We start from the raw sequence: 55,103 nt of genomic DNA on the forward strand, positions 1-55,103 counted from the left end.
TGGGCGTGGATCTTTGTAGGAGCGGCTTCAGCCGCGATGCTTTGTGCGAGGTCTAGCCTGGCCGGCCGCGCCTAGCCGGTCGCCCCTAGCCGGTCGCCCCAAAAGCTCGCGACTGAAGTCGCTCCTACAGGTCTTTGCCGGTCGCCGCTTTTGTGGGGGCGGGCCTAGCCGTCCGGGCATGCACGCATTACCTTAGCCCCTCACTCTGGCTGGGCCGATTCATGTTGAGACCTTTCTACCTGCTTTTTGCTGTACTGCTTCTGCTGCTGGCCGGCCTGCAGTACCGCTTGTGGCTGGGCGATGGCGGCGTGGCGCAGATTCGCGACATGAACCGGCAGATCGAGGCCCAGCGCAGCGAGAACGCCCGCCTGCTGGAACGCAATCGCATCCTCGAAGCCGAGGTCAGGGAGCTCAAGCAGGGCATGGAAACCGTGGAAGAGCGGGCGCGACATGAACTGGGCATGGTCAAAGAGGGCGAAACCCTCTTTCAGTTGACGGAATGATGTCTGACTCCCTGCCGGCCTTCTGGGCCGTGATTCCCGCCGCCGGCATCGGCAGCCGCATGCGCGCCGACCGTCCCAAGCAATACCTGGCGCTGGCCGGCCGCACGATCCTCGAACATACCCTGGCCTGCTTTCTCGACCATCCCGGCCTCAAGGGTGTGGTGGTCAGCCTGGCCGAGGATGATCCGTTCTGGCCGCAGCTGTCCTGCGCCCGGGATCTGCGCATTCACCGCGCGCCGGGCGGCAGCGAGCGCGCTGATTCGGTGTTCAATGCCCTGCTTCGGCTGGTCGAGCTGGGCGCCGGGGAGGACGACTGGGTGCTGGTGCATGACGCCGCGCGGCCCAACCTGGCGCGCAGCGACCTGGACAACCTGTTGGCGGTGTTGGCCGACGACCCGGTGGGCGGCCTGCTGGCGGTACCCGCGCGCGACACGCTCAAGCGCGCCGGCCCGGACGGGCGGGTGCGGGAAACCGTCGACCGCTCGGTGATCTGGCAGGCCTACACGCCGCAGATGTTCCGCCTGGCGCCGCTGCAGCACGCACTGGCCGATGCCCGGGTGGCTGGTGTCGCAGTCACCGACGAGGCTTCGGCCATGGAATGGGCCGGACTGGCGCCGCGCCTGGTGGAAGGGCGCGCCGACAACCTCAAGGTCACCCGCCCCGAAGACCTGCAGTGGCTGGCCCAGCGCTGGGGCCGATGAGGCGAGCGTAGGGCGCTCGGCGCTGTTCCGACCGCCGGCACGGCGTTGGCACCAGGGTGGCCAACGCGACATGGCCAGCCCCGTAGGGTGGGTAACTCGCGCAGCGATTACCCACCGAAAGGTGCAGGCCGGTGGTGGACAAGCAAAGCATTGTCCACCCTACGCCAGCGACATCGGCCGTGTGCGGTGGCTAATACCGGTAGATCGCCGCCGCCCCGCTGCGGGTCGGCATGCGTTCCTGCGGCACCACCACGACCTCACCCCCCTGTTGGATCGTCCAGCTGGCCAGTTCCTCCAGCAGGTCCGCGCAGTTGCTTTGCTCGCTGTCCACCTCCAGCGCCTGGCCGGCGCTCTGGTCGGCATGGCCGGGGATCTTGCGATCGGCTTCCACCAGCAGGGTGGATACCCGCCCTTCACGGGTGGCTTGGGCGATCAGGTTGAGCTGGTCGCTGGACTGCCCCCGGTTGGCCAATGCCTGGAACTGCCCCACCAAGCCCTCCAGGCGCTTCAGGTAGCGCGGCTGCATCACCTGCCAGCTCTTGTCCCGCAATTGCTGGTCATTGAGCAGGCCGGGGTCCAGCGGTATGCCTTCCGGCAGTAGGAACTCGTTGCGGCTGAGCGCGCGGAACATCGCCTGGTTATCCGGTAGCGCGGCCAGCAGCAGTGGCAGCTCGGTGGGGCGGCTGTGATGTTCCAGGATGGCCTTGTCCAACAGGCGGAAGAAGCGCTCGCGATCGCTGTTGATCTCGTCCTGCTTGCCGGAACCGCCGCTTTCGGCGTGCATCGAGCCGGCTCGCTCGCTGGCGCGACCGTAACCCTGGGGCAGTCCGCTCTGGCCTTTCTCGGTCAGCTCGCTGCCCAGCGCCGCTTCCAGCGTTTCCGGGACGCCTTCGGCCAGCGGTACGCGGCTGATGCCATCGCGGTTGCCTTCATACAGGCGCACCCGCTCCAGGGTCAGGCAGAGGATCTGGTAGCGGTCGGCCGATTGCACGATGCGCACCAGTGGGCGAATGCTGGGGCGATCATTGACCACCGCCAGTTCGGGAACGCGGCGTTGCAGGTGAAACACCTGGAAATGACCGGGTGCACTGAAGGCGGCCAGTCCGTCCAGACTGTGGTTCCAGAATTCCTGGGCCTGGGCCAGGGTGCGCAAGGGCTTGAGCAGATCCTCGATGAGCGGTTCGCTGACATCCTTGCGCTCGCGCAGCATGCTCTCCAACTGGCGGATCAGGGCCTTGAAGCGGATCGGGTCCTGTTCCCGTTCGGGGAAGGTGCGGTGGGTCGGCTGGTAGAGGGAAAGGCAGGGGGTGGCGCTTTCGGTCAGCAATTGGCGAAGGGATTCGCGGGTGAGCAACGCAGCCATGACGCATCTCCTTTGAGGTCAAGAAAGATTCACAGTTGATGCTTGCCGATCAGATGGTCCAGCGCGTTGCCCAGCTTGGTGGTGGCCCCCGTGATGGCCAGTTCGAGGGAGTCGGCCTTGTGGGTCACCGACAACGGATCATGATTCTTCAGTCGTGCCTCGATCTGGCAGCGCTTGTCCTGGGCGCCGCCCTTGCCGCCGTTCTCGTCGTGCAGATGCACCTGCAGGCGGGTCAGGTAGTTGTCGAAGCGGTTCAGCGTGCTTTCCAGCGAAGCGCGCACGCGGTCCTCCAGACCCTGGCTGACGTCGATGCTGTGGTTGCTGTGAACCTGAATGAGCATGGGGGTCTCCTTTCATGTTCAGCGGGCCGAAGAGCCAGGTTTCCCCGGGGCGTCTCGGAAGGCTGATATGCTCTAACGCCATAAACGCCTCTGGAGCATGCTCATGACCATCCGCTCACGCGCCGCGGTTGCCTTCGCCGCCAATCAGCCCCTGCAGATCGTTGAAGTGGATGTGGAGCCACCCCGCGCCGGCGAAGTGCTGGTGCGCATCGTCGCCACCGGGGTCTGCCACACCGATGCCTACACGCTTTCGGGGCAGGACTCCGAAGGCGTGTTCCCCTGCATTCTAGGTCACGAAGGGGGAGGCATCGTGGAAGCGGTGGGCGAGGGTGTCACCTCGGTGGCAGTCGGTGATCATGTGATTCCGCTCTATACCGCCGAATGCGGGGCTTGCAAGTTCTGCACGTCCGGCAAGACCAATCTGTGCAGCGCGGTGCGCGAGACGCAAGGCAAGGGCCTGATGCCCGATGGCACCACGCGTTTCAGCTACCAGGGCCAGCCGGTCTACCACTACATGGGCTGCTCGACCTTCTCGGAGTACACCGTGCTACCCGAGGTCTCGGTGGCGAAGATCCCCAAGGAAGCCCCCCTGGAAAAGGTCTGCCTACTGGGCTGTGGCGTGACCACCGGTATTGGCGCGGTGCTCAACACCGCCAAGGTCGAGGAGGGTTCCACGGTGGCCATCTTCGGGCTGGGCGGCATCGGCCTGGCGGCGATCATCGGCGCCAAGATGGCCAAGGCCAGCCGCATCATCGCCATCGACATCAACCCCGCCAAGTTCGCCATCGCCCGCGAGCTGGGCGCCACCGACTGCGTCAATCCCCAGGACTACGACAAGCCGATCCAGAACGTGGTGGTCGAGATGACCGACGGTGGTGTCGACTACAGCTTCGAATGTGTCGGCAATGTGCAGCTGATGCGCGCCGCGCTGGAGTGCTGCCACAAGGGCTGGGGGGAGTCCACCATCATCGGCGTGGCCCCGGCGGGCGCGGAAATCAGCACCCGTCCGTTCCAGCTGGTCACTGGCCGGGTCTGGCGCGGTTCGGCGTTCGGCGGCGTCAAGGGCCGTACCGAACTGCCCGGCTATGTGGAAAAGGCGCAGCGCGGCGAGATCCCGCTGGACACCTTCATTACCCACAACCTGCCGCTGGACAAGATCAATGAGGCTTTCGAGCTGATGCACGAAGGCAAGAGCATTCGTACCGTCATTCACTTCTGATTCGTGGGCGTGGAGCCGTCGCCGCCAGGCGCCGCCTCCACCTCGACTGCACGAGGCATCGGCATGACCCTTGAACTCCTTTCCAGCAACAAGTGCTTCGGTGGCTGGAACAAGCGATACCGCCATCGTTCCCGCACCCTCGACTGCGAGATGGTATTCGGCATCTACCTGCCGCCCCAGGCCGTGCGGGGTGCGAAGTTGCCGGTGGTGTACTGGCTGTCCGGCCTGACCTGCACGGACGAGAACTTCATGCACAAGGCCGGTGCGCAGCGGCTGGCGGCGGAGCTCGGCCTGGTGCTGGTGACGCCCGACACCAGCCCGCGCGGCCCCGGTGTGCCCGATGATCCGGAGGGCGCCTGGGACTTCGGCCTGGGTGCCGGCTTCTATGTGGATGCGACCCAACACCCCTGGGCTCAGCATTACCGCATGCACGACTACGTGGTGCGGGAGCTGCCCGCGCTGATCGAGGCCGAGTTCCCGGTATCGGAGCTGCGCGCCATCAGTGGCCACTCCATGGGCGGTCATGGTGCGATGGTCTGTGCGCTGCGCAACCCCGGACGCTACCGCTCGGTCTCGGCCTTTGCGCCCATTGGCAATCCGATCAGCAGCCCCTGGGGGGAGAAGGCCTTCACCCACCTGCTGGGAGACGATCACGCAACCTGGAAGCCCTGGGATGCCTGCGCGCTGATCGCCGCCACCCGCGGCAAGGACTGCGAGCGTCTGCCCATTCTGGTGGACCAGGGGGAGGATGACGAATTTGTTGATCTGCAGCTCAAGCCCGAGGTGCTCAGGGCCAGCGCCGAGACCAGCGGCTACCCCCTGACGCTGCGTCGCCAGCCCGGTTACGACCACAGTTATTACTTCGTGGCCAGTTTCATCGAGGATCACCTGCGCTATCACGCCCAACACCTGGCGCAGCCGAGCGCCTGATAGCCGAGTCGGGTAGAATCACGCCCTGTTTTTCTCCAGGGCGTTTCTTCATGCGTATCGGCCACGGCTACGACGTTCACCGCTTCGGCGAGGGCGATTTCATCACCCTTGGCGGAGTGCGGATTCCCCACAAGTTCGGGCTGGTTGCCCATTCCGATGGCGATGTCGTGCTGCACGCGCTGAGCGACGCGCTACTCGGTGCGGTCGCCCTGGGCGACATCGGCAAGCACTTCCCGGATACCGACCCGACCTTCAAGGGCGCCGACAGCCGCGTGTTGCTGCGCCATGTGGTCAAGCTGGTGCGCGAGAAGGGCTGGCAGGTCGGCAACGTGGATGCCACCATCATCGCCCAGGCGCCCAAGATGGCGCCGCATATCCAGGTCATGCGCGAACGCATCGCCGAGGATCTGCAGGTGGAGCTGGATCAGGTGAACGTCAAGGCGACCACCACCGAGAAGCTCGGTTTCACCGGCCGTGAGGAAGGTATCGCCGTGCATGCGGTGGCCCTGCTGCTGCCGCTATGACCGAGACCGATCTGCTCGGGCCTCGCGCCCATGGTGAGCCCTGCGGCAGCGCGCTGCTGAAGGAAACCGCCGAGGACTTCCAGGTCGACGAAGTGCTGGACATCCCGCTCAGCGGCAGCGGCGAGCACCTCTGGCTGTGGGTCGAGAAGCGCAATCTGAATACCGAGGATGCCGCGCGGCGCATCGCCAAGGCCGCGCGCCTGCCGATCAAGGCCGTCAGCTATGCCGGCCTCAAGGACCGCCAGGCGCTGACGCGCCAGTGGTTCAGCCTGCACCTGCCGGGCAAGACCGATCCCGATCTGAGCGCCGCCGAGGACGACAGCCTGCGCCTGCTCAAGCAGGTCCGTCACAGCCGCAAACTGCAGCGCGGTGCCCATGCCGCCAACGGCTTCACCCTGCGCCTGACCCACCTGCAGGCTGACCGCGAGGCACTGGAGCAGCGCCTGCTGCGCATCCAGGCCGAGGGTGTGCCGAATTACTTCGGCTTGCAGCGTTTCGGCTTCGACGGCGGCAATGTCGCGCAGGCGCGCGAGTTCGCCGCCCGGCAGGAGCTTCCGGTGCAGCGCAACCTGCGCTCGCGCCTGCTGTCTGCGGCGCGCAGTTATCTGTTCAACCGGGCACTGGCCGCGCGGGTTGCCAACGGGACCTGGAACCGCGCGCAGGTGGGTGATCTGCTGGCCTTCACCGACAGCCGCAGCTTCTTTCCCGCCGGCGAGGCGGAGTGCAGCGATCCGCGCCTGGCCATCCTGGACCTGCATCCCACCGGTCCGCTGTGGGGCGAGGGGGAGACGCCCGCCGCGGGCGCGACCGGAAAGCTGGAGCAGGAGTTGGCGGCGCGCGAAAGCGAGCTCTGCGCCTGGCTGCAACAGGCGGCCATGGCGCAGGAGCGGCGTATCCTGCGCCTCCCCATCGTCGGCCTGGCGTGGCATTATCCGGCCCCTGACATTCTGCAACTGAGCTTCGTCCTGCCGTCCGGCTGCTTCGCCACCGCTGTGGTGCGCGAGCTGCTCGAGCTGATCCCGGCGGGGCCGACGGATTCTTCATGCGTATTCTGATTGCCAACGACGACGGGGTGCATGCGCCGGGCCTGGTCGCGCTGCACGATGCCCTGGCCGACTATGCCGACTGTACGGTGGTCGCGCCGATGCGCGACATGAGCGGCGCCAGCAGTTCGCTGACGCTCGACCGTCCTCTGCACCCGCAGCGCATGCCCAACGGTTTTATCGGCGTGGACGGCACGCCCACCGACTGCGTGCACCTGGGCCTCAACGGCCTGCTCGAGGACAAGCCTGACCTGGTGGTGTCCGGCATCAACCTGGGCGCCAACCTCGGGGACGATGTGCTTTACTCCGGCACGGTGGCGGCCGCCATCGAGGGTCGTTTCACCGGCAAGCCCGCCTTCGCCTTTTCCCTGCTGTCGCGTAGCCCGGACAACCTGCCGAGCGCGGCGCATATCGCGCGCACCCTGGTCGCCAATCATCACCGGCTTGATCTGCCGCCGCGCACGGTGCTCAGTGTGAACATCCCGAACCTGCCGCTGGGGCATATCCGGGGCATCCGCCTGACCCGTCTGGGGCACCGTGCCTGCGCTGCGCCGCCAGTGAAGGTGGTCAATCCGCGTGGCAAGGAAGGCTACTGGATCTCGGTGGCCGGCGACGCGGAAGACGGCGGTCCGGGCACCGATTTCCACGCGGTGATGCAGGGTTATGTTTCGGTCACGCCGTTGCAGCTGGACCGCACCTTTCATGAGGCCTTCAAGGGGCTCGATACCTGGCTGGAGGATTTGTTGTGATCAACCGCGAGCCACGCCTCTCCCATCGCGGCATCGGGATGACTTCGCAGCGCACGCGGGAACGTCTGATCCAGCGCCTGTACGAAGAAGGCCTGTCCGATCCACGGGTGCTGGAAGTGATTCGTCGCACGCCGCGCCACCTGTTCGTCGACGAGGCCCTGGCGCATCGCGCCTACGAGGACACCGCGCTGCCGATCGGCCATAACCAGACCATTTCCCAGCCCTATATCGTCGGACGGATGACCGAGCTGCTGCTGGCCGCCGGCCCGCTGGACAAGGTGCTGGAGATCGGCACCGGCTCCGGCTACCAGACGGCGGTACTGGCCCAGCTGGTGGAACGGGTATTCTCCGTGGAGCGCATCCAGGCGCTGCAGGACCGCGCCAAGGACCGCTTGCAAGAACTGGAATTGCGCAACGTGGTCTTTCGCTGGGGCGATGGCTGGGAAGGCTGGTATGCGCTGGCGCCGTACAACGGCATCCTGGTCACCGCGGCAGCCTCGCAGGTGCCGCAGGCCCTGCTGGATCAGTTGGCACCGGGTGGCCGACTGGTGATTCCGGTGGGCGGCAATGGTCATGATCAACAGCTTCTGCTGATCACCCGGGAGGAGCAGGGCTTTGTCCGCCAGGTGCTCGACCCGGTCCGCTTCGTGCCTCTTCTCAGCGGGCCGCTGGCCTGATTTGCATGGACGACACATGAAAGACGCGTTTCTGTTGTACATCAAGGGAATGGCCATGGGCGCCGTGGACGTGGTACCCGGCTTTTCCGGCGGCACCATGGCGCTGATCACCGGCATCTACGACCGGCTGCTGGCCGCACTGGCCGCCACGCCCCAGGCACTGGGGCTGTTCGTGCGCGGTCGCATCGGCCAGGCCTGGCAGGCCTGCGATGCCAGCTTCCTGCTGGTTCTGCTGCTGGGCATTGCCACCAGTATCTTCAGCCTGGCCAAGGGCATCAGCTACCTGATGGAGCATCACCCCATACCGCTGTGGTCGTTCTTCTTCGGACTGGTGATGGTTTCGGTCTGGCTGGTGGGGCGCGAAGTGTCCCTCTGGCGCTGGGACCGGCTGCTGGGGCTGGTCGCCGGCACTGCCTTCGCCATCTGGATCACCCTGGCGGCGCCGCTGCAGCTGACCGCTGATCCCGTGACCCTGTTCTTCGCCGGTGCCCTGGCTATCTGCGCGATGATCCTGCCGGGCATCTCGGGCAGTTTCATCCTGGTGCTGCTGGGGCTTTACCCAGCGGTGCTCGGCGCGCTCAAGAGCTTCGACCTGCCGGTGCTGGCGGTCTTTGCGCTGGGTTGCCTGCTGGGCCTGATGAGCTTTTCCCGCCTGCTCAGCTGGCTGCTGGAACGCGTCCGCGACCTGACGCTGGCCTTCCTGGCCGGCATCATCCTCGGGTCCCTCGGCAAGGTCTGGCCCTGGAAGCAGACGCTGACCTGGCAGACCAACAGCCGGGGTGAGTCCTACCCTTTGCTGCAGGAAAACCTGTTGCCGGAGCGTTACGCCGCCCTCAGCGGCCAGGATCCCCAGGTGCTGCTCGCCCTGTCGTTGGCTGTGCTGGCCATCGTGCTGGTGCTGGGCATCGAATGGCTGGGCCGCCGTACCGCCCCTGTTCGTCCGGGCCTGGCGGACTGATGAAGCGCAGGAGGTCGGCTTGAAGCGAGCGAAGCCAGGCTACCTCGGACTGCTGATCGGCGGAGCCGTGCTGGTCGCCGGGCTGCTGGGCGGTTGCGCCTCGTCTCCCCCTGGCGGGGTGCAGGTCATCGACCGCAACCAGAGCGCCTACATGCGCGAACCCTTGCGTCGCGGTCGCTATCTGGTTCGCCCGGGTGACACGCTCTACTCGATCGCCTTCCGCTTCGGCTGGGACTGGAAGACGCTCGCCGTTCACAACGGCATCGGTGCGCCCTATCTGTTGCGCCCGGGTGATTACATTCGCTTTGACGGTCCTCTCAAGGGCGAAACTTCCCGACAGACGGCAAGCGCGGCGCCACGCCCCCGTGCTCCTGTGCAGCCGGTTACCAAGCCGTCGCCCCCGCCCAGCCCTCCGCCGGTATCCAAACCCAGTCCCGCTGCGGTTGCCCGGCCCAGCGTGCCGCCGACGCCGTCACGCCCCCCGGCGAGTCGGTCAGCAACCGCCTGGACATGGCCAACGGCGGGAACTATGGTTGGGCGCTTTGCTCCAAACGGTAGTTTGAATAAAGGCATTGATATCGCCGGGGAATTGGGACAGCCTGTTTTCGCCGCATCGGATGGCATGGTGGTGTACGCCGGGAGTGGTTTGCGGGGCTACGGCGAGCTGTTGATCATCAAGCATGACGATGTGTATGTGAGCGCCTACGGCCACAACCGTAGGCTGTTGGTGCGGGAGGGACAGCAGGTCAAAGCCGGGCAGACCATTGCGGAAATGGGCTCGACGGGTACTGACCGGGTGAAGCTCCACTTCGAGATTCGCCGTCAGGGCAAACCTGTCGATCCACTGCAGTATCTACCGCGGCGTTGATCCGCAGCCCATCCCGCGAGCGGATGGGCTCTGGTGTACTAGGGAAAGTGCATCTGAGCTGTTGTCGAACTCAGTAAGGGACAATAACAATGGCACTCAAAAAAGAAGCGCCTGAGTTTGATGTCGACGACGAAGTGCTCCTGCTGGAGCCGGCCCTTGTTCTCGATGAAGTCGAGGAGAACGAGAAGTCCTTCGTCAGCGCCAGGATCAAACCGGCGACATCTTCAGCCAGGCAGCACAAGCACATCGACTATAGTCGGGCACTCGATGCCACGCAGCTCTATCTCAATGAAATCGGTTTCTCACCTCTTCTGACTCCCGAAGAAGAGGTCTACTTCGCGCGGCTGGCCCAGCGGGGCGACCCAGCCGGGCGCAAGCGCATGATCGAAAGCAACCTGCGCCTGGTGGTCAAGATCGCCCGTCGCTACGTCAATCGAGGCCTGTCGCTGCTCGATCTGATCGAGGAGGGGAACCTCGGTCTCATCCGTGCGGTGGAGAAGTTCGATCCCGAACGCGGGTTCCGCTTCTCCACCTACGCCACCTGGTGGATTCGCCAGACCATCGAACGGGCCATCATGAACCAGACCCGAACGATTCGCCTGCCGATCCACGTCGTCAAGGAGCTCAACGTCTACCTGCGGGCCGCCCGCGAGCTGACGCAGAAACTCGACCACGAACCATCCGCCGAAGACATCGCCAACCTGCTGGAGCGCCCGGTCTCCGAGGTCAAGCGCATGCTGGGCCTCAACGAGCGGGTGACGTCCGTGGACGTGTCGCTGGGGCCGGATTCCGACAAGACCCTGCTCGATACCCTGACTGACGACCGTCCCTCCGACCCGTGCGAGCTGCTTCAGGACGATGACCTGTCCCAGAGCATCGATGCCTGGCTGTCGGACCTGACCGAGAAGCAGCGTGAAGTGGTGATCCGCCGCTTCGGCCTGCGCGGCCATGAAAGCAGCACGTTGGAGGAGGTTGGGCAGGAAATCGGCCTGACCCGTGAGCGGGTTCGGCAGATCCAGGTGGAGGCGCTAAAACGTCTGCGGGAAATCCTCGAAAAGAACGGCCTGTCGAGCGAGGCGCTGTTCCAGTGAAGGGGTGATGACAACGAAACGGGGCGCCGCAGGGCGCCCCGTTTCGTTTGTACGCGCTGGACTCAGCGTTCGGCGAGCCGCACGCCAAAGTCCTGGTAGCCGCCGGCATTGATCACGTGGCGGTAGCCCATCTCGAGCAGGCGCTCCTGCGCCAGGGACGAGCGCCGCCCGCTGCGGCAGTAGAGCACGATGGGTGTGTCCTTGTCGGGCGCTACGGCGGCAATGCCCTCGGCAATGCGGAAATGCGGAATGTGCTGCGCCCCTGGCAGCGCACCCGCGGCGAATTCCTGGCTGGTGCGCACATCGATCAGCACGGCGCTTGGCCCGGCCATGGCCGCCACTGCGGCAGAGTGATCGATGGGGCCGGCCACTGCAGGGCCGCCGGCGAGCAGGGTGGCAGCGAGAAACCATGAGCGCATGGGAACCTCCGGCTACTGATGTCCCTGCCAGCATACTCCCGCGGCGTGATAGCATCGCGCGGTTTTTTCGCGGGTGTCGTCATGCTGGCCGAACTGTTCGCCATTCTGGCTCCGGTGCTGATCACGGCGGGTATCGGCTACGGCTGGGCCCGCAGTGGCCAGGAGTTTCCCTCCTCCTTCATTGCTCAGCTCACCCTGCGCATTGGTACGCCCGCGCTGGTGCTCTCCGCGCTTACCCGCACGCGTATCGAACCCGATGCCTTCCTGGAGATGGTGTTTGCTTGCGTGCTGGTGACCCTGCTGATGGGCGCCACGGGTTGGCTGATCAGTCGCCTGCTGCGCAAGGACTGGCGCATCCTGGTGCCTGCCTTCCTGTTCTCCAACACTGGAAACCTCGGCTTGCCCATTTGTCTGTATGCCTTTGGCGAGCCGGGGCTGGCGCTGGCGGTGGCCTTCTTCATCGTGCTCAGCGTCAGTCAGTTCAGCCTGGGTGAGCTGTTCTCGGGCGAGCGTTCCCTGAAAAAGGCCTTGCTCAATCCCACCCTGCTCAGCGTCGCGCTGGCCTTGCCGGTGGTGTTTCTGGAGCTGCAGCTGCCGCGCTGGCTGCAGAACAGCCTGGACCTGCTGGGCGGCATGACCATTCCGTTGATGCTGCTGACCCTCGGTGTCTCGCTGGCCACCATTCGCGTGCGCCACCTGGCCCAGGGCCTGGTGCTGGGGGGCTTGCGGGTGGGCAGCGGTGCGCTGCTGGCCTGGCTGGTCGGCACCGCGTTGGGCGTGCCGGCCCTGACCCTCGGGGTGCTGGTCCTGCAGGCGGCCATGCCGGTCGGGGTGTTCAACTACCTGTTCGCGCTGCGCGCCAACCGTTCGCCGGAGGAGGTGGCCAGCCTGGTGCTCTGTTCCACGCTGCTGGCGCTGCTGCTGTTGCCCGTGCTGCTGGCCTGGTTGCTGCCGGCCCTGCGCCTCAACTGAACAGACGCGGCAGATTGGGCAGCACCAGCACCAGGGTGACGCCGGCCAGGATGAATCCGGCATCGCGCAGTTTCTTCGACGATTTGCGCATGATCGGGGCCTCGATTCTTGTTGTTGGCACCCTCGCTTCGACTCGCCGGACTTCTACGGGGTTCTGCCGGTTGGCGTACACCCGCCTTGCCGCAGGCAGGAAGGGCGTTCCAGACGCTGCGCTGCAAGCCGCCATTCATCTGAGCACTGCCGTCAACCCGGCTGAGCGCATTGGTCATTGCCCAACGGCTCGCCGCGGCTAAGGTAGGACGAGCGCCGCATCGTCGGCACCTACAACAAGAGAGACAACCTATGACCGATGCCTGGATTTTCGACGCGGTGCGTACGCCGCGCGGCAAGGGCAAGCCGGACGGCGCGCTGTACAGCGTCAAGCCGGTGGACCTGGCCGCCGGACTGCTGCGCAGCCTGCGAGCACGCAACGACCTGGACACCGCCGAGGTGGACGACATCCTGCTCGGCTGCGTGACGCCGGTTGGCGACCAGGGCGCCGACATCGCCAAGACCGCCGCGCTGGTCGCCGGCTGGGACGAGCGGGTCGCCGGCGTACAGCTCAACCGTTTCTGCGCCTCGGGTCTGGAGGCGGTCAATATGGCGGCCATGAAGGTGCGTTCCGGCTTCGAGGACCTGGTGGTGGCGGGTGGCGTGGAGTCCATGTCGCGGGTACCGATGGGCTCCGATGGCGGCGCCTGGGCGCTGGACCCGGCCACCAACCTCGCGTGTCAGTTCGTGCCCCAGGGCATTGGCGCCGACCTGATCGCCACCCTGGAAGGCTTCAGTCGCGAGGATGTCGATGCCTTTGCCCTGCGCTCCCAGCAGAAGGCGGCACAGGCGCGGCGCGACAACCTTTTCGAGCGCACGCTGGTGCCGGTCACCGACCAGAATGGCCTGGTGCTGCTCGATCACGACGAGTTCATCCGCCCCGATACCAGCCTGGAAGGGCTGGGCAAACTCAAGCCCAGCTTCGAAATGATGGGACAGATGGGCTTCGATGCCACCGCGCTGCGCAAGTACAGCCAGGTGGAGCGCATCAACCATGTGCACACGCCGGGCAACAGCTCGGGCATCGTAGACGGCGCCGCGCTCATGCTGGTCGGCAGCGAAGCCAAGGGGCGCCAGCTGGGGCTGGCGCCGCGCGGCCGCATCATCGCCACGGCGATGACCGGCAGCGACCCGACCATCATGCTCACCGGCCCGGCGCCGGCCACCCGCAAGGCACTGGCCAAGTCCGGGCTCTCCATCGACGATATCGACCTGTTTGAGGTCAACGAGGCGTTCGCCTCGGTGGTGCTCAAGTTCATGAAAGAACTGCGCGTACCGGAGGAGAAGGTCAACGTCAACGGCGGCGCCATCGCCATGGGCCACCCGCTGGGCGCCACGGGCTGCATCATTCTCGCCACGCTGCTCGATGAGCTGGAGCGCCGCCAGCTGCGCTACGGGCTGGCCACGCTCTGCGTGGGTGGCGGCATGGGCATCGCCACCATCATCGAACGGGTCTGAGCAGGGAGAACGCCATGAGCCAAGCCATTCGCTACGAAGCCGGCGCCGACGGCATCGTCCTGCTGACCCTGGACATGCCCGGGCAGAGCGCCAACACCATGAACGCCACCTACCGCGCCGCGATGGCCGAGACCCTTGAGCGCCTGGAAGCAGAGCGTGAGCAGATCGCCGGCGTCATTCTCACCTCGGCGAAGAAGACCTTCTTTGCCGGCGGCGACCTCAACGAGCTGGTCGCGGTTACCCGTGCCGATGCCGAACCCTTCTTCCGCATGGTGCAACTGCTCAAGCAGCAGCTGCGCCGCCTGGAAACCCTCGGCAAGCCGGTGGTCGCCGCGATCAACGGTTCCGCCCTGGGCGGCGGCTGGGAAATCTGCCTGGCCTGCCAGCACCGTATCGCCCTGGACGCGCCGGACGTGCAGCTCGGCCTGCCGGAGGTCACCCTGGGTCTGCTGCCGGGCGGCGGCGGCATCGTACGTACGGTGCGCCTGCTGGGCATCGAAAAGGCCCTGCCGTTCCTGCTGGAAGGCAAGAAGCTGCGCCCCCGCGAGGCGCTGAAAGCCGGCCTGCTGCATGAAGTGGTGGGCAGTCGCGAGGCGCTGCTGTCCCAGGCCCGCACCTGGATCCTCGCCAACCCCGAGGCCACGCAGCCCTGGGACGCCAAGGGCTACAAGCTGCCCGGCGGAACCCCGAGCCACCCGGGCGTGGCGCAGATGCTGGCGATTGCCCCGGCCATGCTGCAGGACAAGACCAAGGGCTGTTTCCCGGCGCCGGAGAAGATCCTCTGCGCCGCCGTTGAAGGCGCCCAGGTGGACTTTGCCACCGCCGAGCTGATCGAAACCCGCTACTTCACCGAGCTGGCCACCGGGCAGGTGGCCAAGAACATGATCGGCGCCTTCTGGTTCCAGCTCAACGAGATCAATGCCGGCCGGTCCCGGCCGTCCGCGCCAGAGCGCCGTCAGGTGGGCAAGGTCGGTGTGCTGGGCGCCGGCATGATGGGCGCCGGGATCGCGTACGTGAGCGCGGCCGCCGGGGTCGAGGTGGTGCTCAAGGATGTGTCCGTCGAGGCGGCGGAGAAGGGCAAGGCATACTCCGCCGGCCTGCTCGACAAGAAGCTGAGTCGTGGCCACCTGACGGCGGACGAGCGCGAGGCTTTCCTGGCGCGCATTCGCACCACTAATGACGAAGCGGACTTCGCCGGCTGCGACCTGGTCATCGAGGCGGTGTTCGAGAACCGCGAGCTGAAAGGCCGGGTGACCGCCGCGGCCGAAGCCGCCGCGCTGCCCGATGCGGTAATCGCCTCGAACACCTCGACCCTGCCGATCACCGGGCTGGCCCGGGCGGTGCAGCATCCGGAAAGGTTTGTCGGCCTGCACTTCTTCAGTCCGGTGGACAAGATGCCGCTGGTGGAGATCATCCGTGGCGAGCAGACCAGCGACGAGACGCTGGCCCGCGCCTTCGACTTCGTGCAGCAGATCCGCAAGACGCCCATCGTGGTCAACGACAGCCGTGGCTTCTTCACCTCGCGGGTGTTCGGCACCTATACCAACGAGGGGTTGGCCATGCTGGGCGAGGGCGTCAGCGCGGCGATGATCGAGAACCAGGCGCGCCAGGCCGGCATGCCGGTTGGGCCGCTGGCGGTCTCGGACGAGGTCTCGCTGAGCCTGATGGCGCATATTCGCGCGCAGACCCGCGCCGATCTCGCCGAGGAGGGCAAGTCGATCCCCGAGCACCCGGCCTTCGTCGTGATCGATGCGATGCTGGAGCGCCACCAGCGCCCCGGCAAGGCGGCCGGCGGCGGCTTCTATGACTATCCCGCCGGTGGCAGGAAACAGCTGTGGCCCGGCCTCAAGGAGGCCTTCGCCGAGTCCGCGCAGCAGCCGCAGGCGCAGGAGGTTCGCGACCGTCTGCTGTTCATCCAGGCCATCGAGACGGTTCGGTGCCTGGAGGAAGGCGTGCTGACCTCGGTCGCCGACGCCAATATCGGCTCGGTGTTCGGCATCGGCTTCGCCGCCTGGAGCGGCGGGGCGCTGCAGTTCATCAACCAGTACGGCGTGGCGCGGTTCGTCGCCCGTGCCCGCGAGCTGGCGGAGCGACATGGCGAGCGGTTCGCGCCGCCGTCCCTGCTGCTGGACAAGGCGGCCACAGGCGGGCAGTTCTAGTGCGCGGGGCCCGTCGCCAGGAGTGGCGGCGGGCCTGGGGCATCTGGTAGAAAGAGGGCGCACCGCACTGTCTTTCGAGTAACCCCTCATGCCCCTGCGTATCTGCATCCTCGAAACCGATCACCTGCGTCCGGAGCTGGCGGACACTTTTGTCGGCTACGGCCACATGTTCAAGCAGTTGTTCACGGACCAGCCCATCGAGGCCGAGTTCGAGACCTTCAACGTCGTGGACGGCCAGTACCCGCCCGAGGATCGGCACTACGACGCCTACCTGGTCACCGGCAGCAAGGCCGACTCCTTCGGCACCGACCCCTGGATCCAGACCCTCAAGGACTACCTGCTCAAGCGTTATGAAAAGGGCGACAAGCTGCTGGGCATCTGCTTCGGCCATCAGCTGCTGGCGCTGCTGCTGGGCGGCCAGACCGAACGTGCGCAGCAGGGCTGGGGGGTCGGGCTGCACCAGTACCGCCTGGAGAATCGCGAGCCCTGGATGCAGCCGGCGCTGGAAGACCTGTCCCTGCTGATCAGCCACCGCGACCAGGTCACCCGTCTGCCGGAGAACGCCACTGTCCTGGCCTCCAGCGAGTTCTGCCCGGTCGCGGCCTTCCGCATCGACGACCGCGTGCTCTGCTTCCAGGGCCACCCGGAATTCGTCGTCGATTATTCGAAGGCGCTGCTCGATGCTCGCCAGGACATGCTTGGCGAGGTCCTGTATCAACAGGCGCTGGGCAGTCTGCAGGAGTCCCACCACGGCAAGGCGGTGGGCGAGTGGATGCTGCGCTTCGTCGCCCAGGGCCGGGACCCGCAGCCGGCTTGAGCGGCGAGGTCAGTGGCCGGCGGCTGAGGGGAGTGCAGCCGCCGTCTCGGCGCTCAGTTCATCGATCACCGTGCTCATGCGTGCACGGCAGCGCTCCATCAGCGCCGGCATGTCGTCAAGCGTCAGTCCGGTGGTGGCGATGGCTGGCAGCGCGCGTACCTTCACCCGCACGCTTTCCGGCCGGTTCAGGTCCAGCAGCTCGGTATAACGGCTGACGCACACCGGCACGATGGGGGCGCCGGCGGCAATCGCCATCTGGAACGCGCCCTTCTTGAAGGGCAGCAGCTCGGTCCCGGCGTTGCGGGTGCCTTCGGGGAATACCCAGATGGATACTTGCCGGTCGCGCAGGGCTTCGGTGGTGGTCAGCATGGCCTGCTTGGCGCGGATGGCGTTGCCGCGGTCGAGCAGCACGTTGCCGGCCAGCCAGTAGAGCTGGCCGAACAGCGGAATCCACTTCAGGCTCTTCTTGCCAAGGCTCACCGTGCGCGGCGGCACTACGCCGCCCAGTACGAACAGGTCGTAGTTGGACTGATGGTTGGCGACGATCACGCAGGCCTGATCAGGCTTGTTCAGTTCCTCGATATCGGCATCCACCCGGATGCCCAGGAAACGCTGGCTGGGCAGCGCGAACAGACGGGCGCAGCGCCGCGTATTCTCCGGGTTGAAGGGATGCAGGAGGCACAGGAATAGGCCAGTCAGACTGGCCAGGGCGGAGTAGGCGCACAGCAGGAACAGGCGCAGAGCAGACAACATGGACAGGCTCGTGGCGATTCGGGCGGCTCAGTGTACGGATGTCCATTGAGCCGGGCAAATCAGGCGAAAGGCGAAGAGCAGGGGCCGTCGACCGGCCCCTGCTTGGGTTCAGAAGCCGTACTGCTTGTCCAGTTCGATGGCCTTGTCGAGGGTTTCCAGCAGGTCCTTGCGTACCTTCAGCTTGGTCTGGCGGTGGGCCTTCATGTTGATCTTCAGTAACTGGCCGGCTACCTCGCGGGCGGTAGCCATCAGCGCCTCCGGCTCGACCACGCGATCCAGGAAACCCGCGTCCAGGGCGCCCTGCGGATCGAACATCTCGCCATTGATCACCGAGCGCTGGAAGGCCGCCTTGCTCAGCCGGTCGCGGGACAGCTCGATGCCCACATGGTGCATGGTCATGCCGATCTGCACTTCGTTGAGCCCGATATTGAACGGCCCCTTGACGCCGATGCGGTAGTCCGAGGACAGCAGCAGGAAGGCGCCCTTGGCCACCGCGTGGCCCGGGCAGGCGGCGATGATCGGGTAGGGGTGGGCCAGCATGCGGCGCGCCAGAGTCGAGCCGGAGGCGACCAGATCCAGGGCGTTCTGCGGACTGGAGGTCATGACCTTGAGGTCGTAGCCGCCCGAAAGAATGCCCGGCTGGCCGGTGAAGATGACCACCGCGCGATCCTGCTCGGCGCGATCCAGCGCGGCATTGAAGGCGGCAACCATGGCCGGGGAAATCGCATTCACCTTGCCGTTGTTCAGGGTGAGGGTGGCGATGCCGTCGGCGAATTCGTAGGAGATCAGCTCACTCATGGCGGGTTCCTTGTTGGCAGTGGCGCTGACGTTAACCAGCCGCGGCGGTCAGGTAAAGCACGGTGACCGACCGGTGGGTCATGCGGGACGCCGTTCCACCCGTCTCGCCAGCCCCAGTGTTCGGATGGAACCCTAAGCGCATGAAAAAAATGAAGAAAATGAAAAATAAAATTTGCTTTTGGAAAAACACTCGACTAGATTAGCGGGCCTCGACGGGGTGAACGCCTCGATCGAGATCCGGTGAGGTGTCCGAGCGGTTGAAGGAGCACGCCTGGAAAGTGTGTATACGGGAAACCGTATCGTGGGTTCGAATCCCACCCTCACCGCCACTTTCAATACACAAAGCCCTGCAGATGCGGGGCTTTGTCGTTTCCGGGGTTTGGCTATTCCACACCAGCCCAGCTTCACCCTTCCTTGGCCTGACCGCTGGGGGTGAAGTGCCCTCCACGATCATTTCTTCGTGCTGCAAAGCCGGGATAATGGCGAACATTCTTTCTCGTATTCCGGTAGTGCCGCATGGAAATCAAGGTCAACTTTCTCGACAACCTTCGCCTCGAAGCCAAGTTCGATGACTTCACCGTGGTGGCGGATCAACCCATCCGCTACAAGGGCGATGGCTCGGCGCCCGGGCCGTTCGATTACTTCCTGGCTTCGTCGGCGTTGTGTGCGGCGTACTTCGTGAAGCTGTACTGCCAGACCCGCGATATTCCCACCGAGAACATTCGCCTGTCGCAGAACAACATTGTCGACCCGGAAAACCGCTACCAGCAGATCTTCAAGATCCAGGTCGAGTTGCCTGCGGATATCTCGGAAAAGGACCGCCAGGGCATCCTGCGCTCCATCGAGCGCTGCACGGTGAAGAAGGTGGTGCAGACCGGACCGGAGTTCGTGATCGAGGAAGTCGAGAACCTGGACGCCGATGCCCAGGCCTTGCTGCTGCCCGGCACGAACCCCGAAGCGAGTACCTATATTGCCGGCAAGGACCTGCCGCTGGAGCAGACCATCGCCAACCTGTCCGGCATCCTGGCCGGCCTGGGCATGAAGATCGAGATCGCCTCGTGGCGCAACATCGTGCCCAATGTGTGGTCGCTGCACCTGCGCGATGCGCACTCGCCGATGTGCTTCACCAACGGCAAGGGCGCGACCAAGGAAAGCGCGCTGGCGTCGGCGCTGGGCGAGTTCATCGAGCGGCTGAATTTCAACTTCTTCTACAACGACCAGTACTGGGGCGAGGAGCTCGCCAATGCGGCGTTCGTGCACCACCCGGACGAGCGCTGGTTCCAGCCCGGTCACGACGATGCGCTGCCGGCCGAGATTCTCGACGACCACTGCCTGGAGATCTACAACCCCGATGGCGAGCTGCGCGGTTCGCATCTGTACGACACCAACTCCGGCAATGTGCAGCGCGGCATCTGCTCGCTGCCGTTCGTGCGTCAGTCGGACGGCGAGGTGGTGTATTTCCCATCCAACCTGATCGAGAACCTGTTCCTCAGCAACGGCATGAGCGCCGGCAACACGCTGGCCGAGGCGCAGGTGCAGTGCCTGTCGGAAATCTTCGAGCGCGCGGTGAAGCGCGAGATCCTGGAGGGGGAACTCGCCCTGCCGGACGTGCCGCACGAGGTGCTGGCCAAGTACCCGGGAATTCTCGCCGGCATCCGGGGGCTGGAAGAGCAGGGCTTCCCGGTGCTGGTCAAGGATGCGTCCTTGGGCGGGAAATACCCGGTGATGTGCGTCACCCTGATGAACCCGCGTACCGGCGGTGTGTTTGCCTCGTTCGGGGCCCACCCGAGCTTCGAGGTGGCGCTGGAGCGCAGCCTGACCGAGCTGCTGCAGGGCCGCAGCTTCGAAGGCCTGAACGACCTGCCTCAGCCGACCTTCGAAAGCCATGCGGTGACCGAGCCGAACAACTTTGTCGAACACTTCATCGATTCCAGCGGCGTGGTGTCCTGGCGCTTCTTCAGTGCCCGGGCCGACCATGCGTTCGTCGAGTGGGATTTCTCCGGCCAGGGCGAAAACTCCAATGCCGAGGAGGCCGCCACCCTGTTCGGCATCCTCGAAGACATGGGCAATGAAGTGTACATGGCGGTCAATGAGCATCTGGGCGCTACGGCGTGCCGCATCCTGGTGCCGGGCTACTCGGAAATCTATCCGGTGGAAGACCTGATCTGGGACAACACCAACAAGGCCCTGCTGTTCCGCTCCGACATCCTCAACCTGCACAGCCTGAACACCATGGGTCTGCGGGCGCTGCTGCGCCGGCTGGAAGACAGCGAGCTGGATGACTACAGCGATATCGCCACGCTGATCGGCATCGAATTCGACGACAACACCGCCTGGGGGCAGCTGACGATTCTGGAGCTGAAGCTGCTCATCTGCCTCGCCCTGAAGAAGTTCGCCGACGCGAAGGAGCTGGTGGAAGCCTTCCTGCAGTACAACGACAACACCGTCGAGCGGGGCCTGTTCTACCAGGCCCTGAACGCGGTGCTGGAAGTGCAGCTGGACAAGGACCTGGCGCTGGAAGACTACGAGGTCAACTTCCGCCGCATGTTCGGCAACCCGCGCATGGACGCGGCGCTCGGCTGCCTCGACGGCAGCGTGCGCTTCTACGGCCTGACGCCGACCAGCCTGCAGCTGGAAGGGCTCGAGCGGCACCAGCGCCTGATCGACAGCTACCGGAAGCTGCATGCGGCGCGCGCCCGGGTCGTGGCGTAACGAGTGCGACGCGCCCGCACGGCGGGCGCGCCTTGTGTCCGGGTCACTCGGCCTGCGTCACCCGCCAGACCACATTGGCCAGATCGTCGGCGACGATCAGCGCCCCGCGCGGATCGACGGTCACGCCCACCGGCCGGCCGCGCGTCTTGCCATCCTCGGTTCGAAAGCCTGTGACGAATTCCACCGGCTGTCCCGCCGGCTGCCCGCTGCTGAACGGCACGAAGATCACCTTGTAGCCCACCGGGTGCTTGCGGTTCCAGCTGCCGTGTTCGCCAATGAACACCCCGTCGGCGAATCGCTCGCCCATCGCCGGGGTGGAGAAGTCCAGGCCCAGGGCGGCGACGTGGGAACCCAGCGCGTAGTCGGGGGTGATGGCCGAGGCGACCTTGTCAGGATCCTGCGGTCGCACGCGGTCATCGACGTTCTGCCCCCAGTAGCTGTACGGCCAACCGTAGAAGCCGCCTTCGCGCACCGAGGTCAGGTAGTCCGGCACCAGGTCCTCGCCCAGTTCGTCCCGCTCGTTGACCACCGCCCACAACTGCCCGGAACCCGGCTGGATCGCCAGCGCCGTCGGGTTGCGCAGGCCGGTGGCGTAGGGCTTGTAGGCGCCGGTTTCCGCGTCGATCTGCCAGACCATGGCGCGGTCCACCTCGGCCTCCATGCCGCGCTCGGTGATATTGCTGTTCGAGCCGATACCGACATACAGGTAGCGCCCATCCGGGCTGATGGTCAGCGCCTTGGTCCAGTGATGATTGATCTCGGCGGGCAGGCGGGTGATCTCGGCGGGCGGTCCACTGGCCTTGGTCTGCCCGTCCCGATAATCGAAACGCACCAGGGCGTCCTGGTTGGCCACGTACAGATTGCCCTCGAACAGCGCCAGCCCATACGGCGCGTTGAGGTTGTCGGCGAAGACCGTCTGCAGCTCGTAGCTGCCGTCGCCATCGGCGTCGCGCAGCAGGGTCAGGCGATCGCCGCTCTCGACCGGGGTGGTGCCCCTGGCCTTGATAACGCCGGCGATCACATCCTTCGGCTGGAGAGCCGGCGCGCTGCCGCCGCGTCCCTCGGCGACGAGAATGTCGCCATTGGGCAGCACCAGGGTCTGGCGCGGGATCTTAAGGTCGGTGGCGATGGCCGTGACGCGGTAACCCGACGGTACGGTCGGCGTCTGGTCGCCCCACGGCACCGGTTCGGCAATGTTCATGCTCGGCAGCAGCCCGCGCGTGGGCTCGGGCAGGGTGGGGGAGGTGCCGTATTCCTGGGCGGTATCCTCACCGCCGCCGCAACCCGCGAGTGCCAGGGCCAGCGCCGAGGCGGTCAATGCATTCGACGGTTTCATCGGACCTCCCTCGCGTGCGGGCCGGCAAGGCCGACCCAGGTCGCAATGCATGCCAGCAGGGTGACGATCACCGAAAGCACCAGCCCGGTCGGCATGGTCGCCCAGGCGTCCTTGGCGTGCTGGAGGGCATTGATGAAGCCCAGCCCCCAGGTCGCCACCAGAAGCAGCACGTAGGTCATGGCCCGTCCCCGGCGGCCGGCAGAGATCAGGTTGGCCAGGGCAAACAGAATCGCCAGGCCGCAGAAGACCAGCCCCCCGGCAATCAGCCAGGAGGCGAAGTTGCTCCACTGGATGTGGTAGCTGCGGTAGTAGGCGATATCGCTCAGCAGGGCGCCGAGAAACAGCGGCACGGTCCCGGCCAGCAGCGTCGCATGCAGCGGGTTCGGCGTGCTTCGATAGGTGCGGTAGATGGTGTCGGTCACGGTGTTCCCCTCATTGCTGGGTGAGCCGGCTCGCTCTGACTGTGCCTAGAAGGGGATCGTGCGCTTGGCCCAGAGTTCAGTCGTCTGGTGGCGCCGCCTCGGATTCGCAACTGATCGGGCCCCTGTGCCCAGTCACGAACTAACCCCCTGGCCATGGAGTCATGTGCACGTCTGCGGCGAAAAAGCCGGAACTGCCTCGTCAGCCGGCATGAGGAGCACGCCATGAACAACATGACGGTCAGCGACTACTTCGTCGAACGGCTCTATCAGTGGGGCGTGCGGCGCATCTATGGCTATCCCGGGGATGGCATCAATGGCGTGTTCGGCGCGCTGAACCGGGCCGATGGCAAGATTCGTTTCATCCAGGCGCGCCATGAGGAAATGGCGGCGTTCATGGCCTCGGCGGATGCCAAGTTCGGTGGCGGACCGGGGGTGTGCATCGCCACCTCAGGCCCCGGAGCTTCCCACCTGGTTACCGGCCTCTACGATGCGCGCCTCGACCACATGCCGGTGTTGGCCATCTGCGGCCAGCAGGCGCGTACCGCCATGGGCGCCCATTACCAGCAGGAGGTCGACCTGGCGTCCCTGTTCAAGGACGTCGCCGGCGCCTTCGTGCAGCAGGCCGCCGCGCCGGCCCAGGTGCGTCATCTGGTGGACCGCGCCATTCGCAGCGCGTTTGCCGAACGCAAGGTGGCGGTGATCATCCTGCCCAACGACCTGCAGGACGAGCCCTACAACGAGCCGCCGCGTGCCCACGGCGCGGTGCGTTCCGGCATCGGCTACAGCCGCCCGAAGGTGGTGCCCTACGAGCGCGAACTGCAGCAGGCTGCCGAGGTGCTGAATGCGGGCAACCGCGTGGCGATCCTGGTGGGCGCCGGCGCGCTGGATGCCACCGACGAGGTCATCGCGGTGGCCGAGCGGCTGGGCGCCGGCGCTGCCAAGGCGCTGCTCGGCAAGGCGGCCCTGCCGGACGACCTGCCGTGGGTCACCGGCTCGATCGGCCTGCTGGGCACCGAGCCGAGCTATAAGCTGATGACTGAATGCGACACCCTGCTGATGATCGGCTCCGGCTTTCCCTACGCCGAGTTCCTGCCGGAGGAAGGCCAGGCGCGCGGCGTGCAGATCGATATCAACGCCGACATGCTGAGCATTCGCTACCCCATGGAAGTGAACCTGCATGGGGATGCCGCCGAGACCCTGCGCGCCCTACTGCCACTACTGGAAGAAAAGACCGACCGCGGCTGGCGCCAACAGGTGGAGCACTGGCGTGGCGAGTGGGAGAGGACCCTGGAAGCACGGGCGCTGGCCAGCGCCAACCCGATCAACCCGCAGCGGGTCGCCTGGGAACTGTCGCCGCGCCTGCCGGACAACGCCATCATCACCTGTGATTCCGGCTCCTGCGCCAACTGGTTCGCCCGGGACATCAAGATCCGCCGGGGCATGCGCTGTTCGTTGTCCGGAGGCCTGGCCTCCATGGGCGCCGCAGTGCCCTATGCCATCGCCGCCAAGTTCGTGCACCCGGATCGCCCAGTGGTGGCGCTGGTGGGCGACGGCGCCATGCAAATGAGTAACCTGGCCGAGCTGATCACCGTGGCCAAGTACTGGCGGGAGTGGCAGAACCCGCACTGGGTCTGCTGCGTGTTCAACAACCAGGACCTCAACCAGGTGACCTGGGAGCAGCGCGTCATGCAGGGTGATCCGAAGTTCGCGGCCTCCCAGGACATTCCCGACGTGCCCTACCACCGCTTCGCCGAATCCATTGGGCTGAAGGGCATCCATGTCGATCGGGAAGACGCCGTGGCGGCTGCCTGGGACGAGGCGCTGGCGGCCGACCGGCCGGTGGTGATCGAATTCAAGACCGACCCGGATGTCCCGCCGCTGCCGCCACACATCAAACTGGAACAGGCCAAGGCTTATCTATCGGCGCTCTGGCAGGGCGATCCCGACCGCTCCGGAATCATCCGGCAGACCGCCAAACAGGTACTGGGATCGCTGATGCCGGGGCATCGCGACAGGCAGTGAACGCTCCCGCGGCTTCTGCCGCGATGGGGCTGCGCCAGGACATTGCGGCTGAAGCCGCGTCACAAAGGCGGGCCGGCAGCCGCGTCCGCCGATGGAACTAATTCCAGCCGACGAACCCGAAAAACCTGGGCCTGTCCGTTCGGGCAGGCCGTTTTTTGCGTGTTGATAGGAGGTTCAGGCGATGAATTGGGAGCTGTTATTGGAAGAGGCGCTGTGGATCCGGGTCGCCCTGATCGTGGCCGTGACGCTGCTCAGTTACTGGGTACTGCGCGTGGCGCTGTCCTTCGTGACCAAACGGCTGCACAAGCGTGCCGAGGCAACCGCCAGCCGGCCGCTCAGTATCGTGGCGCAGATGCTCGCCCACACCAGCCACCTGCTGCTGTTCGCCTTCTCGCTGCTGATCGGCTTGAAGGTGGTCGAGCTGCCGGCGCGCTGGGAAGTCGCCCTGTCGCACGGCTGGTTCATTGCCCTGGCCTTCCAGGTGGCCCTGTGGGCGGACATGGCGGTGCGCCTGTGGGTGGAGGGTCTGACCCGCAACGGCAAGGCACGCAATCCGGTCACCACCACGCTGATCGGCATCATGGTGCGCCTGGTGGTGTGGACCATCATGCTGCTGTCGATCCTGGCCAACCTGGGCGTCAACATCACCGCGCTGGTGGCCAGCCTGGGGGTGGGCGGCATCGCCATTGCCCTGGCCGTGCAGACGCTGCTCAGCGACGTGTTCGCCTCGCTGTCCATCGGCATCGACAAGCCCTTCGAGATCGGCGACTTCGTGGTGTTCGGCGAGGTGGCCGGCACCATCGAGCACATTGGCCTGAAGAGCACCCGCATTCGGGCGTTGAGTGGCGAACAGGTGGTGTGTTCCAACGCCGACCTGCTCGGGCAGATCGTGCACAACTACAAGCGCATGAATACCCGACGCATCGTCTTCAAGTTCGGCATCGCCTACGAGACATCGAGCGCCCAGGCCCGCCAGGTGGGGCAACTGGTCAAGCGCATCATCGACGGGCTGGACGAGGTGACGTTCGATCGAGCCCACCTGCTGGCCTTCGACGACAGCCAGATGACCTACGAGGTCGTCTACATCATGCAGAGCGCCGACTACAACCGGTACATGGACATCCAGCAGGAGATCAACCTGGCGCTGATCGACGGGCTCGACGAGCTGGGCGTGAGTTTTGCCCATCCGGTGCGGCGGGTGGAGTTTATGGGCGGGCGCTTCCCGGAGGTCAAGGTGGCCGGCATCGCGAAGGAGGCGACTCGGCAGGATGCTGCACGGATGGGTTAGCGGTGACGGCTGCGGTTGTGCTGACGGACGCATGATCTGGCAAACTGCCATGCCCTCTCGGAACGCCCGCGCTGTCGCCGATGCCCACGCCGTTGTTTGCCTGTCGTCTCCTGCTGCTGCCCACCCTGTTGCTGCTCGCCGCCTGCGCCGGGGTTCGCGTGTCTGCCCTGGACACCCAGGACTACATGGCGCAGCGGCGTGGCGATGTGCTGACCACCGGCCGGCTGAGTGCCTCGGTGGGGTCGCCCTGCAGGTCACCGGCATCGAGGCGGATGCCTGCGCGGATCGGCCGCCCTCGTGCCGTGAGGCATTGAAGGTGGCCGAGGGTCTGTCGGATGAGCTGCGCCTGTCGGTGCTGGCCGAGCTCTGGCTGCAGGAGGCGCTGCGGCTGGACGACGCACGCTACGAGCAGCGGGTGGTGGCCTACCTGGAAGCGGCGCGTTACGCCTACGCCTACCTGTTCCTGACCGGGCGCACGCTGGAAGAGCGGGCACTGGACGACCGGCAGACCCAGGTTCGCGACTACTACCACTTCGCGGTGCAGCAGGCCGCGCTGCTGATGTTTCGCCATTACCAGCGCAGCGCAAGCGTGGCGCAGCCGGATCGCGCGCGGCGGGTCGGCGACTGGACGGTGGTCGAGGCGTTCGGCGATCTGCCGTTCGATCCGCGCCAGTCGCAGCCCCTGGAGCTGATGCCGGCCTCGGCACTGAGCTTCGCCGGCGTGCGCAACCAGTACCGCCGGGACGGACTGGGTGCCGAGCTGGTGCTGGGCACGGCGCGAAGGGTGGTCGACCGGCACAGCGCCACCCGCAGCTGGAGCGAGACGCCCTTCATCGCGCTGACCGCCGTGGTGACCTTCCCCGGCGACAGCCTGGAGGCGGTGCTGAACACCCGCGAAGCGGTGATCAGTGCCTACGACCCATACCGGCATGCCAGTCTGCCGCTGGCCGGGCGGGTCATCCCGCTGGCCGCCAATTTCACTTCTGCCTATGGCGTGTGGCTGGCGCGTTCGGGCTTCGCCGCGCAGTCGCTGCTCACCCTGATCGGCAAGGGTGAGGTGCTCGAGCGCCCGCATGTGTACCTGCTACAGCCTTACGATCCCGGGCGCCGCACCCTCGTCATGCTGCACGGCCTGGCGAGCAGTCCGGAAGCCTGGATCAACGTGGCCAACGAGGTGATGGGCGACGAGGCACTGCGGCAGAACTACCAGATCTGGCAGGTCTACTACCCCACCCAGGTGCCGCTGGCGCTAAACCACCAGGAGATCCGCGATGCGCTGCTGGGCACCCTGCGCCACTTCGACCCGCAGGGCACCGCCATCGCCTCGCAGGACATGGTGCTGGTGGGGCACAGCATGGGCGGCGTACTGGCCAAGCTGATGGTGTCGCGGTTCGACGAAGGCCCGTGGCGGGAGTATCTCGCGCAGCAGAAGCTCGATGGCCTGGCCAGCGAGCGGCTGGAGCACTTGGCCCGCGAGCGCCTGCAGCCGCTGCCGCAGGTCAGCCGTGCGGTGTTCATCGCCGCGCCGCACCAGGGCACGCCGTTCGCCGAGCATTTCCTGGCGCGCTGGGCGACACGACTGATCCAGTTGCCGCTATCGGTGATGGTGCGCCTCAACGAAATGGCCCAGCTGCTGGTCGATCCGACCTCGGCCAAACCGGTGGTTCTGACGCAAGGCGTGACCAGCATTCACAACCTGGCCAGCCACAATCCGCTGATCCAGCTGGGCGCCCGGCTGCCGATTACGCCGTCGGTACGCTACCACTCGATCATCGGGCAGGACTCGCCCGATCAGCCGCTGGAAGCCTCCAGCGACGGCATCGTGCCCTACGCCAGTGCCCACCTGCCCGGGGCGGAATCCGAGCGGGTCATACCCGGTGGGCACAGCGTGCAGGAAACGCCTGAGGCGATCGTCGAGCTGCGCAGGATATTGCGCGTGCACCTGGCGGCGCTGCGTCAGCCACCGGTGGAGTAGCCGTCAGCGGTGCAGCACGTACTCGCCGCGCAGGCGCACGGCGTCGGCGCCGTCGGCGGCGGGAATGCGGATGTCCAGGTACAGGCGGGCCAGGCCGCGGCGGCGGAACTGGCTGGTGAACTTCTCCCAGTCCGCCGCGGACGGTGCCGCGCAGATGGCCACGGCGTCGTCGGCCACCGGCAGCGGGTAGTCGATCTGTCCGCCCTTGATGACGATGTGGCCTTCGCCCAGCTCGCTGTCGCGCAGGCGCAGCGTCAGCCAGCCCCAGCCGGCCAGCACGCACAGGCTGTAGAGGCTGCCGCCGAACATGGTGCCCTTGTGGTTGCTGTTGGCGGCCAGCGGCATGGCCAGCTGCAGGCTGTCGCCATCCCAGGCGCGCACGCTGAGCTGCATGGCGCGGGTCAGCGGGATGTCGTGGTGGATGAGGTCTTCGAGGAAGCGGCAATCGGTGGTCATGGTGTGTTCCTGGTCCAGCGGTGCGCCACATGATCCTCGCCGGGCGCATGGCCTGCAATTGCCCCCGCGTTCAATAGCCCAGCCAGATCAGGCACAGCGACAGGGTGAGCAGCGAGCCCAGGGTCGAATAGAGCACCACCCGCGACACGCGCGCGCCGCTGCGCTGGTAGTACTCGGCCAGCATGTAGGGGCCGGTGCCGGTGGGCAGCGCGGCCAGCAGCACGGCGCTGTGCGCCCACAGCGTCGGCAGCTCCAGCCACTCGAAGGCCACATACCAGGCCAGCAGCGGTTGCAGGATCAGCTTCATCGCCACCAGCGGAAGCACGCCGGGGGTGCTTTCCTGCTGCTTGTGGGCGAGGAACAGGCCCAGCGACACCAGCGCGCAGGGTGTGGTGGCGGCGCCGAGGATGCTCAGCAGATCGCTTGCGGGTTTGGGCAGTGGTACGCCGCCCCAGGCCCACAGTGCACCGAGCACCGGCGCAACCACCAGCGGGTTACCGGCCAGCGCCCGGCTGACCTTGCGCAGCGCAGGTCCCAGGGCCTTTTCGCCCTGCAGGGCCACTTCGACGCCGACCAGCGCCAGGGCGAAGATGCCGCACACCACCACCAGCGAGGCGATCAGCGCCGGCTCCAGGCCGTTCTCGCCGAAGACGATGATGCACAGCGGAATGCCCACGTAACCGGTGTTGGCATAGGCGGCACCGAGGGCGTCCAGCTGGGCATCGGCGGCCGCCCCCTTGCGGATGCGCCACACCAGGGCGAGCAGGAAAACCACCAGCGCGCTGCCGCCGAAGGCCAGCAGGAAGCCCGGCTGCCAGAGCCGTTCCCAGCTGGAGTTGGCGGTCACGCTGAACAGCAGCGCCGGCAGCGCCAGCCAGACCACGAAGCGGTTGAGCTCCGAGGCGGCGTGCGGGCCGAGGCGGTTGGTCCTGCGGCACACATAGCCGATCAGGATCAGGGCGAACACGGGCAGGACGATGGTGACGACGGAAAGCATGGACTTCCTCACCGGACAGGAGCCGAGCAGCCTACTTGAGCCAGGCATCGCTCGCCAAGGCGAACCACCGGCTCTGGCGCCGGGTCTATCGGCCATTGCCCGGGGAGGAATGACCGTGACACGGATGCTCTGCCTGTTGACCTGCTGCCTGGCTCTGGCCGCCTTCGAGGCGCCGGCTCGCGATTACCGCTTCGCCGACGCCCATGTCCACTACCTGGATTTCTTCCAGGAAAGCGAAGGCATGGACGCGCTCTTCGCCGCAATGGACGCCGCCGGGGTGGAGCATGTGATGCTCTCCGGCATCCCGGTGGCCAAGAAATGGCACGAGGATGAGCCCAAGCGTCCGCGCTACTACGCGGGCGACGATGCCGGGGCCTACTGGTACAGCGCCACCGATGTGTTCGTCGCCGCCGCGGTGAAGGCCCTGCCGGCGGATCGCCGGCGCCGCATGCACCCCTTCCTGACCGGTTTCAACCCCGCCGACAAGAACGCCGACGCTCATATCCGTCGCATGCTGGAGCTTGACCCCGGGCTCTGGCAGGGCATAGGCGAGGTGTTCACCCGGCACGATGACCTTACCGCGCTCACCTATGGCGATGTGCCCCGCGCCAACAACGAGGCACTACGGCGCGTCTACCATCTGGCCGCCGAATACGACCTGCCGGTGCTGCTGCACGCCAACATTACCTCCAAGCGCGAGCGCAACCCGCTGTACCTGCCGGAAATTGAGGAGGCGCTGCGCAACCATCCCCATGTGCGCTTCATCTGGGCGCACGCTGGCACCAGCATGGAAATCCATCGGCACCAGGAAAAACTGGAATTCCTTCGTCCGACCCTGGCGCGCCTGCTGGAGGACTATCCCAACCTGTACATCGACCTGTCCTGGACGGTGCTGCGGCCGTACCTGCTGGACGCCAAGGGCCGGCCCGACCCGCGCTGGGTGGAGCTGGTGGAACGCTACCCGGAGCGTTTCATGCTCGGCTCCGACGTAGTGGGCAGCTTCGGCAGCCTGGGCGAACTGATCCACGACTTCCGCCCGTTCCTCGACGCACTACCGGCCCCGGTGGCGCGGCGGGTGGCGCGCGACAACTTCCTGGCCATCCTGCCGGCGCGCGGCTCGGCCGACCAGCGGTAGAAAAATGCATTAAAGGTACTGGGGCGGACGTCGATACCCGTAATGTGACCGTTCGGTCACGATCCATCCTGCCCGCTATGTACGAGTGATCCATCGATGTTCCGAGATATGAAAGTGGCGCCGCGCGCCGCGCTGGGATTTGGCCTGATTGCGTTGGTGGTCCTGCTGCTGGGGCTATTCGCGCTCAATCAGATGTCGGTCATGCGCGAGCAATCCCGGGACGTCGACGAGAACTGGCTGCCGAGTATCCTGGCGCTGAGCGAGCTGGATCGCACCATGCTGCGTATCCGCGCGGTCACCCTGCGCCTGTCGGCGGTGCGCGACGAGCGCAGCCAGCAGCAGACCCTGGCGCAGCTGAACGAGTTGCTGGGCACGCTCGATGGCCTGGAGCGGGAGTATCGCCGCTACCTCAACGACGAGGAGGAGCGCCAGCTGTACGAGCGCTTCACCCGCCACCAGCGCAACTACCTGGGCGAGCATGCGCGCCTGATGGACTTCATCCGCGCCGGCAACGACGCGCAGGCCATGGAGGTGCTGGCCGGCGCCATCAACCAGCATGCCAATGACATGTCCAGCAGCCTGGGTGCGCTGCTCGACTTCAATCGCGCCGCGGCCGGCAAGGCGGCACGCTTTGCGGAAAACGTCTACGGCAACGCCATCGTCGGCGTGATCGTGGTCATCGTGGCGGCGGCGCTGCTGACCATCCTGCTGGCCTGGCTGTTCACCCGCAGCCTGCTGGTGCCGCTTGGCCAGGCGCTGGAGGAAGCCCTCGCCGTGGCGGCCGGCGACCTGACCCGCGAGATCCGCGTCACCGGTCGCGACGAGCCGGCGCAGTTGCTGGACGCCCTGCGCACCATGCAGGGCAACCTGCGCAGTGCCGTGCAGCAGATCGCCGACTCCTCCAGTCAGCTGGCCTCGGCCGCCGAGGAGCTGAACGCGGTCACCGAGAACTCCTCGCGCGGCCTGCACCAGCAGAACGACCAGATCGAGCAGGCCGCCACCGCCGTCAACGAGATGACCAGTGCGGTGGAGGAGGTGGCCCGCAGCGCGGTGGATACCTCCCAGGCCACCGGCGAAACCAACCGCACCGCCCTGCAGGGCCGCGATGCCGTGAAGCAGACTGTCGGCGCCATCCGCCAGCTGAGCGCCGAGGTCAACAGCAGCGCCGGCCAGGTGGGGCAACTGGCGGTCAAGGTACGCGACATCGGCCAGGTGCTCGACGTGATCCGCGCCATCGCCGATCAGACCAACCTGCTGGCGCTCAACGCCGCCATCGAGGCCGCCCGTGCCGGTGATGCCGGGCGCGGCTTCGCGGTGGTGGCCGATGAAGTGCGCGCACTGGCGCACCGCACCCAGCAGTCGACCCGAGAGATCGAGCAGATGATCGGCGGCGTGCAGCAGGACACCGAGCAGGCGGTCGGTGCCATGCAGCACAGCCTGGAGCGGGCCCGCAGCAGCGAGGACGTGGCGCAGGCGGCCGGTGAGGCGCTGGAGCAGATCGCCCAGGCCATCGCCGGCATCAACGAACGCAACCTGGTGATCGCCAGCGCCGCCGAGGAACAGGCCCAGGTGGCGCGCGAGGTGGACCGCAACCTGGTGGCGATCCGCGACCTGTCGCTGCAGAGTGCCGCCGGCGCCAACCAGACCAGCGCCGCCAGCCAGGAGCTGTCGCGGCTGGCGGTGGGGCTCAACGGACTGGTCACGCGCTTCCGCCTGTAGTCGCCGGACGACCTTCGTCCGGGTCGTCCTGCCGGAGCGCAGCCACTAGAATGGGCCGCCCAGCCCTTCAGACAAGTGCATCCATGGACATCGAGCTGGCTCGAACCTTTCTGGAAATCACCCGGGGCGGCAGCTTCATTGCCGCCGCCGAGCGCCTGCATGTCACCCAGACGGCCATTACCGCGCGGGTGCAGAAACTCGAAGCCCAGCTGGGCTGTTCGCTGTTCGTGCGCAACCGCGCCGGCGCGCGCTTGACCGCCAACGGCGAGAAGTTCATCGGCTACGCCAGCCAGCTGGTGCAGAGCTGGGAGGCTGCGCGCCGCGACCTGCCGCTGCCGGAAGGATGCGATTCCAGTCTGGCGGTGGGCGGCGAGATGAGCCTGTGCAACCCGCTGATGCTGTCCTGGGTCGCTGAGCTGCGCGAGCGGATTCCCGGCCATGCGATTCGCGCCGAGGTGGGGGAGAACGGTTACCTGCAGGAACGCCTGGAGCTGGGCCTGCTCGACTGCGTGCTGGTCTACCACCCCAGCTACTGGCCGGGCCTGCAGGTGGAGCCGGTGCTCGAGGAGCGCCTGATCCAGGTGCGCAACCCGGCCAAGCCCGAACCCTACGTGTATGTGGACTGGGGCGAGCCGTTCCGGCAGCGTCACGACGCGGCGCTGCCCGAGCGGGCGCGCGCCTCCCTGGCCTTCAACCTGGGGCCGCTGGCCCTGCAGTACCTCCTGCAGCAGGGTGGCAGCGGCTACTTCCGCAGTCGGGTGGTCGAGCATTACCTGGCCAGCGGGGCGCTCGAGCGCGTGCCGCAGGCGCCCGAATTCAGCTACCCGATCTACCTGGTCTATTCGCGCGAGCGCGACAGCCAGGTATTGCGCCAGGCCATCGGCCTCCTGCACGACGTGCTGGCGCGTCCCAGCGACTGGTCGCAGCGCTGGGATCCGATGATCTGATCAGCCGGCCTGGCGCAGCAGATCCTGTTGCAGGGCGGCGATGACATCGGTCTGGGTGATCATGCCCACCAGCACCTGATTCTCCAGCACCGGCACGCAGTGCAGCCCCTGGCTGGACATCAGGGTGATCAGCTCGGCCAGATGCAGCCGGTGGTCGACGCTCACCACCGGGCAGGTCATCACCTCGCGCAGCAGGGTTTCCCGGCGGCGGCCCAGCGGCCACAACTGGCGGCGGCGCGACTGGCCGATCAGGTCGATGACGCTGACGATGCCCACCAGCCGATTGTTCTCCAGCACGGGCAGGTTGCGCAGCCGATGGCGCTTGAGCATGGCCAGCGCCTGGTCGACAGTGGTGGTCGGGCTGGCGATACGCAGGTCGCGGGACATGATCTGCGCCGCGTTGATGTCGCCCATGCGCCGGCGCAGGGCATGACGCTCGGTGCTGCGCAGCAGCTGTTCCAGGTCGTCGGGCGTGATGTCGACGAAGCCGTCGAACTCGTCCAAAGCCTGGCGCAGATCGTCCGGGGACACGCCGGTGCGTTGCTCCGGCAGCGGATCGGCGGTGCCATGCAGCTCGTTGGAGCTGGCGGCAGCCTTCGGATAGCGGACGCCGGTCAGGTTGTTGTACATCAGGGCGCTGACCAGCAGCGTGAGCGCGCCGCTGAAGGCGGGCAGTACCAGGGCGAGCCCCGCGCCCTGGGTGTCCGCACCCGTCACGATCAGGCTTAGCGCCATGGCCCCGCCCGGGGGGTGCAGGCAGCGCAGCAGGTACATCAGCAGCAGCGATACACCCAGGGTCAGCGCGGCGACCCACAGACCGACCTCGCCGCCGTGGAAGTGAACCACCAGCGCGGCGCACAGGCCTGCCACGGCATAACTGCCCAGCAGCGACCAGGGTTGGGCCAGCGCGCCGGAGGGCACCGCATACAGCAGCAGCGCCGAGGCGCCGAGCGGGCCGAGCAGGTGCAGCGTCAGCGGCAAACCGAACAGTTGACTGTTGACCCAGGTGCACAGGGCGACCGCCAGGCCGGCGCCCAGGGTGGCGCGCAGCCACTCGCGAGGACGCGGTGAAGGGGTGGTAGGCAGCAGGTTGGCAAGCCAGGCGGGCAGGGGGGAAACCGGAAGGGCCATGATGTCCAGCAGGGTACGGCGGCAAGGCGAAAGGCGTGCAAGTCTGTACAAGGACCGAGATCAAGACAAATGAAATAAATTGGCTTTCGGGTGCAGGAAAATTGATATCAATGGCCTTTTGGTTGGCTTTGCATCAGTAATGGTGCAGGTCTGGAGCAATTTATTTCATTGTCGGCCCTCGTAAACGAGCGACTAGCATGGGCTGCACGCTGCATAGAGAGGAGCCATGCGATGAACAACAACGAGCGCGAGGCATTGATTGCCGCATTCAACGAGCTTCTGGCCGCCGAGCGCGCCGGCGCGCAGGTGGCTGCCGCCAGCCTGAAAGAAGTGCAGAGCGAGGCGCAGCGCAGCGTGCTGCAGCAGATCCATCGCGGGGAGGCGGACAGCTGTCGGCGCCTGCGCGACTGCCTGTTGCAGATGGGCGCCGAGCCCACCAGGGAGCGCGGAGCCTTCTACGAGAAGTGCATGGCCATCCCCGATCTGGTCGAACGCCTGAAACTGGTGGATCGAGGCCAGCAATGGGTGATCCGCAAGCTGGAAGCCCTGCTGCCGCAACTCGGCGACCCGCGCTTGCGCGAGGAGATGGAGGCGGTGCTGGTCACCCATCGCGACAACAGCCACGACTACGCCGCGCGGGCAGGACAGCTGTAGGGCGATCGGAGCTATCCGGGCACGTCCGGTGCGCGGGTGTTCACCGGCGGGGTCACGGCCTCGGGCGACACCGCTGGAGCTTCTGCCCATCCCCCCGTCCTGGCCGTTTGCTGGTCGTACTCCTGCTTGACCTCCTTGGCCACCTGCGCCGCCTTGAACATGGGGTAGATCAGCAATCCCAGGCGGGCCAGGGTGCCGACACGGCCCAGGCGCTTGCCGAACAGCGCGAGGAAAGCGGTGGCGCCGATCACCCAGGGCGCCTTGCGGGCATCCTGGTAACGCCCGGGGGCGCCGCCCATCAGCTGGCGAATATGGTCGAGCGGATGACGCAGCGGCTCGGCGTTGTACAGCACCTGCTGGCGATACATTTCCATGCGCAGACGAATCAGCTCCTTGTGTTGATCCATCGAGGCCGGTCGGCTCAAGGGTTCGTTCATGGCAACAGGCGCTCCCGGTTGCGGGCCATTTCTTCAAGGGTGTCGTGGAAGGGTCTTGCCTGGTTGCGGACCTGGCTCTTCGCCTTGCCGAAGCAGATGGCCACGCCGATGGCATACAGCACGCAGAGACCCAGGATCGCCAGCATGCGATGTTCGTCCCAGGCGGCGATGACGATGGCCGAGGACAGGCCGATCACCAGCAGCAGGCCGAACACCAGGCCCAGCGCCGCGTAGGTCAGCAAGCGCAGCGTGCGGGCCTTTTCCTCCTTGATTTCCAGGCCGAGCAATTCCACGTGACCTTCCAGCAGGCCGAGCAGGGCGCCGCCAATGCGGCGCACCGATGGCCCGTCGTCGGCGCGGCTCTGGGCCGCGGCGGAAGGCGGAGTGAGGTTCTCGTCCATGGTCGCTCCCATCAGCGACGCGGTGCGCTGAGCAGTCCCAGGAGGAAGCCGACGCCGGCGGCGATGCCCAGCGATTGCCAGGGATGTTCGTGCAGGTAGTCCTCGGTGGCCTGGCGGGCCGCCTGGCTCTGCTCGCGCAGGCTGTTCTCGCTGTCCTTGAGCAGGCCCTTGGCGCGCTCGATGTTGGCGTTGATGCGATTGCGCAGCTCTTCGGTCTGGCCGCTGGCGCTGCCGGTGGTCTGCTTGAGGAGACTTTCGGCGTCGCTGATCAGGGTCTGGAATTCCCGGGAAATGGCGCGCTGGACATCATGCAGGTTGCGCCGGTGCACCTCCTTGTCGAAGGGGCGCTGCCCGCCCGCGCCGCCGCTGCCCATGGAGCCGAAGGTGCCCATGCCGGCGCCGCTGCTGGCGGAACCGGTGGTGCTGCCGGGATTGAGGGGTTCGAACGGATCATTCGTGGCCATGCGCGTTCTCCTGACGGGTGTGAACTCCCCGTTTCGAGCCCCGCTGCGCTGCAAGGTTCCTTGCCGCTGCCGACAGGATGGCGCGCGGTATACTGCGCGCCCCCGTCCGGAGAACGCCCATGCTTCCTGAATGCCAACTGTTCGGTACCCTCGGCTGCCACTTGTGCGAAGTGGCCGAGGCACTGCTGATGCCCTTCGTCGAGCACGGCCTGTTGGTGGAGCTGGTCGACATCAGCGAGCGCGAGGAGTGGGTGGAGCGCTACGGCCTGACGATTCCGGTGCTCCGCCGTTGCGACAGCGGTGCCGAGCTGAACTGGCCCTTCGACGCCGAACAGGTGGTGGCCTTCCTGCGTTAAGCCGGTCAGCTGATGCTGCGCGGCAGCCAGAAGAACATCACGAAACAGAACACCGTCAGGCCGATGCAGAAGGCCGCGAAGCGCCGCAGGCGCTTTTCGCGCGCCTGCTCCTCCAGCGCCGGCAGCGGCATGCCGCAGTCCTGGCAGTCGTCACGCGCAGATGGATTGTCCTGCTGGCAGTAGAGACACCTGGCCATCGTTACCTCCCCATGGCGTTTGGCGTGTGCCGGTTCATTCGAACTGCTCCAGGCGCTGGCGATCGAGGATGGTGATCACCCGGCCTTCCTGGCTGATGATGCCGTCGTCCAGCAGGTGGCGCATGATCCGCGAGAAGGTCTCCGGCTGGATCGACAGGTGACCGGCCACCAGTTGGCGGGTCATCGGCAGCTCGAAGGACGGACTGCCGTCCTGCACGCGGCCAAGCTGGGTGAGCAGGTAGCGCACCACGCGGTGGGTGGCGTTCTTCAGCGACAGGGTCTCGATCTCGTTGAGGCGCTGGTGCAGGCGGATACTCAGCTTGCCGAGCAGTGCGAAGGCCAGGCGGTTGTTGTCCTGCAGCAGGCGCATGTAGGTGGCGTTGGGGAACCGGTACAGCTGGGTGGGCGTGACCGTCTGCGCGGAGGCCACGTAGTTGGGGGTGTCCATCAGCATCATCGCCTCGGCGAAGGTCTGCCGGTTGGTCAGCACCTCGAACACCTTCTCCTGGCCGTCCGGCGTGAGCCGGTAGATCTTCACTGCGCCGGAAATCACGAAATAGAAGAAATGCGCCGGGTCGCCCTGGCGGAACAGCGTGTCGCCCTTCTCCAGGTTGAGCAGTTGGCTGCCCTGCATCAGTTGATCGAGCTGCTCGTCGCTGAGCGGCTCGAACAGATGGTGGCTGCGCAGGATCTGGCTGTGGACTCGGTGTAACACCATGAGCGTCTCTCCGTTCAGGCCGCTTGATCGGTAAGGGTGACTGCCTTCAACGGGCAAACAGTACGTTGTTTTCCAGGTGGATGTGCTGCATCAGGTCATCCCGCAGCTCCGCCAGTCCGCGATAGAGGGCGCGCCAGGTGTTGCAGGCATGCGGCGGCGGGGTGATGTCGTCGGTCATCTCATTCAGGCGAGCCAGCGCCTCGCCGTGCTGGTCGTGCTCGTAGCGCATCACCGCGATGGGGCCCTGCGCATGGGGATGGGGTGGCTCGCTCAGCAGTAGCGGGAAGAGGATCTTTTCCTCCTTGAGCATGTGGCTTTCCAGTTCCTGCTGCATGTTCCACAGGTGTTCGGCCAAGCCGTTAGGGCAGGTCGGATTCTGGCCATGCACCTGCTCCACCCGGCTGGCCAGGCGGATCAGCTCGGGCAGCTGTTCGCGATGGCGGGCGTGGAAGCGGGTGAGGATGTGCTCGATCAGCTCGGTGTTGCTGGCCTGGCGCCAGTCGGGCTGGTCGGTGTCGCCGTGCAATGCTTGCAGCTGCGCGGTGATGGCGTCGGCATCCAGGCCGCGCCTGACGCAGGCCTCGCGCAGGGTCTGCTGGCCACCGCAGCAGAAGTCCAGTTGGTGCTGGTGAAATACGCGGGTGGCACCGGGCAGGTCGGTGGCGAGGTCGCCGAGGGTCTGGTCGATCAGGGATGTCATGGCAGGGGCTCCGTTGAGCAGGCTTGCTGGTCTATCGCAAAGCACGTGCCACATACAACCTATTGATATAGCTAGGATTTTAAAAAGCAATGGTCAAAATAACCCGAAGCGGGTAGGGTTCTTTCGACCCTATACGGTACTAATCACCATGATGGACGACAGCCTACTGGCCGACCTGGCCACCGAATTGCCGCACACCGTGCGCCTTCAACGCCTGGTGCACACCCTGCAGCAGCGTTTCCGCTGTGGCGCCGTGGTGCTGCTGCGCCTGGAAGATGACAGCCTGCTGCCGGTGGCGGCGACCGGCCTGGTGCGCGAGGCGCTGGGACGGCGTTTCGTGGTGGCCCGGCACCCGCGGCTGGCGACCATCCTCGCCCAGCGCGAGCCGGCCTGGTTCGAGCCGGGCAGCCGCCTTCCCGACCCCTATGACGGGCTGCTGGAAGGGCAGGAGGGCGACCCGCTGCCCGTGCACGACTGCATGGGGCAGAGCCTGTACGTGGAGGGTCGCCTGTGGGGCGCGCTGACTCTCGATGCGCTGCATGCCGGCACCTTCGACGATGCGGCGCGCCGCGACCTGCAGCGTTGTGCCCTGCTGATCGAAACGGCGGTGCGCATCACCCGCCTGGAGCATGAGAACCGCAGCTTGCGGATGGCGCGCAGCGACGTGCTGGAGCAGAACGTCAGCCTGGTGGAGGGCGAGCTGCTCGGTCGTAGCGAGGCGATCCGGGCGCTGCTGCACGAGCTGCAGGTGGTGGCCGAATCCGAGCTGCCGGTGTTGTTGCTCGGCGAAACCGGGGTGGGCAAGGAACTGTTCGCGCGCTGGTTGCACCGGCATTCGCCGCGCCGCGACCGGCCGCTGGTGCATGTGAACTGTGCGGCGCTGCCTGAGTCCCTGGCCGAAAGCGAACTGTTCGGCCACGCCAAGGGCGCCTTCTCCGGCGCCAGCAGCGAGCGACCGGGACGTTTCGAGGCGGCCAATGGCGGCACCCTGTTCCTCGACGAGGTGGGCGAACTGCCGCTGAGCGTTCAGGCCAAGCTGCTGCGCACCCTGCAGAACGGCGAAATCCAGCGCCTGGGCACCGACCAGCCGCGCCGCGTGGATGTGCGCATCATCGCCGCCACCAACCGCAACCTGCAGCAGAGCGTGCGCGAGGGGCTATTTCGCGCCGATCTCTATCACCGGCTGTCGGTCTACCCGGCGCCGATCCCGCCGTTGCGCGAGCGCGGCAACGATGTGCTGCTGCTGGCCGGTCACTTCCTGGAGCTGAACCGCACGCGCCTGGGGCTGCGCAGCGTGCGCCTGTCGCCGGCCGCCGAGCAGGCGCTGCTGGCCTATCCCTGGCCGGGCAATGTGCGCGAGCTGGAGCATGTGATCAGCCGTGCGGCGCTGCGCCTGCTCAGCCGAGGCGGCGAGCGCGGCGCGATTCTCACCCTGGAGCCGGAATTGCTGGATCTGGACAGCACCGCCAGTGCGCCGCCGTCGGCGGCGCCGCAGAGCTCCAGCGCGGTCTTGCCGGTGACGGACCCGCAGCCGTTGCGGGTCGTCGTCGATGCCTGCCAGCGCCAGGCCATCCGCCAGGCCCTGGAGGCGACCGGCGGCAGCTGGGCCCAGGCCGCCCGCCTGCTGGAACTGGACCCCAGCAACCTGCACAAGCTGGCGCGAAGGCTGGGCATGAAGTAGGGCGTGCACCCGAACCAGTAGAGCGACTTCAGTCGCGAGCTTTGGGTGGGTCCCGCACGAGCGTCACGGCTAGAAACTCGCGGACAAGTGCGCTCCCACAAATAAGGCAAGTGCGGCTCCTGGACCCCGTGGGAGCGAATTTTCATTCGCGAGCTTTTCCGCATTCATTCACCCCCCTGATAACGCCCATCGGCTGCCGGCGAGCGGATTAGACTCCGGCACGGCACAACAACAAGAAGGGCGATACCGCTATGCACAACCGCATCATGATCACCGGCGCCGGTTCTGGACTGGGCCGGGAAATCGCGCTTCGCTGGGCCCGCGAGGGCTGGCAACTGGCGCTGGGAGACATCAACCCGGACGGCCTGGAAGCAACCCTGGCCCTGGTACGCGAGGCGGGCGGCGATGGCTTCACCCAGCGCTGTGACGTGCGCGACTACAGCCAGCTCACCGCCTTCGCCCAGGCCTGCGAGGCGCGACTCGGCGGCATCGATGTGGTGGTCAACAATGCCGGCGTGGCTTCCGGCGGCTTCTTCAGCGACCTGTCGCTGGAGGACTGGGACTGGCAGCTGTCGATCAACCTGATGGGCGTGATCAAGGGCTGCAAGGCCTTCCTGCCGCTGCTCGAGCGCAGCCAGGGGCGCATCATCAACATCGCCTCGCTGGCCGCGCTGATGCAGGCGCCGGCGATGAGCAACTACAACGTGGCCAAGGCCGGCGTGGTGGCGCTCTCGGAAAGCCTGCTGGTGGAACTCAAGCCGCAGGGCATCGACGTGCATGTGGTCTGCCCGTCGTTCTTCCAGACCAACCTGCTGGATTCCTTTCGCGGCCCGGACCCGGCCATGAAGGCGCAGGTGGGCAAGCTGCTGGACAGCTCGCCGATCAGCGCGGCGGACATCGCCGACTACATCTTCACGGAGGTCGCCAAGGGCAGCTTCCTGATCCTGCCCCACGAACAGGGGCGCATGGCCTGGGCGATCAAGCGGCAGAACCCGGAGGTGATCTACCAGCAGATGATCGCCATGACCGAGAAGCTGCGCGCCAAGCGCGGGGCATGACGCTTGCCGGCCGGCGGGCGCCTGTGTAGGGTGCCCGGCTGGTCAACCGTTCCGGATGTTTCCGCATGCGTTCTCCCTCCCGCCTGTTGCTGCTGCTGGCGCTGGTCGTGGCCGCGCTGAACCTGCGACCCGGCATCACCTCGCTGGCGCCGCTGATCGAACGCATCGCCACCGAGCTGGCGCTGAGTCGCGCCAGCATCAGCCTGACCACTGTGCTGCCGGTGATGTTCATGGGCCTGCTGGCGCCGCTGGCGCCCCGCCTGGCGCAGCGCGTTGGGCTGGAACGCACCCTGCTCGGTTGCCTGCTGTTGATCGCCCTGGCGCTGTCGCTGCGCCTGGCCGCCACTTCCAGCCTGGTGCTGATCGGCAGCGCCGCGCTGGTCGGCATCGGCATCGCCGTGGCCGGTCCGCTGATGTCCGGCTTCATCAAGCGTCACTTCGCCCAGGGCCTGGGCGCGGCCATCGGCTGGTTTTCCCTGAGCATGTCCATGGGCGGCGCCGCCGGCGTGGTGCTGACCCAGCCACTGACCCACGGTTTCGCCGACCGCTGGCCGCTGGCGCTGGCCTTCTGGGCCCTGCCGGCGCTGCTGGCCGCATTGTTATGGCTGCGCCTGCCCAACCGCAGCGAGCCGCCCGGGCTGGTGCCAACCGGTGGACTGCCATGGACGGTGCCGCGCGCCTGGCTGATCACGGCCTTCTTTGCCCTGCAGTCGGGGTTGTTCTATGCGCTGAGCACCTGGCTGGTGGCGCGTTACGGCGAGGCCGGTCTAGGGGCGATGCGCAGCAACGGCCTGCTCAGCCTGTTCATGCTGGCCGGCATGCCCTGTTCATTCCTGGTGCCCTGGCTGGCGCACCGGGGCGTGAGCCGGCCGCTGCTGCTGGGTGGCTGCTCCACGCTGGCGCTGCTGTGCCTGTCACTGATCGCGCTGGCGCCGGCCTTCCAGCCCGAACTGACGGCGGCCTTGCTCGGCATCGCGCTGTCGAGTTCGTTCGCGCTGGCGCTGATCCTGCCCATGTACGAGGTGAACTCGCCGCTGGAGGTCAGCCGCTGGACGGCGATGATGCTGTCGGTCGGCTACACCCTGGCCTGTGTGATGCCGCTGCTGGTGGGCCTGTTGCGTGACCTGTCCGACAGCTACCGGCTGCCGTTCACGGTGCTGGCGTTGATGGCCGCTGTCATGCTGCTGGTGACCCTGGCGCTGCGCCGGCGCGGCTGATGCGTCCTGCGCGCCCCTGTGCTAGCTTCCCCGCCCAGACCGTTTCTCTGGATAGAGATTGATCCGTGCAAGCCGAATCCATCGTCTATGGCTGCATTCGTGGCTGGCCGGCCACCGACCCGCTGGGCGCCGAAGTGCGCCAGGCCCACAATCGCCGCATGCTGGCCGAGCTGCCGGATGAGCAATGGAGCTTCCTGGGGCGGGAGATGTTCTCCTGTTGCGAGCAGCCCGGGGCCGGTCTGTTCCAGACCCAGGTGATCCATTTCGGCGCCAGCTATCCCGGCATCGAGTACGAATGGAAGCTGTGGGTCGCGCAGTTCGAAGAGCTGCTGCGGCGGCTGTACTGGAGCAGCGCGGTGGTGCACCTGGAAACCGAGCTGAGCGGCACCCACACCTTTCACTGGGAGTCGGAAAGCGGCTTGCACAGTCCCCGCCAGGGCGAGCTGCGCATGCGCTGTGCCTGGGAGCGCGAGGGCGCGCGGATCTGAGGGTCTGTGCGGGCCCGCTTATCTGGCCGCCGTCGCCCTGCACCCAGCCCCCGTTATTCCTCCAGCCACTCCTTCGGCACCTCCTCGCGCAGGGCCAGCTGGCACTGCTGGCTGTCCGGGTCGAAGACGATGACCGCCTGGCCCTTTTCCAGGGCGCGGCGGGCGCGGGCGACGCGGGTGTCCAGCGGGGTGTCGTCGCCGTTGTCGGTACCTTCGCGGGTGACGAAGTCTTCCAGCAGGCGGGTCAGGGTCTCGGCTTCGATCAGGTCGTGGGGAATCAGCATGAAGGCTCTCCGGAATGCGGCCGCCATGCTAGTGGGCGGGCGGACGAATGCAAAGCCCGCCCTCCCGTTCCTCAGCCCTTGTCCTTGCCGCAGCTCACCAGGCTGTCCACCGCCGGCACGCGGGTTTCCGGTTCCATCTGGGTTTCGTGCTCGAGCTGGTGGCTGAAGGGTTCCAGCGAAGCCTGGGCCGGCTTGGCGTCGCTGGCGAACACCGGCGGGCTGATCACATAGGCAGCGATCAGCCGGGTCAGCGCCAGCAGGCTGTCGCGGTGGGTGCGTTCGTAGCCGTGGGTCGCGTCGCAGCCGAACGCCAGCAGCGCGGTGCGAATGTCGTGGCCGGCGGCGATCGCCGATTGGGCGTCGCTGTGGTAGTAGCGGAACAGGTCGCGGCGCACCGGGATGTCCTGCTGTTCGGCCAGGCGCAGCAGGTGGCGCGACAGGTGATAGTCGTAGGGGCCGCCGGAATCCTGCATGGCCACGGTCACCGCGTGTTCGCTGGAGCTCTGCCCCGGCGCCACCGGGGCGATGTCCACGCCGACGAACTCACTGACATCCCAGGGCAGGGCGGCCGCCGCGCCGGAGCCGATTTCCTCGGTGATGGTGAACAGCGGGTGGCAGTCGATGGGCGGCTCGATGCCGCTGTCCACCACCATCTTCAGGGCGGTGAGCAGGGCGGCGACGCCGGCCTTGTCGTCGAGGTGGCGGGCGCTGAGGTGGCCGCTTTCGCTGAACTCCGGCAGCGGATCGAAGGCCACCACATCGCCGATCCGCACGCCCAGCGCTTCCACTTCCGCGCGGCTGGCGGCCAGGGTGTCCAGGCGCAGCTCGATGTGGTCCCAGCTCACCGGCAGGCTGTCCACCTCGGTGTTGAAGGCGTGCCCGGAGGCCATCAGCGGCAGCACGCTGCCGCGTATCACCCCGCCATCGGTGAACAGGCTCACCCGGCTGCCTTCGGCGAAGCGGCTCGACCAGCAGCCCACCGGCGCCAGGCACAGGCGGCCGTTGTCCTTGATCTCGCGCACGCTGGAGCCAATGGTGTCCAGGTGCGCGGAGATCGCGCGGTCCGGGCTGTTCAGCCGGCCCTTGAGGGTGGCGCGCACGGTGCCGCGCCGGGTCAGTTCGTAGGGAATGCCCAGTTCGTCCAGGCGCTCGGCGACATAGCGCACGAGGGTATCGGTAAAGCCGGTGGGGCTGGGGATGGCGAGCATCTCCAGCAGCACCTGGCGCAGGTAGGCCGTATCCGGGTCGGGCAGGGGGTGGGACATGATGACTCCTTGGCGCGCGACGCCTCAGCCCTGCGTCTGGCTGAGCGGGAACAGCAGGTCGATGAAGCGTTCGGCGGTCGGTTGCGGTTCGTGGTTGGCCAGTCCGGCGCGCTCGTTGGCCTCGATGAACACATAGTCCGGTTGGTCGGCGGCGGTGACCAGCAGGTCCGCGCCGACCACCGGGATGTCCAGGGCGCGTGCCGCCTGCACGGCGGCCTCGGCGAGCGCCGGGTGCAACTGCGCGGTGACGTCCTCGAGGATGCCACCGGTGTGCAGGTTGGCGGTGCGCCGCACGGCCAGGTGCTGGCCGTTCGGCAGCACGCTGTCGTAGTCGAAACCGGCGTTGAGCAGGGTGCGCTGGGTTTCCTCGTCCAGCGGGATGCGGCTTTCGCCGCCGGTGGCGGCCTGGCGGCGCCGGCTCTGCGCCTCGATCAGCGCGCGGATGCTGCGCTGGCCGTCGCCGATCACCTCGGCGGGGTGGCGTAGCGCGGCGGCCACTACCTCGAAACCGATGACCAGCACGCGCAGGTCGCGGCCTTCATGGAAGCTTTCCAGCAGCACGTGGCTGTCGAAGACGCGGGCAGCGGCGATGGCCTGTTCCAGTTCCTCTTCGTTGCGCAGGTCGACCGCCACGCCCTGGCCCTGTTCGCCGTTCAGCGGCTTGACCACCACACGCTGGTGCTCGGCGAGAAACGCGGCGTTGTCCTCGGCGCTGCCGGCCAGTTGCTGGGCGGGCAGGAACAGCCCGGCCTTGCGCAGGCAGCGGTGGGTCAGGCGCTTGTCCTGGCAGAGGGTCATGCTCACCGCGCTGGTCAGGTCGCTGAGCGACTCCCGGCAGCGGATGCGCCGCCCACCGTGGCTGAGGGTGAACAACCCGGCCTCGGCGTCGTCCACCTGCACCTCGATGCCGCGGCGCAGGGCCTCGTCGACGATGATGCGCGCGTAGGGGTTGAGCTCATCCTGCGGACCGCGCCCCAGGTACAGGGCCTGGTTGATGCTGTTGCGCCGCTTGACCGCGAAGGTGGGCAGGTTGCGAAAGCCCAGCTTGGCGTACAGCGCCTTGGCCTGCTGGTTGTCGTGCAGCACCGAGAGGTCCATCCAGGCCAGGCTGCGCGACTGGAAATGCTCGATCAGGTGGCGCACCAGCGCCTCGCCGACCCCCGGTCGCGGGCACTGCGGATCGACCGCCAGGCACCACAGGCTGCTGCCGCGCTCCGGGTCCTGGAACACCTCCTGGTGATTGAGGCCCATCACCGTGCCCAGTGCCTGGCCGGTGTCGGTGTCCTCGGCCAGCCAGTACACCGGGCCGCCCTCGGCGCGCGGGGTCAGGCGCTGCGGGTCGACGGTCAGCATGCTGCGCGTCTGGTACAGACGGTTGACCGCCTGCCAGTCGGCGTCACTCTGCACCCGGCGGATCTGGAAGCCACGGAAGCTGCGACGGGCCGGGCGGTAGTCGGAAAACCACAGGCGCAGGGTGTCCGAGGGATCGAGGAACAGCTGTTGCGGCGCGTAGGACAGCACCTGCTGCGGCGCTTCCACGTAGAGGGCGATGTCGCGCTCGCCGGGGTTTTCGTTGAGCAGCTCGCGCGCCAGGCTTTCTGCGTCCGGGAAGGTGTGGCCGAGCAGCAGGCGCCCCCAGCCGCATTGCAGGATCTGCGGAACACCGACCTCGCCCTGGCCTTCCTCGGCCAGGCGCGCCTGCAGGCGCTGGTAGGAGGGCGCCTGGCCACGCTGCAGGCGCTGTTCGTACTGACCATGGGAGGAAGACTTGGACATGGGGCGTCTCCTGCCGTTCGGCGGGGGTGTCATCGAGGTCACGTTTACAGTCCTTGTTCACTGAGCCACAGATTCAGGGCGGCCAGCTGCCAGAGCTTGGAGCCGCGTAGCGGGGTGAGTTGTCCCTCGGGGTCTCTGAGCAGGCGATCCAGCATGCGGGTATCGAACAGGCCGCGATCCTGGCCGGGGTCCAGCAGCAGGCTGCGCACCCAGTCCAGGGTGGCGCCGTCCAGGTGCTTGAGGCCGGGCACCGGGAAGTAGCCCTTGGGACGGTCGATCACCTCGGCGGGAATGACCTTGCGCGCCGCTTCCTTGAGCACATGCTTGCCGCCGTCGGGCAGCTTGAAGCGCGCCGGGATGCGCGCCGACAGTTCCACCAGCCGGTAGTCGAGGAACGGCGTGCGCGCCTCCAGGCCCCAGGCCATGGTCATGTTGTCGACGCGCTTGACCGGGTCGTCGACCAGCATCACGGTGCTGTCCAGGCGAAGCGCCTTGTCCACTGCCTCGCTGGCGCCGGCGGCGGCGAAATGCGCGGCGACGAACTCGGCGGAGAAGTCGCGGCTGACCCAGGCCGGCAGCACGGTGGCGCGGTACTCGTCGAAATCGCGGTCGCGGAAGGCGCGCAGGTAGGCGTCCAGCGGATCGCTGGCACCGTTCACCTGCGGGTACCAGTGGTAGCCGGCGAACAGTTCGTCGGCGCCCTGGCCGCTCTGCACCACCTTGCAGTGCTTGGCCACCTCGCGGGACAGCAGGTAGAAGGCGATGCAGTCATGGCTGACCATCGGCTCGCTCATGGCGCGGAAGGCCGCCGGCAGCTCGCTGAGGATCTCCGCTTCCTGGATGCGCAACTGGTGATGATCGGTGGCGAAGCGCTGGGCGATCAGGTCCGAGTAGACGAACTCGTCGCCGCGCTCGCCGCCGGCGTCGGCAAAGCCGATGGAGAAGGTCGAGAGGCGCTCCACGCCGACCTCGCGCAGCAGCGCCACCAGCATGCTGGAGTCCACGCCGCCGGAGAGCAGCACGCCGACGTCCACGGCGGCGCGCTGGCGCACCGCGACGGCGTCGCGCAGGCTGTCCAGCACGCGATCGCGCCAGTCTTCGAGGGCGAACGCGCGCTCGGCCTCGTGCGGGCCGTAGTCGAGCTGCCACCAGGTGTGCTGCTCGCAGTTGCCCTGCGCATCGATGCGCATCCAACTGGCCGGCGGCAGCTTTTCCACCCCCTTGAGCAGGGTGTGCGGCGCCGGCACCACGGCGTGGAAGCTCAGGTAATGGTTGAGGGCGACCGGGTTGATGGCGGTGTCGATGTCGCCGCCCTGCAGCAGCGCCGGCAGGGTCGAGGCGAAGCGCAGGCGCGCGCCGGTGCGCGACAGGTATAGCGGCTTGACGCCCAGGCGATCCCGGGCGATGAACAGCCGCTGGCGGTCACGCTCCCAGATGGCGAAGGCGAACATGCCGTTGAGCTTCGGCAGCAGGGCTTCGCCCCAGGCGTGGTAGCCCTTGAGCAGCACTTCGGTGTCGCCACCGGAAAAGAACTGGTAACCGAGGCTTTCCAGCTCGGCGCGCAGTTCGGGGTAGTTGTAGATGGCGCCGTTGAACACCATCGACAGGCCCAGGTCCGGTGCACTCATGGGCTGTCCGGACGCCTCGTCGAGGTCCATGATCTTCAGGCGGCGATGGCCGAAGCCCAGTGGCCCCTGGCTGTGGAAGCCGCACGCGTCGGGACCGCGCGGGGCGAGGTGGTGGGTGATACGGGCGAGGGCGGCGAGATCCGCCGGCTGCCCATCGAAACGTAGTTCTCCTGCGATGCCACACATGACCTTACCGGTTCTCCGTTGGGGTATGGGGTGGGTTGAGGTTCCTTTTTACCTAAGCAAGAAAAATACTTTCATGTCAAACCTTATTCTGGTCTATTGGTCTGATAAGGTCTGGGTTAGTGGGTAAATATAGTTATGACTGAAACTAATAAGGCCCTCGATGATGGCTATGCGGTGTCCATCTACCAGGCCTTGCGGCGCCTGCAGCAGGCGGCCGAGGTGCATGCCAAGCGGCTGTCGCGCTACGGCGGGATGACCCCTCTGCAACTGCTGATCCTGCAGACACTGGCGGTACGGGATCAGTTGACCGCCAGCCAGTTGTCGCGTTGCGTCAGCTTGTCGGCTGCGACCTTGTCCGGGGTGCTGGAGCGCCTGGAAGGGCGCGGGCTGGTCAGCCGCACGCGCGACGAGCAGGACCGCCGCCGGCACTGGCTGCGCCTGGAACCGGCGGGGCGGGCGGCGCTGGCCGAGGCGCCGTCACTGCTGCCGGCGCATGTGCTGGAACGGTTTGCGGAGCTGGAGGAATGGCAGCGCCACGCGCTGCTGGCCGGCCTGCTGCGCGCCGCCGACCTGTTCGAGGCGCCGGAAGAGGAGGAATAGGGCGCGCCTCGCGGCGCGTTGGCGTCGAGTGTCCGGCGTGCACCTGGCAATCGAAGGGCGGTCAACGCGACGCGTTGGCCGCCATGGGGTGCGGCGCTGCACCCAGTGGCGGCCGACCGCGCTACGTGGCCAGCTGGCCTCAGAGCTTGAAGCGCGCTACCAGACGGTTGAGCTCCGTGGCCAGGCGCACCAGTTCGTCGCTGATCTGTGCGCTCTGGCTGGCCTCGTGGGAGGTGGCGTCGGCGCTGCGGCTGATGGAGATGATATTGCGGTTGATCTCCTCGGCTACGGCACTCTGCTCCTCGGCCGCGGTGGCCACCTGGGCGTTCATGTCGTTGATGGTGGTGACCTCGCTGGCGATGCGCCCCAGGCTCTCGGCCGCGCGACTGACCTGTTCGGCGCCGCTGCGCGCCTTGTCCTGCGCGCCTTCCATCGCGTCCACCGCGTCGTCCACGCCTTCCTGCAGGCGCTCGATCATGGTCTGGATCTCTTCGGTGGACTTCTGCGTGCGCGAGGCCAGGGTGCGTACTTCATCCGCCACCACGGCGAAACCGCGACCGGCCTCGCCGGCCCGCGCCGCCTCGATGGCCGCGTTGAGGGCCAGCAGGTTGGTCTGCTCGGCAATGCCCTTGATCACGCCGACCACCGCGCCGATGTTGTCGCTGTGGCTCTCCACCTGACGGATCACCCCGGCGGCCTTCTCGATCTCGCGGATCAGCGCCTCGATGCCCTTGAGCGCCTCGTCGGCCACCTGCACGCCGTTGCGCGACTCGTCCTCGGCGCTGCGCGAGGCGGCGGCGGTCTGGGTGGCGTTGCTGGCCACTTCCTGCACGGTGGCGCTCATCTCGTTCATGGCCGAGGCCACCATGTCGGTTTCGCTGCGCTGTTCGTTGACGGCGCCAAGGGTCTTTTCGGACACCTGCGACACCCGTCCGGAGACCTCGCCCAGCTGGCTGGTCACCCCGGCCACCGCACCCAGGCTATGGCGGAACTTGCCGATCATCTGGTTGAAGGCATGACCCATGGCGCCGATCTCGTCGACGGTCTTCACCTCCACGCTGCGGCTCAGGTCCTCGTCGCGGGTCATGGCTTCCATGGTGTGACGCATGTCGACGATGCGGCGGATGATCACCCGGCGCACGGTCCAGATCATGATCCATAGCCCGGCGACCAGCAGCAGCAGTTGGATCAGCGCGGAAACCAGGATGTTGCGATCCACCTGGGCGTCCAGCTTGGAGAGGTCGTAGCTGATGCGCACCGCGCCCACCACGGCATCTTCCGGCACCTGGTGGCACATCAGGCAGTTGGTGCCGCGATAATCCTTCTGCGCATGGATCGGGTTGACCACGGTCAGCACCCGACCCTTGTCGGTCTCGGTGATTTCCATGATCGCCTCGCCGTTCAGGGCGCGACGGTCGAATTCATCGGCGGGCGCCTGGTGATCGAAGCCGGGACCGAAGACCTTGTTGATCTCCTCGTCGCGGATGATGCGCGCCTCGATGATGCCCGGGCTGGCGAGGATCTTGTCGCGCAGGATGCCGCGCTGCGCCATGGTCCCGGTGAGCATGCTGGTGTTGATGAAATCGAAGTAGGTGTCGGCGGTGTCGCGGGTGCGCTGCTCCATCACCTGCTGGATCAGGTTGCGCTCGTTGTTCGCGGAGTAAATCAGCGAAGCCAGCATGAGCAGACCCAGCACCAGCAGCATGGCCAGGTTGATCTTGGTCTGCACGGACATCTGATGTTTGACGGCGTTGCTCATGGTGCTCCTTGAATCTCCGGGCCCGCCGGCCTGGAGGAGAAGGTCTTGGGTGGCGAACCGGGCCGATCAGATGGCTTATCGGCAGCGATGCCGAGGGCTTGAACAGCTTCGATGTTCTCGGCGGTCGATGATATTAAACCAATGGCCATTGCAGCCGGATGTACGCGCGGGGACGATGCGCGTCACGCCGTGGAACACTCTGCGCACAGGCTTACAAAACATAACGATCAGTCGATTGTCAGCGCTTTGCGGCGCTGTCTAGGATACCGACGACCATCCCCGACAGAGGGCTGGCCCACAATAACAATAAGGAGAAAGGTCCATGAGTGAGCCCAAACGGCGCACACAGGCGGGTTCGTGCGGGTATTCCCCCCGGCGGCCGACAGTCTCGTCATTCCTGTCGCTGCGCTCAGTGCTCGCCCTGTGCGGTATTCTCGCCGGCCTGCCGCTGGCCGCCATCCCTGCCCAGGCGCAGGATGATGTCGTGCAGTATTCCATCGAATCCCCCAAGGCCGTGCAGGGCCTCGTCCTGGACATCGCCCACGCCGGCAAGCGCCTGGTGGCCGTCGGCGAGCGGGGCCACATCCTCTATTCCGACGACAGCGGCCGCAACTGGATCCAGGCCCGCGTGCCGACCCGCCAGCTGCTGACTGCCGTCACCTTCGTCGATGAGCAGTACGGCTGGGCCGTCGGCCATGACGCCCTGATCCTCGCCACCCAGGACGGCGGCGCCACCTGGGTGCAGCAGTTCGAGGACCGCGAGCGCGAATCGCCGTTACTGGACATCTGGTTCCGTGACCGTCAGTACGGGCTCGCCGTGGGCGCCTACGGCGCGCTGCTGGAAACCCGTAACGGCGGCCGTAGCTGGGACGACGTCAGCGACCGTCTCGACAACGAGGACGGCCAGCACCTCAACGGCATCGCGGCGGTCAAGAACGCCGGCCTGGTGATCGTCGGCGAAATGGGCGCACTGTTCCGCTCCGCCGACTGGGGCCAGAGCTGGGAGCGCCTGGAAAGCCCCTATGAAGGCACCCTGTTCGGCGCCCTGGGCACCGCCCGCAACGACACCCTGCTGATCTACGGCCTGCGCGGCAACCTGTATCGCTCCGCCGACTTCGGCGACACCTGGCGCGCCGTTTCGCTGCGCAGCGCTGCCGGCGAGCTGGTGTTCGGCCTCAACGGCGGCACCCTGCAAGGCGATGGCACCCTGGTGCTGGTGGGGCATGGCGGCAGCGTGCTGTCCAGCGTGGATGACGGGCGCAGCTTCACGGTATTCAACCGTCCGGATCGCCAGTCGCTCTCCTCGGTCGCCGATGACAGCGCCGGACGCCTGGTGCTGGTCGGCCAGGGCGGCATCCATGCCACCGGCCTCACCGCCGAGCAGATTGCCGACAGGCCGGTCGCCGGCACGCCCGCTGCCAAACAACAATAAGAGCGAGTATTCACATGTCCAGTCATCGCCAGAATCGTGCCGGGCTGCTTGAGCGGCTGATCTTCAACAACCGCCCCGTGGTCATCCTGCTGTGCCTGCTGGCCACGCTGTTCCTGGCCTGGCAGGCCAGCCAGATTCGTCCCTCGACCAGCTTCGAGAAGATGATCCCGCTGGAGCACCCCTACATCCAGAACATGATCGAGTACCGTGACGACCTGGCCAACCTGGGCAACACGGTGCGCATCGCGGTCGCGGTGAAGCAGGGCGACATCTTCAACGCCCAGTACATGGAAACGCTGCGGCAGATCCATGACGAAGTCTTCTACATCAATGGCGTCGACCGCTCTGCGCTGAAGTCGCTGTGGAGCCCCAGCGTGCGCTGGACCGAGGTGACCGAAGAGGGCTTCGACGGCGGCGAAGTCATCCCGCAGAGCTATGACGGCTCCCGGGCCAGCCTCGACGAGCTGCGCTCGAACATCCTCAAGTCCGGCCAGGTCGGCCGCCTGGTGGCCAACGATTTCCGTTCCAGCATCGTCGATGTGCCGCTGCTGGAGGTGTTTGCCGATCCGGAAGACCAGAGCCGTCTGCTCAACCTGGACTACCGCGAGTTCTCCCACGCGCTGGAAGAGAAGATCCGCGACAAATACCAGGCCCAGGACCCGAACGTGGAAATCCACATCGTCGGTTTCGCCAAGAAAGTCGGCGACCTGATCGACGGCCTGGTGGCGGTGGTGATGTTCTTCGGTGTCGCCTTCCTGATCACCATGGTGCTGCTGTACCTGTTCACCCACTGCTCGCGCAGCACGGCGGCGGTGCTGATCACCACCCTGATCGCCGTGATCTGGCAGCTGGGCCTGATGAACCTGGCCGGCTTCGGTATCGACCCGTACTCGATGCTGGTGCCGTTCCTGATCTTCGCCATCGGCATTTCCCACGGCGTGCAGAAGATCAACGGCATCGCCCAGCAATCCAGCGGCACCGACAGCCCGCTGACCGCCGCCCGGCTGACGTTCCGCCAGCTGTTCCTGCCCGGCATGATCGCCATCCTGGCCGACGCAGTGGGCTTCATCACCCTGCTGATCATCGACATCGGCGTGATCCACGAACTGGCCATCGGCGCCTCCATCGGCGTGGCGGTGATCGTGTTCACCAACCTGATCCTGCTGCCGGTGGCGATTTCCTACCTGGGCATCAGCAAGCGGGCCGTGCAGCTCAGCAAGCAATACGCCGCCAGCAATCACCCGTTCTGGCGCCTGCTGTCCAACTTCGCCAATCCGGTGGTGGCGCCCATCTCCGTGGTGCTGGCGCTGGTGGTGGCCATTGGCGCGTTCTGGTACCAGAAGGAAAACCTGCAGATCGGCGACCTGGACCAGGGCGCGCCGGAACTGCGTCCGGACTCGCGCTACAACCAGGATAACGACTACATCATCCGCCACTACTCGACCAGTTCCGACGTGCTGGTGGTCATGGTCAAGACCGGTGCGGAGGGCTGCTCGGCCCACCAGACCCTGTCGGCCATCGACGAGCTGATGTGGAAAATGGACAACACCCCCGGCGTGCAGTCCGCGGTGTCGCTGGTCAGCGTGTCCAAGCAGGTCATCAAGGGCATGAACGAGGGCAGCCTCAAGTGGGAGACGCTGTCGCGCAACCAGGACGTGCTCAACAGCTCCATCGCCCGCGCCGAAGGCCTGTACAACAACGCCTGCTCGCTGGCCCCGGTGCTGATCTTCCTCGAGGATCACAAGGCCGCGACCCTCAAGCGCGTCACCGCCGAGGTGGAAGCCTTCGCCGCGCAGTACAACCGTGACGGTCTGGAGTTCCTGCTGGCCTCCGGCAATGCCGGCATCGAGGCGGCCACCAACGAGGTGATCGCCAGCTCCGAGCTGACCATCCTGATCCTTGTCTACCTGTGCGTGGCGGGCATGTGCCTGATCACCTTCCGCTCGATTGCCGCGACCATCTGCATCGTGCTGCCGCTGATCCTCACCTCGATCCTCGGCAACGCGCTGATGGCCTTCCTCGGCATCGGCATGAAGGTGGCGACCCTGCCGGTGATCGCCCTGGGCGTGGGCATCGGCGTGGACTACGGCATCTACATCTACAGCCGTCTGGAAAGTTTCCTGCGCGCCGGCCTGCCGCTGCAGGAGGCCTACTACGAAACGCTGAAGTCCACCGGCAAGGCGGTGCTGTTCACCGGCCTGTGCCTGGCGGTGGGTGTGGCGACCTGGATGTTCTCGGCCATCAAGTTCCAGGCCGACATGGGCCTGATGCTGACCTTCATGTTCATCGTCAACATGTTCGGCGCCCTGTGGCTGCTGCCGGCCCTGGCGCGTTTCCTGATCTCCCCGCAGCGTCTGGCGGGCAAGGAGGGTGGTTCGCTGTTCGCGCACTGATCGGCAGCGTCGTACCCGAAAAGACCGCGGCTCCGGCCGCGGTCTTTTCGTTTCCGTCCGTCTCCAGCGTGGAATGCGGCAGTCCACGCGCCATCCAATCTGGCCTACGCATACGGCGGCACCACGCCGCCAGGAGGTCAGCCATGACAGCCGAGCATTCCGAAATCCGTGCCTTGATCGAACGCTGGGTCAGCAGCGTGCGCCGGCGCGATCTGGAGGGCATCACTGCCACCTACGCGCCGGACGTCGTGGCGTTCGACGCCATCGGGCCGCTGCGCTTCACCGGCCGGGCCAGCTACCGCGAGCACTGGCAACGTTGCCAGGAGCAGGTCAGGGGCGAGCCGCTGCTCGAAATGAATGACCTGCGCATTGAGCAGGACGGGGCGCTGGCCTGCGCCTATGGGCTGTGTCACTGCGGCTGCGCCAATGAAAAGGGCGAAATGGAAAGCGCCTGGATGCGCTTCACCCAGGTGTTGCGGCGCATCGACGGGCAATGGTTGATCGTGCACGAACACTGGTCCGCACCGTTCGATCCGCAGAGCGGCCAGGCCCACTTTGATCTGCAACCCGAATGAGGATCCCCCCATGACCCAGGCAATCCCCAACGAGTACCCCGGCCTGATTCCCTACCTGAGCATTCGCGGGGCCGCGCAGGCCATGGAGTTCTATCGGAAGGCCTTCGGTGCAGAAGTTGCCTACCGCATCAACGGCCCCGAAGGGCGACTCGGCCATGCCGAACTGCGGGTCGGCAAGGCCTGTTTCATGCTCGCCGATCCCTGCGATGCCAACAGCCACATGGCTGCCGCCCCCGAGCATTCCAGCGCCATCAGCCTCTA

The 55,103-nt window shown here is 66.5% G+C and carries 54 protein-coding genes, 1 tRNA gene and 1 pseudogene (1 of these 56 only partly in view); 34 read left to right on the forward strand and 22 right to left on the reverse strand.

Going from position 1 to position 55,103, the window contains the following annotated elements; genetic code table 11:
• Positions 1–221 precede the first annotated feature (221 nt).
• Positions 222–503 (forward strand): cell division protein FtsB, encoded by a 282-nt coding sequence (ftsB, locus tag PT85_RS06640; RefSeq protein WP_027589200.1) that lies wholly within the window; start codon positions 222–224, stop codon positions 501–503.
• Complete coding sequence (gene ispD, locus PT85_RS06645; protein WP_037008440.1) at positions 500–1,204, forward strand: 2-C-methyl-D-erythritol 4-phosphate cytidylyltransferase; 705 nt, start codon at positions 500–502, stop codon at positions 1,202–1,204. Before ftsB ends, ispD begins: the two co-directional genes overlap by 4 nt.
• A gap of 190 nt (positions 1,205–1,394) precedes the next feature.
• Here ispD and PT85_RS06650 read toward each other — a convergent pair whose 3' ends face one another.
• Together PT85_RS06650 and PT85_RS06655 are read right to left on the reverse strand one after the other, a co-directional pair.
• Positions 1,395–2,567, reverse strand: coding sequence for a baeRF3 domain-containing protein (locus PT85_RS06650; protein WP_027589198.1), 1,173 nt, complete (start codon positions 2,565–2,567; stop codon positions 1,395–1,397).
• Between the two features lie 29 nt (positions 2,568–2,596).
• Positions 2,597–2,908 (reverse strand): HPF/RaiA family ribosome-associated protein, encoded by a 312-nt coding sequence (locus PT85_RS06655; protein WP_027589197.1) that lies wholly within the window; start codon positions 2,906–2,908, stop codon positions 2,597–2,599.
• Positions 2,909–3,011: 103 nt separating this feature from the next.
• On the opposite strand from PT85_RS06655, the gene PT85_RS06660 reads away from it, so the two are divergent.
• The 9 genes from PT85_RS06660 to rpoS all read left to right on the forward strand — a co-directional run bounded on the left by PT85_RS06660 (position 3,012) and on the right by rpoS (position 10,967).
• A complete protein-coding gene (locus tag PT85_RS06660) occupies positions 3,012–4,127 on the forward strand; it encodes an S-(hydroxymethyl)glutathione dehydrogenase/class III alcohol dehydrogenase (RefSeq protein ID WP_039606231.1) in 1,116 nt (371 codons plus the stop codon).
• Between the two features lie 63 nt (positions 4,128–4,190).
• Positions 4,191–5,057, forward strand: a complete 867-nt coding sequence (gene fghA / locus PT85_RS06665) for an S-formylglutathione hydrolase (RefSeq protein ID WP_027589195.1) — start codon at positions 4,191–4,193, stop codon at positions 5,055–5,057.
• A 50-nt stretch (positions 5,058–5,107) separates the two neighbouring features.
• Positions 5,108–5,581 (forward strand): 2-C-methyl-D-erythritol 2,4-cyclodiphosphate synthase, encoded by a 474-nt coding sequence (ispF, locus tag PT85_RS06670; RefSeq protein WP_027589194.1) that lies wholly within the window; start codon positions 5,108–5,110, stop codon positions 5,579–5,581.
• A complete protein-coding gene (gene truD, locus PT85_RS06675) occupies positions 5,578–6,636 on the forward strand; it encodes a tRNA pseudouridine(13) synthase TruD (RefSeq protein WP_039560214.1) in 1,059 nt (352 codons plus the stop codon). The genes ispF and truD overlap by 4 nt, the downstream gene beginning before the upstream one ends.
• Entirely contained in the window at positions 6,624–7,373 is a 750-nt protein-coding gene (gene surE, locus PT85_RS06680; protein ID WP_039560213.1) for a 5'/3'-nucleotidase SurE, read from the forward strand. The genes truD and surE overlap by 13 nt, the downstream gene beginning before the upstream one ends.
• Positions 7,374–7,411: 38 nt before the next feature.
• Positions 7,412–8,050 carry a protein-L-isoaspartate(D-aspartate) O-methyltransferase gene (locus PT85_RS06685; RefSeq protein ID WP_052237640.1) on the forward strand — a complete coding sequence of 213 codons (639 nt, stop codon included), beginning with the start codon at positions 7,412–7,414 and terminating at the stop codon, positions 8,048–8,050.
• Between the two features lie 16 nt (positions 8,051–8,066).
• Entirely contained in the window at positions 8,067–9,008 is a 942-nt protein-coding gene (locus PT85_RS06690; RefSeq protein WP_027589190.1) for a DUF368 domain-containing protein, read from the forward strand.
• 19 nt (positions 9,009–9,027) lie between these two features.
• Positions 9,028–9,876, forward strand: a complete 849-nt coding sequence (locus tag PT85_RS06695) for a peptidoglycan DD-metalloendopeptidase family protein (RefSeq protein WP_027589189.1) — start codon at positions 9,028–9,030, stop codon at positions 9,874–9,876.
• A gap of 89 nt (positions 9,877–9,965) precedes the next feature.
• Entirely contained in the window at positions 9,966–10,967 is a 1,002-nt protein-coding gene (rpoS, locus tag PT85_RS06700) for an RNA polymerase sigma factor RpoS (RefSeq protein WP_027589188.1), read from the forward strand.
• A gap of 62 nt (positions 10,968–11,029) precedes the next feature.
• Here rpoS and PT85_RS06705 read toward each other — a convergent pair whose 3' ends face one another.
• Positions 11,030–11,386, reverse strand: coding sequence for a rhodanese-like domain-containing protein (locus tag PT85_RS06705; RefSeq protein WP_027589187.1), 357 nt, complete (start codon positions 11,384–11,386; stop codon positions 11,030–11,032).
• A gap of 81 nt (positions 11,387–11,467) precedes the next feature.
• Here PT85_RS06705 and PT85_RS06710 point away from each other — a divergent pair, with 81 nt between their 5' ends.
• The 4 genes from PT85_RS06710 (at position 11,468) to PT85_RS06725 (ending at position 16,882) form a co-directional block, all read left to right on the forward strand.
• A complete protein-coding gene (locus PT85_RS06710; protein WP_027589186.1) occupies positions 11,468–12,358 on the forward strand; it encodes an AEC family transporter in 891 nt (296 codons plus the stop codon).
• Positions 12,359–12,700: 342 nt separating this feature from the next.
• Entirely contained in the window at positions 12,701–13,906 is a 1,206-nt protein-coding gene (locus tag PT85_RS06715; RefSeq protein ID WP_039606232.1) for an acetyl-CoA C-acetyltransferase, read from the forward strand.
• Positions 13,907–13,920: 14 nt separating this feature from the next.
• Positions 13,921–16,065 (forward strand): 3-hydroxyacyl-CoA dehydrogenase NAD-binding domain-containing protein, encoded by a 2,145-nt coding sequence (locus PT85_RS06720; protein ID WP_039606233.1) that lies wholly within the window; start codon positions 13,921–13,923, stop codon positions 16,063–16,065.
• 88 nt (positions 16,066–16,153) lie between these two features.
• Positions 16,154–16,882: an amidotransferase gene (locus PT85_RS06725; RefSeq protein WP_039560209.1), complete on the forward strand. Its 729-nt coding sequence runs from the start codon at positions 16,154–16,156 to the stop codon at positions 16,880–16,882.
• Positions 16,883–16,891: 9 nt separating this feature from the next.
• Here the strand turns inward: PT85_RS06725 and PT85_RS06730 are convergent, their stop codons facing one another.
• Together PT85_RS06730 and PT85_RS06735 are read right to left on the reverse strand one after the other, a co-directional pair.
• Positions 16,892–17,635: a lysophospholipid acyltransferase family protein gene (locus tag PT85_RS06730; RefSeq protein ID WP_027589182.1), complete on the reverse strand. Its 744-nt coding sequence runs from the start codon at positions 17,633–17,635 to the stop codon at positions 16,892–16,894.
• Between the two features lie 108 nt (positions 17,636–17,743).
• Positions 17,744–18,433, reverse strand: a complete 690-nt coding sequence (locus PT85_RS06735; protein ID WP_027589181.1) for a crotonase/enoyl-CoA hydratase family protein — start codon at positions 18,431–18,433, stop codon at positions 17,744–17,746.
• A gap of 239 nt (positions 18,434–18,672) precedes the next feature.
• On the opposite strand from PT85_RS06735, the gene PT85_RS06740 reads away from it, so the two are divergent.
• Both PT85_RS06740 and PT85_RS06745 read left to right on the forward strand, forming a co-directional pair.
• A tRNA-Ser gene (locus PT85_RS06740) sits at positions 18,673–18,762 on the forward strand.
• 187 nt (positions 18,763–18,949) lie between these two features.
• Positions 18,950–21,145, forward strand: a complete 2,196-nt coding sequence (locus PT85_RS06745) for an OsmC domain/YcaO domain-containing protein (protein WP_039606234.1) — start codon at positions 18,950–18,952, stop codon at positions 21,143–21,145.
• A gap of 43 nt (positions 21,146–21,188) precedes the next feature.
• Here PT85_RS06745 and PT85_RS06750 read toward each other — a convergent pair whose 3' ends face one another.
• Both PT85_RS06750 and PT85_RS06755 read right to left on the reverse strand, forming a co-directional pair.
• Positions 21,189–22,481 carry a PQQ-dependent sugar dehydrogenase gene (locus tag PT85_RS06750; RefSeq protein ID WP_039606235.1) on the reverse strand — a complete coding sequence of 431 codons (1,293 nt, stop codon included), beginning with the start codon at positions 22,479–22,481 and terminating at the stop codon, positions 21,189–21,191.
• Positions 22,478–22,903: a DUF2231 domain-containing protein gene (locus tag PT85_RS06755; RefSeq protein WP_039606236.1), complete on the reverse strand. Its 426-nt coding sequence runs from the start codon at positions 22,901–22,903 to the stop codon at positions 22,478–22,480. Before PT85_RS06755 ends, PT85_RS06750 begins: the two co-directional genes overlap by 4 nt.
• A 222-nt stretch (positions 22,904–23,125) precedes the next feature.
• On the opposite strand from PT85_RS06755, the gene PT85_RS06760 reads away from it, so the two are divergent.
• The 3 genes from PT85_RS06760 (at position 23,126) to PT85_RS06770 (ending at position 28,188) form a co-directional block, all read left to right on the forward strand.
• Positions 23,126–24,925 carry a thiamine pyrophosphate-requiring protein gene (locus PT85_RS06760; protein WP_027589177.1) on the forward strand — a complete coding sequence of 600 codons (1,800 nt, stop codon included), beginning with the start codon at positions 23,126–23,128 and terminating at the stop codon, positions 24,923–24,925.
• A 181-nt stretch (positions 24,926–25,106) separates the two neighbouring features.
• Complete coding sequence (locus PT85_RS06765; RefSeq protein ID WP_039606237.1) at positions 25,107–26,213, forward strand: mechanosensitive ion channel family protein; 1,107 nt, start codon at positions 25,107–25,109, stop codon at positions 26,211–26,213.
• 316 nt (positions 26,214–26,529) lie between these two features.
• Complete coding sequence (locus PT85_RS06770) at positions 26,530–28,188, forward strand: esterase/lipase family protein (RefSeq protein ID WP_234702673.1); 1,659 nt, start codon at positions 26,530–26,532, stop codon at positions 28,186–28,188.
• 3 nt (positions 28,189–28,191) lie between these two features.
• Here the strand turns inward: PT85_RS06770 and PT85_RS06775 are convergent, their stop codons facing one another.
• Positions 28,192–28,644 carry a thioesterase domain-containing protein gene (locus PT85_RS06775; protein ID WP_027589174.1) on the reverse strand — a complete coding sequence of 151 codons (453 nt, stop codon included), beginning with the start codon at positions 28,642–28,644 and terminating at the stop codon, positions 28,192–28,194.
• Between the two features lie 70 nt (positions 28,645–28,714).
• Positions 28,715–29,641 (reverse strand): AEC family transporter, encoded by a 927-nt coding sequence (locus PT85_RS06780; RefSeq protein ID WP_039560202.1) that lies wholly within the window; start codon positions 29,639–29,641, stop codon positions 28,715–28,717.
• A 124-nt stretch (positions 29,642–29,765) separates the two neighbouring features.
• On the opposite strand from PT85_RS06780, the gene PT85_RS06785 reads away from it, so the two are divergent.
• The 3 genes from PT85_RS06785 (at position 29,766) to PT85_RS06795 (ending at position 33,442) form a co-directional block, all read left to right on the forward strand.
• On the forward strand, positions 29,766–30,776 hold the full coding sequence (locus PT85_RS06785; RefSeq protein WP_234702682.1) for an amidohydrolase family protein: 1,011 nt from the start codon (positions 29,766–29,768) through the stop codon (positions 30,774–30,776).
• A 108-nt stretch (positions 30,777–30,884) separates the two neighbouring features.
• Positions 30,885–32,495: a methyl-accepting chemotaxis protein gene (locus tag PT85_RS06790; RefSeq protein ID WP_234702674.1), complete on the forward strand. Its 1,611-nt coding sequence runs from the start codon at positions 30,885–30,887 to the stop codon at positions 32,493–32,495.
• An 83-nt stretch (positions 32,496–32,578) separates the two neighbouring features.
• Positions 32,579–33,442, forward strand: coding sequence for a LysR family transcriptional regulator (locus tag PT85_RS06795; protein WP_027589170.1), 864 nt, complete (start codon positions 32,579–32,581; stop codon positions 33,440–33,442).
• On the opposite strand, the gene PT85_RS06800 is transcribed toward PT85_RS06795, so the two are convergent.
• Entirely contained in the window at positions 33,443–34,573 is a 1,131-nt protein-coding gene (locus tag PT85_RS06800) for an HPP family protein (protein WP_039606240.1), read from the reverse strand.
• Positions 34,574–34,804: 231 nt separating this feature from the next.
• On the opposite strand from PT85_RS06800, the gene PT85_RS06805 reads away from it, so the two are divergent.
• On the forward strand, positions 34,805–35,227 hold the full coding sequence (locus PT85_RS06805) for a DUF6306 domain-containing protein (RefSeq protein ID WP_037008432.1): 423 nt from the start codon (positions 34,805–34,807) through the stop codon (positions 35,225–35,227).
• 11 nt (positions 35,228–35,238) lie between these two features.
• Here the strand turns inward: PT85_RS06805 and PT85_RS17550 are convergent, their stop codons facing one another.
• Genes PT85_RS17550 through PT85_RS06820 form a run of 3 tightly spaced genes read right to left on the reverse strand, consistent with a single transcriptional unit; the run spans position 35,239 to position 36,457 of the window.
• Entirely contained in the window at positions 35,239–35,664 is a 426-nt protein-coding gene (locus PT85_RS17550) for a hypothetical protein (RefSeq protein ID WP_065365785.1), read from the reverse strand.
• Positions 35,661–36,065, reverse strand: a complete 405-nt coding sequence (locus PT85_RS06815) for a phage holin family protein (RefSeq protein ID WP_027589167.1) — start codon at positions 36,063–36,065, stop codon at positions 35,661–35,663. The genes PT85_RS17550 and PT85_RS06815 overlap by 4 nt, the downstream gene beginning before the upstream one ends.
• A gap of 11 nt (positions 36,066–36,076) precedes the next feature.
• Positions 36,077–36,457, reverse strand: a complete 381-nt coding sequence (locus PT85_RS06820) for a DUF883 family protein (protein WP_082013047.1) — start codon at positions 36,455–36,457, stop codon at positions 36,077–36,079.
• A gap of 191 nt (positions 36,458–36,648) precedes the next feature.
• Between PT85_RS06820 and PT85_RS06825 the strand changes: the two genes are divergently transcribed.
• Positions 36,649–36,885: a glutaredoxin family protein gene (locus tag PT85_RS06825; RefSeq protein ID WP_027589165.1), complete on the forward strand. Its 237-nt coding sequence runs from the start codon at positions 36,649–36,651 to the stop codon at positions 36,883–36,885.
• Positions 36,886–36,890: 5 nt separating this feature from the next.
• Here PT85_RS06825 and PT85_RS06830 read toward each other — a convergent pair whose 3' ends face one another.
• From PT85_RS06830 to ytfE, 3 genes are read right to left on the reverse strand one after another with little or no spacing between them, the layout of a single operon-like run.
• Positions 36,891–37,082: a hypothetical protein gene (locus PT85_RS06830; protein WP_027589164.1), complete on the reverse strand. Its 192-nt coding sequence runs from the start codon at positions 37,080–37,082 to the stop codon at positions 36,891–36,893.
• 34 nt (positions 37,083–37,116) lie between these two features.
• Entirely contained in the window at positions 37,117–37,800 is a 684-nt protein-coding gene (locus PT85_RS06835; protein ID WP_027589163.1) for a Crp/Fnr family transcriptional regulator, read from the reverse strand.
• A 46-nt stretch (positions 37,801–37,846) separates the two neighbouring features.
• Complete coding sequence (gene ytfE, locus PT85_RS06840) at positions 37,847–38,500, reverse strand: iron-sulfur cluster repair protein YtfE (protein ID WP_027589162.1); 654 nt, start codon at positions 38,498–38,500, stop codon at positions 37,847–37,849.
• Positions 38,501–38,648: 148 nt separating this feature from the next.
• On the opposite strand from ytfE, the gene norR reads away from it, so the two are divergent.
• The 4 genes from norR (at position 38,649) to PT85_RS06860 (ending at position 42,944) form a co-directional block, all read left to right on the forward strand.
• Entirely contained in the window at positions 38,649–40,181 is a 1,533-nt protein-coding gene (gene norR, locus PT85_RS06845; protein WP_039560197.1) for a nitric oxide reductase transcriptional regulator NorR, read from the forward strand.
• 251 nt (positions 40,182–40,432) lie between these two features.
• A complete protein-coding gene (locus tag PT85_RS06850; protein ID WP_039606241.1) occupies positions 40,433–41,239 on the forward strand; it encodes an SDR family oxidoreductase in 807 nt (268 codons plus the stop codon).
• 65 nt (positions 41,240–41,304) lie between these two features.
• Entirely contained in the window at positions 41,305–42,456 is a 1,152-nt protein-coding gene (locus tag PT85_RS06855) for an MFS transporter (protein WP_039606242.1), read from the forward strand.
• A 65-nt stretch (positions 42,457–42,521) separates the two neighbouring features.
• Entirely contained in the window at positions 42,522–42,944 is a 423-nt protein-coding gene (locus PT85_RS06860) for a hypothetical protein (RefSeq protein WP_027589158.1), read from the forward strand.
• A gap of 53 nt (positions 42,945–42,997) precedes the next feature.
• Here the strand turns inward: PT85_RS06860 and PT85_RS06865 are convergent, their stop codons facing one another.
• From PT85_RS06865 to PT85_RS06880, 4 genes are all read right to left on the reverse strand, one after another.
• Positions 42,998–43,228 (reverse strand): YheU family protein, encoded by a 231-nt coding sequence (locus PT85_RS06865; protein WP_027589157.1) that lies wholly within the window; start codon positions 43,226–43,228, stop codon positions 42,998–43,000.
• A gap of 71 nt (positions 43,229–43,299) precedes the next feature.
• Entirely contained in the window at positions 43,300–44,493 is a 1,194-nt protein-coding gene (locus tag PT85_RS06870; RefSeq protein WP_039606243.1) for an osmoprotectant NAGGN system M42 family peptidase, read from the reverse strand.
• A gap of 24 nt (positions 44,494–44,517) precedes the next feature.
• Positions 44,518–46,269, reverse strand: a complete 1,752-nt coding sequence (gene ngg / locus PT85_RS06875; RefSeq protein ID WP_039606244.1) for an N-acetylglutaminylglutamine synthetase — start codon at positions 46,267–46,269, stop codon at positions 44,518–44,520.
• 44 nt (positions 46,270–46,313) lie between these two features.
• Positions 46,314–48,083 carry an N-acetylglutaminylglutamine amidotransferase gene (locus PT85_RS06880; protein ID WP_039606245.1) on the reverse strand — a complete coding sequence of 590 codons (1,770 nt, stop codon included), beginning with the start codon at positions 48,081–48,083 and terminating at the stop codon, positions 46,314–46,316.
• A 135-nt stretch (positions 48,084–48,218) separates the two neighbouring features.
• On the opposite strand from PT85_RS06880, the gene PT85_RS06885 reads away from it, so the two are divergent.
• Positions 48,219–48,683, forward strand: coding sequence for a MarR family winged helix-turn-helix transcriptional regulator (locus tag PT85_RS06885; RefSeq protein ID WP_027589153.1), 465 nt, complete (start codon positions 48,219–48,221; stop codon positions 48,681–48,683).
• Positions 48,684–48,822: 139 nt separating this feature from the next.
• On the opposite strand, the gene PT85_RS18520 is transcribed toward PT85_RS06885, so the two are convergent.
• Both PT85_RS18520 and PT85_RS18525 read right to left on the reverse strand, forming a co-directional pair.
• Entirely contained in the window at positions 48,823–49,707 is an 885-nt protein-coding gene (locus PT85_RS18520) for a methyl-accepting chemotaxis protein (RefSeq protein WP_407681081.1), read from the reverse strand.
• A pseudogene (locus tag PT85_RS18525) lies at positions 49,687–50,442 on the reverse strand (HAMP domain-containing protein); the annotation flags it as partial. The gene PT85_RS18520 and the pseudogene PT85_RS18525, both read right to left, overlap by 21 nt.
• 322 nt (positions 50,443–50,764) lie before the next feature.
• Here PT85_RS18525 and PT85_RS06895 point away from each other — a divergent pair.
• The 4 genes from PT85_RS06895 to PT85_RS06910 all read left to right on the forward strand — a co-directional run.
• Positions 50,765–51,874, forward strand: coding sequence for a WD40/YVTN/BNR-like repeat-containing protein (locus PT85_RS06895; RefSeq protein WP_051587315.1), 1,110 nt, complete (start codon positions 50,765–50,767; stop codon positions 51,872–51,874).
• A 14-nt stretch (positions 51,875–51,888) separates the two neighbouring features.
• A complete protein-coding gene (locus PT85_RS06900; protein WP_039562763.1) occupies positions 51,889–54,267 on the forward strand; it encodes an efflux RND transporter permease subunit in 2,379 nt (792 codons plus the stop codon).
• A gap of 143 nt (positions 54,268–54,410) precedes the next feature.
• A complete protein-coding gene (locus PT85_RS06905) occupies positions 54,411–54,842 on the forward strand; it encodes a YybH family protein (protein ID WP_027589150.1) in 432 nt (143 codons plus the stop codon).
• 10 nt (positions 54,843–54,852) lie between these two features.
• A protein-coding gene (locus PT85_RS06910; RefSeq protein WP_039562762.1) for a VOC family protein crosses the window boundary here: on the forward strand, positions 54,853–55,103 show its 5' portion. The gene runs 226 nt beyond the window's last position; only the first 251 of its 477 coding nucleotides appear in the window; its start codon is at positions 54,853–54,855; its stop codon lies beyond the right edge, outside the window.

Source organism: Pseudomonas flexibilis (genome assembly GCF_000806415.1).
Lineage (GTDB): Bacteria > Pseudomonadota > Gammaproteobacteria > Pseudomonadales > Pseudomonadaceae > Serpens > Serpens flexibilis.

Bases quoted from the DNA above. Each gene is read 5' to 3' on its own strand.
- ytfE (WP_027589162.1), bottom strand. From the start codon at position 38,500: ATGACATCCCTGATCGACCAGACCCTCGGCGACCTCGCCACCGACCTG.
- PT85_RS06795 (WP_027589170.1), top strand. From the start codon at position 32,579: ATGGACATCGAGCTGGCTCGAACCTTTCTGGAAATCACCCGGGGCGGC.
- ftsB (WP_027589200.1), top strand. From the start codon at position 222: ATGTTGAGACCTTTCTACCTGCTTTTTGCTGTACTGCTTCTGCTGCTG.
- PT85_RS06800 (WP_039606240.1), bottom strand. From the start codon at position 34,573: ATGGCCCTTCCGGTTTCCCCCCTGCCCGCCTGGCTTGCCAACCTGCTG.
- PT85_RS06895 (WP_051587315.1), top strand. From the start codon at position 50,765: ATGAGTGAGCCCAAACGGCGCACACAGGCGGGTTCGTGCGGGTATTCC.
- PT85_RS06825 (WP_027589165.1), top strand. From the start codon at position 36,649: ATGCTTCCTGAATGCCAACTGTTCGGTACCCTCGGCTGCCACTTGTGC.
- PT85_RS06725 (WP_039560209.1), top strand. From the start codon at position 16,154: ATGCCCCTGCGTATCTGCATCCTCGAAACCGATCACCTGCGTCCGGAG.
- PT85_RS06730 (WP_027589182.1), bottom strand. From the start codon at position 17,635: ATGTTGTCTGCTCTGCGCCTGTTCCTGCTGTGCGCCTACTCCGCCCTG.
- fghA (WP_027589195.1), top strand. From the start codon at position 4,191: ATGACCCTTGAACTCCTTTCCAGCAACAAGTGCTTCGGTGGCTGGAAC.
- PT85_RS06760 (WP_027589177.1), top strand. From the start codon at position 23,126: ATGAACAACATGACGGTCAGCGACTACTTCGTCGAACGGCTCTATCAG.
- ispF (WP_027589194.1), top strand. From the start codon at position 5,108: ATGCGTATCGGCCACGGCTACGACGTTCACCGCTTCGGCGAGGGCGAT.
- PT85_RS06815 (WP_027589167.1), bottom strand. From the start codon at position 36,065: ATGGACGAGAACCTCACTCCGCCTTCCGCCGCGGCCCAGAGCCGCGCC.
- PT85_RS06885 (WP_027589153.1), top strand. From the start codon at position 48,219: ATGACTGAAACTAATAAGGCCCTCGATGATGGCTATGCGGTGTCCATC.
- PT85_RS06720 (WP_039606233.1), top strand. From the start codon at position 13,921: ATGAGCCAAGCCATTCGCTACGAAGCCGGCGCCGACGGCATCGTCCTG.
- PT85_RS06805 (WP_037008432.1), top strand. From the start codon at position 34,805: ATGAACAACAACGAGCGCGAGGCATTGATTGCCGCATTCAACGAGCTT.
- PT85_RS06900 (WP_039562763.1), top strand. From the start codon at position 51,889: ATGTCCAGTCATCGCCAGAATCGTGCCGGGCTGCTTGAGCGGCTGATC.
- PT85_RS06750 (WP_039606235.1), bottom strand. From the start codon at position 22,481: ATGAAACCGTCGAATGCATTGACCGCCTCGGCGCTGGCCCTGGCACTC.
- PT85_RS06855 (WP_039606242.1), top strand. From the start codon at position 41,305: ATGCGTTCTCCCTCCCGCCTGTTGCTGCTGCTGGCGCTGGTCGTGGCC.
- surE (WP_039560213.1), top strand. From the start codon at position 6,624: ATGCGTATTCTGATTGCCAACGACGACGGGGTGCATGCGCCGGGCCTG.
- PT85_RS06715 (WP_039606232.1), top strand. From the start codon at position 12,701: ATGACCGATGCCTGGATTTTCGACGCGGTGCGTACGCCGCGCGGCAAG.
- PT85_RS06745 (WP_039606234.1), top strand. From the start codon at position 18,950: ATGGAAATCAAGGTCAACTTTCTCGACAACCTTCGCCTCGAAGCCAAG.
- PT85_RS06780 (WP_039560202.1), bottom strand. From the start codon at position 29,641: ATGCTTTCCGTCGTCACCATCGTCCTGCCCGTGTTCGCCCTGATCCTG.
- PT85_RS06650 (WP_027589198.1), bottom strand. From the start codon at position 2,567: ATGGCTGCGTTGCTCACCCGCGAATCCCTTCGCCAATTGCTGACCGAA.
- PT85_RS06710 (WP_027589186.1), top strand. From the start codon at position 11,468: ATGCTGGCCGAACTGTTCGCCATTCTGGCTCCGGTGCTGATCACGGCG.
- PT85_RS06735 (WP_027589181.1), bottom strand. From the start codon at position 18,433: ATGAGTGAGCTGATCTCCTACGAATTCGCCGACGGCATCGCCACCCTC.
- PT85_RS06830 (WP_027589164.1), bottom strand. From the start codon at position 37,082: ATGGCCAGGTGTCTCTACTGCCAGCAGGACAATCCATCTGCGCGTGAC.
- PT85_RS06690 (WP_027589190.1), top strand. From the start codon at position 8,067: ATGAAAGACGCGTTTCTGTTGTACATCAAGGGAATGGCCATGGGCGCC.
- rpoS (WP_027589188.1), top strand. From the start codon at position 9,966: ATGGCACTCAAAAAAGAAGCGCCTGAGTTTGATGTCGACGACGAAGTG.
- PT85_RS06705 (WP_027589187.1), bottom strand. From the start codon at position 11,386: ATGCGCTCATGGTTTCTCGCTGCCACCCTGCTCGCCGGCGGCCCTGCA.
- PT85_RS06660 (WP_039606231.1), top strand. From the start codon at position 3,012: ATGACCATCCGCTCACGCGCCGCGGTTGCCTTCGCCGCCAATCAGCCC.
- PT85_RS06835 (WP_027589163.1), bottom strand. From the start codon at position 37,800: ATGGTGTTACACCGAGTCCACAGCCAGATCCTGCGCAGCCACCATCTG.
- PT85_RS06685 (WP_052237640.1), top strand. From the start codon at position 7,412: ATGACTTCGCAGCGCACGCGGGAACGTCTGATCCAGCGCCTGTACGAA.
- truD (WP_039560214.1), top strand. From the start codon at position 5,578: ATGACCGAGACCGATCTGCTCGGGCCTCGCGCCCATGGTGAGCCCTGC.
- norR (WP_039560197.1), top strand. From the start codon at position 38,649: ATGATGGACGACAGCCTACTGGCCGACCTGGCCACCGAATTGCCGCAC.
- PT85_RS06865 (WP_027589157.1), bottom strand. From the start codon at position 43,228: ATGCTGATTCCCCACGACCTGATCGAAGCCGAGACCCTGACCCGCCTG.
- PT85_RS06790 (WP_234702674.1), top strand. From the start codon at position 30,885: ATGAAAGTGGCGCCGCGCGCCGCGCTGGGATTTGGCCTGATTGCGTTG.
- PT85_RS18520 (WP_407681081.1), bottom strand. From the start codon at position 49,707: ATGGGTCATGCCTTCAACCAGATGATCGGCAAGTTCCGCCATAGCCTG.
- ngg (WP_039606244.1), bottom strand. From the start codon at position 46,269: ATGTCCAAGTCTTCCTCCCATGGTCAGTACGAACAGCGCCTGCAGCGT.
- PT85_RS06850 (WP_039606241.1), top strand. From the start codon at position 40,433: ATGCACAACCGCATCATGATCACCGGCGCCGGTTCTGGACTGGGCCGG.
- PT85_RS06880 (WP_039606245.1), bottom strand. From the start codon at position 48,083: ATGTGTGGCATCGCAGGAGAACTACGTTTCGATGGGCAGCCGGCGGAT.
- ispD (WP_037008440.1), top strand. From the start codon at position 500: ATGATGTCTGACTCCCTGCCGGCCTTCTGGGCCGTGATTCCCGCCGCC.
- PT85_RS06785 (WP_234702682.1), top strand. From the start codon at position 29,766: ATGCTCTGCCTGTTGACCTGCTGCCTGGCTCTGGCCGCCTTCGAGGCG.
- PT85_RS06655 (WP_027589197.1), bottom strand. From the start codon at position 2,908: ATGCTCATTCAGGTTCACAGCAACCACAGCATCGACGTCAGCCAGGGT.
- PT85_RS06820 (WP_082013047.1), bottom strand. From the start codon at position 36,457: ATGGGCACCTTCGGCTCCATGGGCAGCGGCGGCGCGGGCGGGCAGCGC.
- PT85_RS06905 (WP_027589150.1), top strand. From the start codon at position 54,411: ATGACAGCCGAGCATTCCGAAATCCGTGCCTTGATCGAACGCTGGGTC.
- PT85_RS17550 (WP_065365785.1), bottom strand. From the start codon at position 35,664: ATGAACGAACCCTTGAGCCGACCGGCCTCGATGGATCAACACAAGGAG.
- PT85_RS06765 (WP_039606237.1), top strand. From the start codon at position 25,107: ATGAATTGGGAGCTGTTATTGGAAGAGGCGCTGTGGATCCGGGTCGCC.
- PT85_RS06775 (WP_027589174.1), bottom strand. From the start codon at position 28,644: ATGACCACCGATTGCCGCTTCCTCGAAGACCTCATCCACCACGACATC.
- PT85_RS06870 (WP_039606243.1), bottom strand. From the start codon at position 44,493: ATGTCCCACCCCCTGCCCGACCCGGATACGGCCTACCTGCGCCAGGTG.